49 protein-coding genes, 2 rRNA genes and 2 riboswitches (1 of these 53 cut by a window edge) are annotated in these 57379 nt (G+C 74.3%); of the genes, 19 read left to right on the top strand and 32 right to left on the bottom strand.

Annotated elements, in window-relative coordinates:
• The 3 genes from ABT093_RS07060 to ABT093_RS07050 form a co-directional block, all read right to left on the bottom strand.
• Positions 1 to 483: the 5' portion of a response regulator gene (locus tag ABT093_RS07060; RefSeq protein WP_350561267.1), read on the bottom strand. 201 nt of this gene lie to the left of the window's left edge; the window shows 483 of its 684 coding nt (coding positions 1-483); its start codon is at positions 481 to 483; its stop codon lies beyond the left edge, outside the window.
• A gap of 66 nt (positions 484 to 549) precedes the next feature.
• Positions 550 to 939, bottom strand: a complete 390-nt coding sequence (locus ABT093_RS07055; RefSeq protein ID WP_350561265.1) for a hypothetical protein — start codon at positions 937 to 939, stop codon at positions 550 to 552.
• Between the two features lie 244 nt (positions 940 to 1183).
• Complete coding sequence (locus ABT093_RS07050; RefSeq protein ID WP_350561263.1) at positions 1184 to 2422, bottom strand: sensor histidine kinase; 1239 nt, start codon at positions 2420 to 2422, stop codon at positions 1184 to 1186.
• A 285-nt stretch (positions 2423 to 2707) separates the two neighbouring features.
• Here ABT093_RS07050 and ABT093_RS07045 point away from each other — a divergent pair, with 285 nt between their 5' ends.
• Positions 2708 to 3268 (top strand): hypothetical protein, encoded by a 561-nt coding sequence (locus tag ABT093_RS07045; protein ID WP_350561261.1) that lies wholly within the window; start codon positions 2708 to 2710, stop codon positions 3266 to 3268.
• A gap of 58 nt (positions 3269 to 3326) precedes the next feature.
• Complete coding sequence (locus ABT093_RS07040; protein WP_350561258.1) at positions 3327 to 4061, top strand: (2Fe-2S)-binding protein; 735 nt, start codon at positions 3327 to 3329, stop codon at positions 4059 to 4061.
• Positions 4062 to 4094: 33 nt separating this feature from the next.
• On the opposite strand, the gene ABT093_RS07035 is transcribed toward ABT093_RS07040, so the two are convergent.
• The 6 genes from ABT093_RS07035 to ABT093_RS07010 all read right to left on the bottom strand — a co-directional run bounded on the left by ABT093_RS07035 (position 4095) and on the right by ABT093_RS07010 (position 12007).
• Entirely contained in the window at positions 4095 to 5075 is a 981-nt protein-coding gene (locus tag ABT093_RS07035; protein ID WP_350561256.1) for an SMP-30/gluconolactonase/LRE family protein, read from the bottom strand.
• A 139-nt stretch (positions 5076 to 5214) separates the two neighbouring features.
• Positions 5215 to 6288, bottom strand: a complete 1074-nt coding sequence (locus ABT093_RS07030; protein ID WP_350561254.1) for a hypothetical protein — start codon at positions 6286 to 6288, stop codon at positions 5215 to 5217.
• 140 nt (positions 6289 to 6428) lie between these two features.
• Positions 6429 to 8036 (bottom strand): alpha-amylase family glycosyl hydrolase, encoded by a 1608-nt coding sequence (locus tag ABT093_RS07025; protein ID WP_350561252.1) that lies wholly within the window; start codon positions 8034 to 8036, stop codon positions 6429 to 6431.
• Positions 8037 to 8279: 243 nt separating this feature from the next.
• Positions 8280 to 8954: a bifunctional 4-hydroxy-2-oxoglutarate aldolase/2-dehydro-3-deoxy-phosphogluconate aldolase gene (locus tag ABT093_RS07020; protein WP_350561250.1), complete on the bottom strand. Its 675-nt coding sequence runs from the start codon at positions 8952 to 8954 to the stop codon at positions 8280 to 8282.
• Between the two features lie 72 nt (positions 8955 to 9026).
• Positions 9027 to 10694, bottom strand: a complete 1668-nt coding sequence (locus ABT093_RS07015; RefSeq protein WP_350561247.1) for an N-acyl-D-amino-acid deacylase family protein — start codon at positions 10692 to 10694, stop codon at positions 9027 to 9029.
• Positions 10694 to 12007 carry a type III PLP-dependent enzyme domain-containing protein gene (locus ABT093_RS07010; RefSeq protein WP_350561245.1) on the bottom strand — a complete coding sequence of 438 codons (1314 nt, stop codon included), beginning with the start codon at positions 12005 to 12007 and terminating at the stop codon, positions 10694 to 10696. Before ABT093_RS07010 ends, ABT093_RS07015 begins: the two co-directional genes overlap by 1 nt.
• Before the next feature lie 179 nt (positions 12008 to 12186).
• Here ABT093_RS07010 and ABT093_RS07005 point away from each other — a divergent pair, with 179 nt between their 5' ends.
• The 4 genes from ABT093_RS07005 (at position 12187) to ABT093_RS06990 (ending at position 15517) form a co-directional block, all read left to right on the top strand.
• Positions 12187 to 13368, top strand: coding sequence for a sugar kinase (locus tag ABT093_RS07005; protein WP_350561243.1), 1182 nt, complete (start codon positions 12187 to 12189; stop codon positions 13366 to 13368).
• Positions 13365 to 14117 carry an IclR family transcriptional regulator gene (locus ABT093_RS07000; protein WP_350561241.1) on the top strand — a complete coding sequence of 251 codons (753 nt, stop codon included), beginning with the start codon at positions 13365 to 13367 and terminating at the stop codon, positions 14115 to 14117. Before ABT093_RS07005 ends, ABT093_RS07000 begins: the two co-directional genes overlap by 4 nt.
• Positions 14118 to 14175: 58 nt before the next feature.
• Positions 14176 to 14583, top strand: coding sequence for a RidA family protein (locus tag ABT093_RS06995; RefSeq protein ID WP_350561239.1), 408 nt, complete (start codon positions 14176 to 14178; stop codon positions 14581 to 14583).
• Between the two features lie 151 nt (positions 14584 to 14734).
• Complete coding sequence (locus tag ABT093_RS06990; protein WP_350561237.1) at positions 14735 to 15517, top strand: DUF2470 domain-containing protein; 783 nt, start codon at positions 14735 to 14737, stop codon at positions 15515 to 15517.
• A gap of 22 nt (positions 15518 to 15539) precedes the next feature.
• Here the strand turns inward: ABT093_RS06990 and ABT093_RS06985 are convergent, their stop codons facing one another.
• A complete protein-coding gene (locus ABT093_RS06985; protein WP_350561235.1) occupies positions 15540 to 17090 on the bottom strand; it encodes an APC family permease in 1551 nt (516 codons plus the stop codon).
• 354 nt (positions 17091 to 17444) lie between these two features.
• A complete protein-coding gene (locus ABT093_RS06980) occupies positions 17445 to 18443 on the bottom strand; it encodes a M23 family metallopeptidase (RefSeq protein ID WP_350561233.1) in 999 nt (332 codons plus the stop codon).
• A gap of 3 nt (positions 18444 to 18446) precedes the next feature.
• A riboswitch (cyclic di-AMP (ydaO/yuaA leader) is annotated at positions 18447 to 18614 on the bottom strand.
• A gap of 310 nt (positions 18615 to 18924) precedes the next feature.
• Between ABT093_RS06980 and ABT093_RS06975 the strand changes: the two genes are divergently transcribed.
• Positions 18925 to 20451 (top strand): MFS transporter, encoded by a 1527-nt coding sequence (locus ABT093_RS06975; protein WP_350561231.1) that lies wholly within the window; start codon positions 18925 to 18927, stop codon positions 20449 to 20451.
• A 118-nt stretch (positions 20452 to 20569) separates the two neighbouring features.
• Here ABT093_RS06975 and purB read toward each other — a convergent pair whose 3' ends face one another.
• Positions 20570 to 22000: an adenylosuccinate lyase gene (gene purB / locus ABT093_RS06970; protein WP_350561229.1), complete on the bottom strand. Its 1431-nt coding sequence runs from the start codon at positions 21998 to 22000 to the stop codon at positions 20570 to 20572.
• A gap of 118 nt (positions 22001 to 22118) precedes the next feature.
• Here purB and ABT093_RS06965 point away from each other — a divergent pair, with 118 nt between their 5' ends.
• Positions 22119 to 24323, top strand: a complete 2205-nt coding sequence (locus tag ABT093_RS06965) for a HelD family protein (protein WP_350561227.1) — start codon at positions 22119 to 22121, stop codon at positions 24321 to 24323.
• On the opposite strand, the gene ABT093_RS06960 is transcribed toward ABT093_RS06965, so the two are convergent.
• The 3 genes from ABT093_RS06960 to ABT093_RS06950 form a co-directional block, all read right to left on the bottom strand.
• Positions 24320 to 24763, bottom strand: a complete 444-nt coding sequence (locus ABT093_RS06960) for a MarR family winged helix-turn-helix transcriptional regulator (RefSeq protein WP_350561225.1) — start codon at positions 24761 to 24763, stop codon at positions 24320 to 24322. The two genes, ABT093_RS06965 and ABT093_RS06960, sit on opposite strands and share 4 nt — an antisense overlap.
• A 96-nt stretch (positions 24764 to 24859) precedes the next feature.
• On the bottom strand, positions 24860 to 25252 hold the full coding sequence (locus tag ABT093_RS06955) for a DUF3037 domain-containing protein (protein WP_350561568.1): 393 nt from the start codon (positions 25250 to 25252) through the stop codon (positions 24860 to 24862).
• A gap of 119 nt (positions 25253 to 25371) precedes the next feature.
• Positions 25372 to 26127: a HipA family kinase gene (locus ABT093_RS06950; RefSeq protein ID WP_350561223.1), complete on the bottom strand. Its 756-nt coding sequence runs from the start codon at positions 26125 to 26127 to the stop codon at positions 25372 to 25374.
• A 192-nt stretch (positions 26128 to 26319) separates the two neighbouring features.
• On the opposite strand from ABT093_RS06950, the gene ABT093_RS06945 reads away from it, so the two are divergent.
• The gene (locus ABT093_RS06945) at positions 26320 to 27678 is read left to right on the top strand and encodes an NAD(P)/FAD-dependent oxidoreductase (protein WP_350561221.1); all 1359 of its coding nucleotides are present in this window, start codon (positions 26320 to 26322) and stop codon (positions 27676 to 27678) included.
• 151 nt (positions 27679 to 27829) lie between these two features.
• Here the strand turns inward: ABT093_RS06945 and ABT093_RS06940 are convergent, their stop codons facing one another.
• On the bottom strand, positions 27830 to 29167 hold the full coding sequence (locus tag ABT093_RS06940; RefSeq protein WP_350561219.1) for an aminotransferase class I/II-fold pyridoxal phosphate-dependent enzyme: 1338 nt from the start codon (positions 29165 to 29167) through the stop codon (positions 27830 to 27832).
• A gap of 34 nt (positions 29168 to 29201) precedes the next feature.
• On the opposite strand from ABT093_RS06940, the gene ABT093_RS06935 reads away from it, so the two are divergent.
• The 6 genes from ABT093_RS06935 to ABT093_RS06910 all read left to right on the top strand — a co-directional run bounded on the left by ABT093_RS06935 (position 29202) and on the right by ABT093_RS06910 (position 34907).
• Positions 29202 to 29903, top strand: a complete 702-nt coding sequence (locus ABT093_RS06935) for a pyridoxamine 5'-phosphate oxidase family protein (RefSeq protein ID WP_350561217.1) — start codon at positions 29202 to 29204, stop codon at positions 29901 to 29903.
• The gene (locus ABT093_RS06930) at positions 29897 to 30559 is read left to right on the top strand and encodes an FMN-binding negative transcriptional regulator (RefSeq protein WP_350561215.1); all 663 of its coding nucleotides are present in this window, start codon (positions 29897 to 29899) and stop codon (positions 30557 to 30559) included. Before ABT093_RS06935 ends, ABT093_RS06930 begins: the two co-directional genes overlap by 7 nt.
• 119 nt (positions 30560 to 30678) lie before the next feature.
• Complete coding sequence (locus ABT093_RS06925) at positions 30679 to 32091, top strand: sugar porter family MFS transporter (protein WP_350561213.1); 1413 nt, start codon at positions 30679 to 30681, stop codon at positions 32089 to 32091.
• Between the two features lie 92 nt (positions 32092 to 32183).
• Positions 32184 to 32885 (top strand): dienelactone hydrolase family protein, encoded by a 702-nt coding sequence (locus ABT093_RS06920; RefSeq protein WP_350561211.1) that lies wholly within the window; start codon positions 32184 to 32186, stop codon positions 32883 to 32885.
• 83 nt (positions 32886 to 32968) lie between these two features.
• On the top strand, positions 32969 to 34267 hold the full coding sequence (locus ABT093_RS06915) for an MFS transporter (protein ID WP_350561209.1): 1299 nt from the start codon (positions 32969 to 32971) through the stop codon (positions 34265 to 34267).
• A 109-nt stretch (positions 34268 to 34376) separates the two neighbouring features.
• Positions 34377 to 34907 carry an HAD domain-containing protein gene (locus ABT093_RS06910; protein WP_350561207.1) on the top strand — a complete coding sequence of 177 codons (531 nt, stop codon included), beginning with the start codon at positions 34377 to 34379 and terminating at the stop codon, positions 34905 to 34907.
• On the opposite strand, the gene ABT093_RS06905 is transcribed toward ABT093_RS06910, so the two are convergent.
• Together ABT093_RS06905 and ABT093_RS06900 are read right to left on the bottom strand one after the other, a co-directional pair.
• Entirely contained in the window at positions 34885 to 35673 is a 789-nt protein-coding gene (locus ABT093_RS06905) for a CPBP family intramembrane glutamic endopeptidase (protein WP_350561205.1), read from the bottom strand. The genes ABT093_RS06910 and ABT093_RS06905 overlap by 23 nt on opposite strands.
• 124 nt (positions 35674 to 35797) lie before the next feature.
• Positions 35798 to 37303: a glutamate-cysteine ligase family protein gene (locus ABT093_RS06900; protein WP_350561203.1), complete on the bottom strand. Its 1506-nt coding sequence runs from the start codon at positions 37301 to 37303 to the stop codon at positions 35798 to 35800.
• A 364-nt stretch (positions 37304 to 37667) separates the two neighbouring features.
• Between ABT093_RS06900 and ABT093_RS06895 the strand changes: the two genes are divergently transcribed.
• Together ABT093_RS06895 and ABT093_RS06890 are read left to right on the top strand one after the other, a co-directional pair.
• Positions 37668 to 38288, top strand: a complete 621-nt coding sequence (locus ABT093_RS06895) for a hypothetical protein (protein WP_350561201.1) — start codon at positions 37668 to 37670, stop codon at positions 38286 to 38288.
• A 347-nt stretch (positions 38289 to 38635) separates the two neighbouring features.
• The gene (locus ABT093_RS06890; protein ID WP_266273201.1) at positions 38636 to 38827 is read left to right on the top strand and encodes a DUF5999 family protein; all 192 of its coding nucleotides are present in this window, start codon (positions 38636 to 38638) and stop codon (positions 38825 to 38827) included.
• 88 nt (positions 38828 to 38915) lie between these two features.
• Here ABT093_RS06890 and gcvP read toward each other — a convergent pair whose 3' ends face one another.
• Complete coding sequence (gcvP, locus tag ABT093_RS06885) at positions 38916 to 41816, bottom strand: aminomethyl-transferring glycine dehydrogenase (protein ID WP_350561199.1); 2901 nt, start codon at positions 41814 to 41816, stop codon at positions 38916 to 38918.
• Positions 41817 to 42057: 241 nt separating this feature from the next.
• Positions 42058 to 42162: riboswitch (glycine riboswitch) on the bottom strand.
• Positions 42163 to 42378: 216 nt separating this feature from the next.
• Here gcvP and ABT093_RS06880 point away from each other — a divergent pair.
• Both ABT093_RS06880 and ABT093_RS06875 read left to right on the top strand, forming a co-directional pair.
• Positions 42379 to 43596 (top strand): PRC and DUF2382 domain-containing protein, encoded by a 1218-nt coding sequence (locus tag ABT093_RS06880; RefSeq protein ID WP_350561197.1) that lies wholly within the window; start codon positions 42379 to 42381, stop codon positions 43594 to 43596.
• Between the two features lie 148 nt (positions 43597 to 43744).
• Positions 43745 to 45235: an MFS transporter gene (locus ABT093_RS06875; RefSeq protein WP_350561195.1), complete on the top strand. Its 1491-nt coding sequence runs from the start codon at positions 43745 to 43747 to the stop codon at positions 45233 to 45235.
• A gap of 142 nt (positions 45236 to 45377) precedes the next feature.
• On the opposite strand, the gene ABT093_RS06870 is transcribed toward ABT093_RS06875, so the two are convergent.
• The 13 genes from ABT093_RS06870 to ABT093_RS06810 all read right to left on the bottom strand — a co-directional run.
• A complete protein-coding gene (locus ABT093_RS06870) occupies positions 45378 to 46769 on the bottom strand; it encodes a DNA polymerase IV (RefSeq protein WP_350561193.1) in 1392 nt (463 codons plus the stop codon).
• 52 nt (positions 46770 to 46821) lie between these two features.
• The gene (locus ABT093_RS06865) at positions 46822 to 47556 is read right to left on the bottom strand and encodes a SanA/YdcF family protein (RefSeq protein ID WP_350561191.1); all 735 of its coding nucleotides are present in this window, start codon (positions 47554 to 47556) and stop codon (positions 46822 to 46824) included.
• A gap of 103 nt (positions 47557 to 47659) precedes the next feature.
• Positions 47660 to 48322, bottom strand: a complete 663-nt coding sequence (locus tag ABT093_RS06860) for a MerR family transcriptional regulator (protein ID WP_350561189.1) — start codon at positions 48320 to 48322, stop codon at positions 47660 to 47662.
• 262 nt (positions 48323 to 48584) lie between these two features.
• Positions 48585 to 49061: a bifunctional nuclease family protein gene (locus ABT093_RS06855; protein ID WP_030062493.1), complete on the bottom strand. Its 477-nt coding sequence runs from the start codon at positions 49059 to 49061 to the stop codon at positions 48585 to 48587.
• An 85-nt stretch (positions 49062 to 49146) separates the two neighbouring features.
• On the bottom strand, positions 49147 to 49842 hold the full coding sequence (gene ftsR, locus ABT093_RS06850; RefSeq protein WP_350561187.1) for a transcriptional regulator FtsR: 696 nt from the start codon (positions 49840 to 49842) through the stop codon (positions 49147 to 49149).
• A gap of 179 nt (positions 49843 to 50021) precedes the next feature.
• Positions 50022 to 50564: a double zinc ribbon and FHA domain-containing protein gene (locus ABT093_RS40930; RefSeq protein WP_376090360.1), complete on the bottom strand. Its 543-nt coding sequence runs from the start codon at positions 50562 to 50564 to the stop codon at positions 50022 to 50024.
• A 445-nt stretch (positions 50565 to 51009) separates the two neighbouring features.
• Entirely contained in the window at positions 51010 to 52059 is a 1050-nt protein-coding gene (locus tag ABT093_RS06840; protein ID WP_350561183.1) for a DUF881 domain-containing protein, read from the bottom strand.
• A 55-nt stretch (positions 52060 to 52114) separates the two neighbouring features.
• Positions 52115 to 52447 carry a small basic family protein gene (locus ABT093_RS06835; RefSeq protein ID WP_344340336.1) on the bottom strand — a complete coding sequence of 111 codons (333 nt, stop codon included), beginning with the start codon at positions 52445 to 52447 and terminating at the stop codon, positions 52115 to 52117.
• Positions 52444 to 53535 carry a DUF881 domain-containing protein gene (locus ABT093_RS06830; RefSeq protein WP_350561181.1) on the bottom strand — a complete coding sequence of 364 codons (1092 nt, stop codon included), beginning with the start codon at positions 53533 to 53535 and terminating at the stop codon, positions 52444 to 52446. The genes ABT093_RS06835 and ABT093_RS06830 overlap by 4 nt, the downstream gene beginning before the upstream one ends.
• 216 nt (positions 53536 to 53751) lie before the next feature.
• Complete coding sequence (locus ABT093_RS06825; RefSeq protein ID WP_350561179.1) at positions 53752 to 56247, bottom strand: sugar phosphate nucleotidyltransferase; 2496 nt, start codon at positions 56245 to 56247, stop codon at positions 53752 to 53754.
• A 124-nt stretch (positions 56248 to 56371) separates the two neighbouring features.
• On the bottom strand, positions 56372 to 56992 hold the full coding sequence (gene clsA, locus ABT093_RS06820; protein ID WP_350561177.1) for a cardiolipin synthase ClsA: 621 nt from the start codon (positions 56990 to 56992) through the stop codon (positions 56372 to 56374).
• Positions 56993 to 57089: 97 nt separating this feature from the next.
• A 5S ribosomal RNA gene (gene rrf / locus ABT093_RS06815) occupies positions 57090 to 57206 on the bottom strand.
• 80 nt (positions 57207 to 57286) lie between these two features.
• Positions 57287 to 57379 (bottom strand): 23S ribosomal RNA (locus ABT093_RS06810); the annotation flags it as partial.

Raw genomic sequence — 57379 nt, 5'->3', positions numbered from 1 at the left:
CGGCGCCGCCGGGGCCGAGCGGCGGTCCACCCGCCGGGGCGCGGTGACGTGCTGCAGCAGCCGCACGGTGACCGACGGACTGATCAGGCTCTCCCCGCCCGCCGCCGCCCGGACCGCCTCGGCCAGCAGCGCCGGGCCGGACCGTTTCAGCAGGAACCCGGAGGCCCCGTGCCGCAGGGCCGGGTAGACGTACTCGTCGAGGTCGAAGGTGGTCAGCACCACCACCCGCACCGGCGTCACCGCCCCGGGTGCGGCCAGCCGCCTGGTCAGCTCCAGACCGTCCATCCGGGGCATCCGGATGTCCACCAGCGCGACGTCCGGGCGCAGTTGGGCCGCGAGTTCGAGCGCGGCGAGCCCGTCGGCCGCCTCGCCGACGACGGTGATGTCGGGCTGGGCCTCCAGGATCCGCCGCACGCCGCGGCGCACGGCCTCCTGGTCGTCGGCGATCAGCGTGCGGATGGGCTCCGGGTGAGGACTCGTCACGCACGGCAGTCTCGCACGGCCCCGCCGTGGGGCCGTGGCGCAGGGCCCCCGCACGCGCTCCCGGACTCAGGCGCTCCCGGCGCCCTTGAGGTCGGTCGCCCGGCCGTCGCGCAACACCGTGACGTGCGGCGGGACTTCGACGCGGAACCGCGCGTCGCAGTTGGCGATTCCGGAGCAACTCGCCACCAGGGTGAGCGTGTCCCCCTCCAGGGACCAGCTGGTCCGCTCCGTGCCGATCCCGTCCGCCTTGAACCAGCGGGTGACCTTGACGTCCTGACGGTCCGTCGCGACGAGGTCGGTCGGGACGTGATGCCGCGCCACGACGTTCAGGGTGCTGCCGCCGAAGCCGAAGACCGTCGACTCGGGCTCGGCGTCCCCGGCCCTGGCGCAGCCGGCGACGGCGGCCAGCAGCACGGCCAGCGCCAGGGCCGCGCCCACGACGGGCACCCGGCTCACGGGCCGCCCCGGCCGCCGCCCGCCCCGCCCCCGACGGCCCCGACGGCCCGGGGCCGACCCGGAAGCCCCCGCGGAAGCGACGGAAGCGGCGGGTACGGCGGAAACGGCGGGAACGACAGGTACAGCGGCCATGGCGGCTCCTCCTTCGACGGGCACGTCGGTCACGCCCACGAGCATCGCCTCCCGCCGCGCCGCCGCCATCTGCCGATCGGCAGATCTTCGACGCCCGTCCACGGTCCCGCCCCTACCGAACGGGCAGTTCGCAACCGGTCCGCCACCCCGACGGCCGCAGCGGCCCCGCCTCCAGCGTGCCGCCGTGCGCGGCGAGCCGTTCGGCGAGCGCCACCAGCCCGGTGCCGCCGCTGCCCGGTCGGCGCCGGAGCAGCCCCCTGACGCCCGACCGGCTCCCGCCGTCGTCGCTCACCGACACGACCACCCCGCGCACCGCGCCCCCGTCGCCACCCGTCCGCACCTCCACCCGCACCACCGCCTCGGCGGCGCCGGGCGCGTGCCGCCGCACATTGGTGAGCGCCTCCAGCACCGCCGCGTACGCGGCGGCCTCCGCCTCCCCGGAGAGCAGGCCCGCGGCCTCCGGTGCCGCCTCCAGCCGGGCCCGGACCGGCCCGGTCCCGCCGAACCGTTCCACCAGCTCCGGCAGGTCCGCCAGCCCGTACACCCGGGTGGCACCGGCCGCCGCCACCGGGGAGCGCGACTCTCCCCCGTCCTCGCGCGGCTCCCGCAGCGCGCCGACCATCGCGTCCATCGAGTCCAGCGCGCGCAGCCCGGACTCCTCCAGCCGCCGCAGCAGCGCGGCCGTCTCCTCCGGCGTCTGGCCCGGCAGTTGCCCGGCCTGCGCCTCCAGCACGATGCCGGTGACCTCGTGCGCGACGAAGTCGTGCAGCCCGCGCGCCACCTCCAGCCGCTGCTCGCGCCGGGCCCGGTCGACCGCCCGCTCGCGCCGCACGTCCTGCACCCGCAGGTAGAGGGCCACCCCGACCACCACGGTCAGCGGCAGCAGCGAGAGCAGCAGGACGGCCACCGCGCCGGACCAGCCACCCTGCGGGCTCCGGAGGATCCAGCGCAGCGGTACGGCCAGGACCGCCGCGACCGTCAGCACGCCCGCCGCGACCGCCCACCGGCCCCGGGAACGCCGGGCCACCCGCCCCGCCAGCACCAGCAGCGCCGTCCACTCGAACGGCAGCCAGAACGCGGGCAACCGGTACGGGCCCGGGTAGCCGAGGTCGAGCAGCAGCGAGAGTGCCGCCACCCCGCCCGCCGCCCCCGCGAGCGTCACCCGCCGCGACGGCCACGGCGCCGCCGCCACCAGCGCCGCCACGGCAGCCGTCACCGCCAGGAGCAGCGCGGCCCCGCGCTGCCCCGGGTGCGCCAGCACGACGGGCAGGAGCGCGAACAGCGCCGCCACCGGCGCCGCCGGCCGCCGCAGCCCGGCGAACCGGCCGGCCGGACCACCCCGCTCGCTCACGGCAACGCGGATGCCGTGAACGGGGGATGCGCTGGCGGACCGGCCCGGGGACCGGTCCGCCGAGGATTCGGCAGGCATGCGTCCGAGCCTATGCTCCGCTCCCCCGGCCACGCTGACGCGGGCCACCCCCCGGGGGGGGAGGCGGAAATCCTCCCCGGGCAGGGGCAAGCCCCCACCACAGCGGGAGGTGTGACGGCCGGCGGGCGGGCACGGTGGTGCGTGACCGAACGGGCGGAACGAACCGCCCTCCCCGCTCCACCTCCGGCCCAGGAGAGGACCGACCCGATGCGCTTCCGCCCGACCACCACCGCCCGCGCCGCCCGCGCCGCCTCCGCCACCGCGCTCTGCCTGCTCGCGACGGTCGCCGCCGCGGCACCCGCCTCCGCCGCGGAGGGCTCCGGCGCGGCCTCCTCCTCCGCCCGGCTGCGGGGCAGCGGCGGAGCCACCCTCACCAAGGACTTCCGCGGCATGGAGGGCGATGCCGTCCACTTCGAGATCGACGCCCGGACGGACCTCAACAACGCCCCCGGCCACGCCCGGGGCCACTTCCACGTCACCCACCACCGCCCCGACGGCGCGCTCGTCGCCGACTTCGAGGGCGACCTCACCTGCCTCGCCGTGGGCGGACGGACCGCGATCGCCACCGGTGTGATCACCAGTGGCACCGTCCCGTGGTTCCCGGACGTGCCGTTCCTGGGCTCGAAGGTCTCGCTCACCGTCCAGGACGAGGGGCGCAACGACCGCCTGGGCTGGCTCTGGGGCGCGTTCGGGACACCCGTCTCGGACTGCCAGGGCACGGTACCGTTCCTCCGGACCGACACCAGCAGCTTCACCGTCCGGGGCTGACGCCCCACCGCCCGCCGGTCCGCGCACCCGCCGCCCCACACCCCGGAGGACCGGTCCGATGAGCGAAGCGCCCGACTACGGCCGGCTCGCCGCCCTCGGCCCGTACTTCGCCCTGGACGCCGCCGGCACGCCCGGCCAGGGGCCGCCGCCGGGCCACCGACCGCTCCGGGATCTCTACGCCCCGGGCCCGGACGGGCTGTTGGCGGGCCGGGTGCAGGAGGTGGCCCGGCGGCTGGGCACCACCGAGGCCCGGGTCGCCGCCTCGACCCTGCACCTCGGCCTGGCGGCCAGGTTCTGTTCGGTGGGACTCGGCGCGGCCGCCCTGCTCGGCGAGGTGCCCGACCTGACCCCCGACCGGGCCTGGGTCCGGGTCCCCGAGCAGGGGCCGATCGATCTCTGGGTGCCGTACCGGTCCGGGTCGACGGACCGGGCTGCGCTCGCCGACCGCTTCCGGCGGACCGTCGTCGAGGGGCAGCTGGCGGAGCTGGCGGCGGCCGTCCGGGGCACGGTCCCGCTCGCCGAGGGGCTGCTGCGGGGCAACACCGCCTCCGCGCTGGCGGGCGCGCTGCGCGTGCTGGAGGCCCACCCCGCGTACGGGGCGGGCCGCACCCCGGCCCGTGCGCTCGTCGCCGAGGTGCTCGGCCGCCCACCACTGGCCGGGACCGGCGCGTTCGCCGGGGCGCCGGCCGGCCCCGCGTTCCGGCGCACCAGCTGCTGCCTGTACTACCGGGTCGGCCCGGGCGCGGGTGTCTGCGGCGACTGCTGCTTCACCCGCCCGCCGGGCCGCCGCTGACCGGGGCGCACCGGCGCCGCCGGGCCGTCCGCGCTACCGCTCCAGCGTCGCGGCCAGCAGGTTCGGGTCCGCCAGGGTGAAGAATGCGGCGCTCGGCACGTACACGGTGTCGCCGCCGATCGCGACCGAGGTGGGGTTGGAGAGGCCGTCCGCCGCATCGAGGACCGTGTGACGGGTGCCGTCCGAGGCGAGGTGCACGACCTCGCTGGAGGGGTTGAGCGTCGCGAGCACGTCGTCCCCGGCGCCGACGAAGGCGAAGTCGTCGAACCCGTCGAGGCCCGTGGCGCGGACCTCCACCGGGCCGGCGGTGCCGTCCGGGCCGACCGGGATGCGCAGCAGGGAGCCGGTGTCGGTGTTGCCGACCCACACGGCGCCGTGGTGCACCTTGAGTCCGTTGGCGCCGAAGGCGGTGACCGGCTTGAGCAGGGCGTCGTCGGACCAGACCTCCGGGGCCCCGCCGTCCAGCGGAACGGCCCGGACCAGGCCGAGCACCGAGTCGGCGGAGTAGAGCACGCCCGCGTGCTCGTCCAGCGCGAGGCCGTTGGGCAGGCCGTCCACGGGGAACGCGGCGATCCGCTCGGGCTCGCCGCCGGGGCAGAGCCGCCAGAGGCCGGTGAGGTCCTCGGTGCCGGTGGCGTAGGTGAAGTACAGCGTGCCGTCGTGGCCGCGGGCCAGACCGGAGACGACGGCCGCGCCGAGCATGGGGGTGGCCGGGTGCTCGGGCGCGGGCAGGGTGGCCAGGACGGTGAGCCGGCCGTCCGGGCCGACCCGGCCGACCTGGCGGGCCAGGGAGAAGGTGAGGTCCACCGAGCCGTCGGGCTCCAGGGCGATGTTCTCGGGCTGGAGGTGCTCGGCGATGTCGAAGTGGGCGACGATCCGCGGGTCGGAGAGCGGTGGCGCCACGGCCACGGCCGGGGTGGCGGCCAGCAGCGCCAGCGCGAGGGCGGCGGCCGGCGCCGCGGAGAGCAGGGCGGCGCGGGCCGGGCGGGCGGATCGGTGGAACGGTCGGGGCACGGCGGTACTCCTCGGGAGGACGGACGGCCGGGCAGCGGCCTGGCGTCAGCAGAGCACGCCGCACCCGGCCGCTCCGGCGCCGCCGGGCCGTGCCGCCGCGAGGATCCCCCGGCCGGCCGCGCGCCGTCCGGACGGACGGTCAGACCGCGACCGCCGACTCCTCCATCTCCTCCTCCGCCCCCGGCTCGTCCCGGGACCCGAGGGCACCCCCGGCCCCGGCCAGGCCGCGCCTCTCGTACAGCGCCGCGGCGGTCACCAGCGCCCCCGCGGCCGCCAGCCAGAGCACCAGCACCAGCACGTTCCCGGCGAACCCGGCGCCGCCGTCGAAGTACAGCAGGCTGCGCGCGCCCTCCAGGAAGCCGGCGCCGGTCCAGAAGGAGTGCAGCCCGCCGAAGAACCCGTTCTGCAGGTCCGGCCGGTAGACACCGCCCGAGCTGGTGAAGTTCAGCATCACGAACAGCACCATCATGACCAGCGTGGTCCACCGCTTGAGGAAGCCGTGCAGGCCGATGCCGATGCCGATCACCCCGGCCGCGTACAGCCAGCCGAGCGCCCAGACCCCGGCCAGGTCGTGGTCCACCACGTGGAAGACCGGCCCGGCGGTGACGATCCCGATCACGCTCACCACGAGCGAGACGCCGAGGCCGACGAGCACCCGGATCCGCATGCTCAGCGCCGCCCCGGCCGCGCCGATCACCGCGACGCTGCCGTAGGAGCCGATGCTGAGCGCGACCAGCAGGAAGAACAGCCCCTGGCCGGTCGGGTCGCCCTGGCTCGGGGTGGTGAGATCGGTGACGGCCAGCGGCGCGCCCTGCTGTCCGGCGACGCGCTGGAACACCTTCTCGGCCGCCATCGCCGAGGTGTCCGAGTTCGCCTTGGCCACCAGCAGCTCCGGGCGGTCCGCGTCCGGCACGAAGGCCCCGACCAGCTCACGGTCCAGCAGCTGCCGCTCGGCGGCCGCCCGGTCGGGCAGCGTCGCGACGTCCAGCGCGTCGCCCGCCGCGCCCCGCACGGCTCCGGCCAGCTCCCGCGCCTGTGGGGTGGTGCCGACGACGGCGACCTTCAGGTGGTGCGGCCCGGGCTGGTGGAAGGCGCCCTGGTAGGCGAGCGCCATGCCGAGGCACATCAGCAGCGGGGTGAGCAGGTGGAGTGCCAGGTGCTTGAGCGCGTGCCCAGGGGCGGGCGCCGCGGTGGTGGTCCGGGATGTGCTCATGGGATTCGGTCCATCCTCCGACGGGAAGATCACTGCGTGGATCATTGGGTGGTAAATGCAACTATCTGGATGCAGTCTACAACCACTGCGGGGACGGACCGAAGTCCGCCCCCGCCGATCCGTCCTCGCCCGCTACGGCGTCACCCCAGCTCGAAGACCCCGTACGAGAACCCTTCCGCCCGCAGTTCGCCCGCGGCGCCGATCGTCACCCCCTGGACGTCCAGCGGCCGCGCGGTCCGACGTGCCCCGTCGGCCCCGCCGAACGCCGCCTCCGCCGGGACGACCGCCGGCTCCCGCCGCGGGTTGACCGCCACCAGGTAGCGTCCGGCCCGGGTGTAGACGAGCGGGTACCCGGCGTGCCGCACCTCCACCGAGGCCCGCGTGCCCAGGCCCGGGTGCGCCCGGCGCAGCGCGATCAGCCGCCGCACGGTGTGCAGCAGCGAGGTCGGGTCGGCCCGCTGGGTGGCGACGTCCGGCCGGTGCGGGTCCGGGTCGACCGGCAGGTAGAGCCGGTCGGCGGGCGCGGCGGAGAAGCCCGCGTTCACTCCGGGCGCCCACTGCATCGGGGTGCGCGAGCCTGCCCGGTTGTACGTCGCGCCGAGCGCGCTGCCCTCGGTGTCCGGCAGGTCCGGCACGAAGCGCATGCCGATCTCGTCGCCGTAGTAGACCGCCGGCAGGGTCGGCCAGGTGAGCAGCAGCGCGAACGCCGGGGCGAGCTGGTCGGCGGTGCGCGGCCCGGTGGCCAGCCGCGAGAAGTCGTGGTTGGCGGTGGGGAGGGCGATGTGCCCGGCGCCCTCGGTCAGTTCGGCCGCCGAGCGCCAGGCGTCCAGGAACACCTGCGGGGTGCCGCGCCCCTCGGCCTCGAAGTAGCACGGGCCCTGCTGCCAGTACTCCTTCACCGTCCCCGCGTTGTTGTTCCACAGCGAGCGCAGCGGCAGGCCGTCCCCGCCGCCGAACTGGAGGAAGAAGTCGGCGTGGAAGCCGGCGGCGACGGCGGCGGCCGGGTCGCCCCACTCGGCGAACAGCGCGGCCTGCGGGTGGTCGCGGTCGAGCCAGTCGCGCAGTTCGGTCCAGAGCTTGCCGGTCTCGACGAAGCCGGGGTCGTCCTTGACCAGCGAGGACGCCATGTCGACCCGGAAGCCCGCCACACCGAGGCCGAGCCAGTGGGCCATGATCGCGCGCAGCGCGGCGCGGTTGGCCCGCGGGCCCTCGGCGTCCACCGGCTGGCGCCAGGGCTCCCGCGGGTCCTCCCGCGCGTAGCCGAAGTTGAGCGCCGGCTGGCAGTCGAAGAAGTTCGGCCGGTACCAGCCGGCCCGGCTGCCCGGGGAGGCGACGAAGCCCTCCACCGGCCGCTCGGACCAGATGTAACGGTGGTCCGACGGGTCCTGCGCCGACGTCCGGAACCAGGGGTGCTGGTCGGAGGTGTGGCCGGCGACCAGGTCCAGCAGGATCCGGATGCCCCTGCGGCGCGCCGCCCCGACGAGGGCGGCGAGGTCGTCGGCGGTGCCGTAGCGCGGGGCGGGGGCGAAGTAGTCGGTGACGTCGTACCCCGCGTCGCGGAACGGCGAGTCGAAGCACGGGTTCAGCCAGACCGTGTCCACGCCCAGCCAGGCGAGGTGGTCGAGGTGCTCGGTGATGCCCGCGAAGTCGCCGATGCCGTCGCCGTCGGAGTCGGCGAAGGACTGGGGGTAGATCTGGTAGAGCACGGCGTCGGTCAGCCAGTCGGGGCCTGGGCGGGTCGAGGTCATGGGTGGATCCTCCTGCCGGGTGCCGGGGGGCTACCGATTCTCGTCGAATCCCGGCCGCCCCAACAGTCCGGCCCGGCCACTCCTGGACCGTCGCGCGGTTCCCGGAAGCAGCGCCGGGCCGGGGCGCGCGCCGTCCCGAGCCCCTTCCGCTCCCGCGCGCGCCCACCCACCGCGCGCTCCCGGCCGGTCGGACGGCCACCGCTCCCGGCCGCCCGACCGCGCCACGACCCGCGCGACCGCCCGCTACCGCGCCGCGCAGGCTTCGGTGAACGCCCGCGCCCGCCGGGTGATCTCGGCCCAGTCCCCGGCCGCGACCACCTCCGGCGCCACCACGTCCGTCCCGGCGCAGACCGCCAGCGCGCCCTGCGCCAGGAACTCCGCCGCGTTGCCCGCGTTGACGCCGCCGGAGGCGACCAGCGGGACGTCCGGGTACGGTCCGCGCAGGTCCTTGAAGTAGCCGGGGCCGAAGGCCCGGGCGGGGAAGATCTTCACGGCGGCGGCGCCGAGGTCCACCGCCTGGGCCACCTCGGTCGCGGTCAGCGCGCCGAGCACCACCGGGACCCGGGCCGCGTGCGCGACGTCCGCCACCTCGGGCCGCAGCCCGGGGGTGACCAGGAACGACGCGCCGACGGCGAGCCCGCTCTCGGCCTGCTCGGCGGTGAGCACCGTGCCCACCCCGACCCGGTGGCCGGCCTGCGCCGCCTCGCGCAGATGATCCGTCACATCCGGTGTGGTGAAGGTGAATTCGGTCCAGGTGATGCCCCCTTCCGCGAGCGCGGCGCAGAGCGCGGCGGCGTCCGGTATCCGCGGGGCGCGGACGACCGCGATCACCGGTTCGGCGGCGAGCGCGCCGCGGGCCGCCGCCACCATGGCCTCGGCGGAGGTCTTCCGGCCGACCGGGCTCGGGTTCGGGTTCACGGGATTGGCTTTCACAGGGCTTCCATCCATTCACTGGGATTCACGGAGCACTCGACGTCATGGGCCCGGACCTCACACGGCCTCCGCCCCCCGCCCGGTCCGGCGCAGCGCCCGCCCGGGGCGCGCGCCCGTGGCGCGGCCCCCCTCGACGACGGCGGTGCCGTTCACGTAGACGTGCTCGATGCCCGCCGCGGGCCGCCTGGGCTGCTCGAAGGTGGCGGTGTCCCGGACGCGTTCGGGGTCGAACAGGACGAGGTCGGCGTGGTACCCGGCGGCGATCCGCCCGCGCCGGTGCAGCCGCAGCCGGGCGGCCGGCCGCCCGGTCATCCGGGCGACCGCCTCCTCCAGCGTCAGCACGCCCGACTCCCGGACGTAGCGGGCCAGGTAGCGCGGGAAGGTGCCCCAGGCGCGCGGGTGCGGCCGGGCGCCGACCAGCAGCCCGTCGCTGCCGACGGTGTGCGCGCGGTGGCGCATGATCGCCCGGACGTTCTCCTCGTGGCCGACGTGCTGGAGGATGGTGGTCGCCAGCCCGTCCCGCAGCAGCAGGTCGAGGAAGACCTCGGTGCCGCTGCGGCCCTGCTCGGCGGCGAGTTCGGCGACGGTGCGGCCGACCGCGCCGGCGAGTTCCGGGGCGCCGACACCGGAGAGCTGGATGGTCGCCCAGTCGGTGACCACTCCGTGGCAGCCGTCGCTGCCCTTCTCCTCCACCTCGTAGCGGATCCGCTCGCGCGCCGCCGGGTCGCCGAGCCGGGTCAGGGTGGCCTCCGGGCCGCCCTCGGTGGCCCAACTGGGCAGCAGCGCCGCCAGGGTGGTGGATCCGGGCAGGTAGGGGTAGCTGTCCAGGGTGAGGTCCACCCCGTCGGCGAGCGCCCGGTCGACCAGGTCCAGCAGCTCGCCGGCCCGGCCCTCGTTGACGCCGAAGTTCATCGTGGCGTGGGTGAGGTGGAGCGGGCAGCCGGACCGCCGGGCGATCTCGACCATCTCCGCGTACCCCTCCAGCGCGCCCGCGCCGTAGGAGCGCTGGTGCGGCGCGTGGAAGCCGCCGTATCCGGCGACGACCCGGCAGAGCTCGACCAGTTCCTCGGTACCGGCGTACATCCCGGGGGTGTACGTCAGACCGCTGGACATGCCGACCGCGCCCTCGGCCAGGCCCTGCGCCAACAGCTCGCGCATCCGGTCGAGTTCGGCCGCGCTCGGGGCCCGGTTCTCCCAGCCCACCGCGAGCATCCGCAGCGAGCCGTGCGGCACCAGGTAGCAGGCGTTGACGGCGGGACCGGTGCGGTCCAGCCGGTCCAGGTAGCCGCCGACGGTCCGCCAGTCCCAGTCGAAACCCTCCGGGTCGCCGTTCCAGCCGGCGATCTGGCGGCGCAGCGCGGGCAGCGTGGTGTCGTCGACCGGCGCGTAGGACAGGCCGTCCTGGCCGAGGACCTCGCAGGTGACGCCCTGGGTGACCTTGGCCGGGTGCTCGGGTTCGCGCAGCAGGGCGAGGTCGGAGTGGGCGTGCATGTCGATGAACCCGGGGGCCAGCACCAGCCCGTCCGCGTCCACCGTGCGCGCCGCGCCGCCCGCCGCGGTGCCGGGGTCGGCGACCTCGACGATCACCCCGTCGGCGATCCGGACGTCCGCCCGGTACCGCCCGGCGCCCGTGCCGTCGACGACGGTGGCGCCCCGGAAGACCGTGCCCCGGACGGTCGTGCCACGGGGGACCGCGCCACGGCCGTCGCCCGGTGCCCCGCCCATCAGAAGAACGTCCTGACCAGCCCGGTGACCTTCGGCTCCGCCGCCGAGGCGTCGTCCAGCACGGGGATCAGCGCCCACTTGTCGAAGGCCGTGCACGGGTGCGAGACCCCGAGCCGCAGCACCGCGCCGACCGGGGCGAGGTCGCCCGCGTCGCGCAGGAAGGCGTGCTGGTCGTTGAGCGCGGTGATCCGCGCCGCCGTGCCCGTCAGCTCGGCGCCGCCCCGCACCGCCTGCGGCTCCGGCAGGCCCTCGTCGAACGGCAGGTCGCGCTTGCCCGCGTCCAGCAGGGCCAGCTGCGGCTCCGGCCGGGATACCACCCGGGCCCAGCCGTGCAGCGCGGCCCGCAGCGCCCCGCCGCCGGAGGCACCGGCGGCCCCGCGCGCCAGTGGCGAGATCCCCCGGTAAAAGCCGTCGTCGTGCGCGATGTACGCGCCCGAGCGGAGCACCACGAACGCCTCCGGCAGCGCGCCCAGCTCCTCGGCGACCAGGTCGAAGTAGGCGCTGCCGCCGGCCGTCACCAGCGGCGCGGCCCCGTCCGCGTAGCGGCCGGCGAGCCGCCCGTGCAGCTCGGCCAGCGACCGCAGGTAGCCGCGCACGGCGGCCAGCCCGGCCTCGCTCGCGTCGTGGGCCAGCGCGCCCTCGTAGCCGCCGATGCCGGCCAGCCGGAGGGTCGGCGCGGCGCGGACGGCGTCCGCGATCCCGACCGCCGCGTCGACGCCGCGCGCGCCGGTGCGCCCGCCCGGGCCGCCGAGTTCGACCAGCACCTCCACCGGGCGCTCGGCGCCGGCCGCGCGCAGCGCCCCGTCCATCAGCCGGACGCTCTCCACGGAGTCCACCCAGGAGACGAAGGCGAAGTCCGGGTCGGCGGCCAGTTCGCCCGCCAGCCAGCGCAGGCCGGCCGGGTCCAGCAGGGAGTTGGCGAGCAGCACCCGCCGCACGCCGAAGGCCCGGGCGACCCGCAGCTGCGGCAGGTTGGCGAGGGTGATGCCGTGGCTGCCGGCGGCCAGCTGGGCCTGCCAGAGCGCGGGCGCCATGGTGGTCTTGCCGTGCGGGGCGAGCGCCACGCCGGCGTCGGCGCACCAGCGGGCCATGGTGCGCAGGTTGTGGTCGAGGGCGCCCGCGTCGAGGGTGAGCAGCGGGGTGCCGAGGTCGGCGAGGGCGGGGCCGGTTTCCAGGTACTGGCGGACGGTCAGGCCCGCGGCGGCCGGGGGCAGCGCTTTGAACCGCCAGTCGAGCACCTCCTCGGCCAGCGCCGCCACCGCTCGGGTGTCGAGGCCGGGGCCGGTGCCGCTGCTTGCGAAGGTCTGGTCCACCGTCTTCCTCCATCTGCCATGTTGCAACATGCGCAATGAGGGTTGCACATGCTGGCAGCACGGTTCTAGCATCGGCGCCGGACGAAGGTCAACGACAGCCGCCCGCCGTACGCGGGTCAGGCCGGCTCGCCGCAGCACCCCCACCCGGCCGGACCGCAGCACTCCGAGGAGCCCAGCAGATGCCACGCCAGGACGCCGCCGTGAGCCCGGGCACCCCACCGCCCGGCCGTCCGGCGGCCGCCCCGTCCGCCCCCGGCCCGGCATCCGCCCCGGAACCCGCCGCCGCCGACCCCGCGCGGCCCGCCGCCCCGGTGGCCGTCTGCGTGGGCGAGTCGATGGCCGTGCTCCTCCCGGACCGGCCCGGGCCGCTGGAGTCCGTGGAGAGCTTCCGCCTCTCGGTCGGCGGCGCGGAGTCCAACGTGGCCGGTGCGCTGACCGCCCTGGGGGTGCCGAGCGCCTGGATCAGCCGGGTGGGCGACGACGGCTTCGGCCGCCGCCTGCTCGGCGAACTGACCGCCCGCGGGGTGGACGTCTCCGCGGTCGCCGTCGACCCGCACCGCCCGACCGGCCTGTACCTCAAGGAGGTCGGCGGCGCCACCGGCGAGCGCCACGACCTCGGCCCGGGCCGCAGCCGGCTGCACTACCACCGACGGGGCTCGGCCGCCGCCGCCCTCTCCCCCGCCCTGCTGACCGACCCGGCCGCCGCCCGGCTGCTGGCCGGGGCCCGGCTGCTGCACCTGTCCGGCATCACCGCCGCCCTCTCCGACGACTGCCTCGCCCTGCTCCGCGCCCTGCTCGCCGACCGCCGCCCCGGCCGACTGGTCAGCTTCGACCTCAACTGGCGCCCCGCGCTCTGGCGCGAGCGCGACCCCTCGGTGCTGCCGCCGCTGCTGGACGCCGCCGACCTGCTGCTGCTCGGCGCCGACGAGGCGGAGACCGCCTTCGGCACCGGCGATCCGCACGCGCTGCGCCGGCGTTTCCCCTCCCCCGCCACCCTGGTGGTCAAGGACGCCGCCCGGCTGGTCACCGCGGTCGAGCGGGACGGCAGCGCCGTCACCGAACCGGCGCTGGCCGTCGAGGTGGTCGAGGCGACCGGGGCGGGGGACGCCTTCGCCGCCGGCTACCTGGCCGGCACCGTCCGCGGCCTCGACCAGCGGCGCCGGCTGCGGCTGGGCCACCTGAGCGCGGCCTGCGCCCTGACCGCCCACGGCGACCAGGCCGAGCTGCCCCCGGCCGAGGTGGTCGCGGCCCTGCTCGACGCCGCGCCCGAGGACTGGGCGGCCACCCGGGTGTCGGCGGATGGCATCGTGTCCCCTGTCCTGTCCGCACCGGCCACCGCCCCGGCCCTTGGAGCACCATGAGCCAGACCGTCACCCGCGCCCTGCGCATCCTCGCCGAGCTCGGCGAGGGCGAGCGTTCCCTGGACCAGCTGGCCGAGGTGCTCGGCGTGCACAAGACGACCGTGCTGCGACTGCTCCAGTCCCTCGAAGAGGAACGATTCGTCTACCGGGACGCCGGCTACCGCTACCACCTGGGCGCGGGCCTGTTCGCCCTCTCCGGCCTGGCCCTGGAACAGCGCGGGGTGCGCCGGATCGCCGCCCCGCACCTGGCCGAGCTGAACGCCGCCACCGGCCAGACCGTGCACCTGGCCGCGTACGAGGGCGGCGAGGTGGTCTACATCGACAAGTACGACTCCCGCCACCCGGTGCGGATGTACTCGCGGATCGGCCTGCGCGCCGCGCTGCACAGCGCCGCCGTCTCCAAGGTGCTGCTCGCCGACCTGCCCGCGCCGGAGCGCCGCCGGGTGGTGGCCGGCATCGACTTCGTGCCGCACACCCCGCGCACCCTGGCCACACCCGAGGCGCTGCTCGCGGAGCTGGAGAAGGTCGCCGCCCAGGGCTGGGCGCAGGACCACGCCGAGCACGAGGCGTTCATCAACTGCGTGGCCGCGCCGATCCGGGACGCCAGCGGCCGGGTGGTCGCCGCCGCCTCGATCTCCGTGCCCGACGTCGTCCTCCCGTACGAGCAGGTGCTGGAGCTGCTGCCGCAGTTGCTCGCCACCACCCGGGCGGTCTCCGCCGACTGCGGCCAGCTCCCGCACCACCCCTGACCCCGCCCCGGACCGTCCCCCCGATCCCCGACCGCACCCCACCGAGGAAGCGAACCGCATGAGCGACAAGACCGAGATCCGCACCGACGGCGCCCCCGCCCCGGCCTGGATGTTCTCCCAGGGCGTCCGCAAGGGCCCGATCCTGCAGGTCTCCGGCCAGGGCCCGCAGGACCCGGCCACCGGCGAGTACCTGTACCACGGCGACGTGAAGGCGCAGACCCGCCGGACGCTGGAGAACGTCAAGGCGATCGTCGAGGCGGGCGGCGCCACCATCGAGGACGTGGTGATGTTCCGCGTGTACCTCACCAAGCGCGCCGACTTCCCGCTGATGAACGAGGTCTACGCCGAGTTCATCGACGAGAACATCGAGCCCGGCGGCGTGAAGCCCTGCCGCACCACGATCTTCGTCGAGCTGCCGCAGGAGCCGATGCTGGTGGAGATCGACGCCCAGGCCGTCATCGGCTGACCCCCGCGACGAGCGCGCCAGGGCCCGGACCTCGTGTCCGGGCCCTGGCGCGTCATCCGCCCCCGGCGGCGCCTTGCCCTCCCCTCCCCCGACTCATTAGGTTAGGCTCACCTAACTATCAGGCAGGCAGCCCGCCGGAGGTCCCGCACCCATGAGCCCGCACCCCCTCGACGCCGAGACTTCCCCGACCGGCGAGACCGGCGAGACCGCCGGGATTCCCGGGCCGGCCGACACCGCCGAGGTCCCCGAGCCGAGCGCCGCCGAGCGGATCGCCGGCCTGCTCACCGCCGCCTCCTCGGTGGTCCTCCGCGCCTGCGGCGAGCACCATGAACTCTCCACCCCCGTCTCGGTGCACGGCTCCCGGCTGCGGCTGCGCGCCCCGCTCGACGCCCCGCTCACCGTCGCCATCGCCCGCGAGCAGGACGGCCTCGCCGTCGTGCTCGACCTCACCGACATCGCCCCGGTCGCCGTGCGCGACCGGGTCCGCGGCCGCCTCACCCTGGCCGGCCGGCTGCACCTGGCCCACCTCGCCGACGACGGCCTGAGCGTCCACCTCCGCCTGGACGTCGCCCACGCCGTGCTCTCCACCCCGTACGGCACCAGCGCGATCACCGGCGCCGACCTCGCGGCCGCCGGCCCCGACCCGCTGGCCCGCTACGAGGCCGGCCTGCTCACCCACCTGGCCGACGACCACCCGGACGCGCTCGCCGTGCTCACCCGCCTGCTCGACCCGGCGCTGCTCGCCGGACTCCCCGCCGTGCGCCCGCTCGCCCTCGACCGGTACGGCCTGGTGCTCCGCCTGGACCACCCGCACGGCCACCGCGACGTCCGCCTGGTCTTCCCCGAACCGGCCCGCGACGCCGACGACTTCGGCCACCGGGTGCACCAGCTGCTGACCGCCGCCGAACAGGCGCTGCCGGCCCGCCGGCCGTGACGCGGCGTCCGCCGGCGCGTCGTCATATCCCCACCGGCGCGGCCTCGTCGGAGCGCTCCACCGCGTCCTCCAGGACGATCCGCCCCATCCGGGCGTACCGCTCCGGCCGGCGGGCGCGCATCCACAGCGCCAGCCCGATCCCGCCCAGGAAGGTCCCGATCACCAGGTACGGGATCAGCCGGAAGAGCGGCGTACCGGCGGCCGCTCCGGCGGCGGCGTCCTTGTGGATCACCAACAGGGCCACCACCCCCGCCATCGCCACCCCGCCGGCCAGCGGCGCGACCAGCGTCCGGAACCAGTGCCCGGTCCCCGGGTGCCGGCCCTGCACGTGGAAATAGCCGACCACCGCGAAGGAACAGAGCGTCTGCACGATCAGGATCGCCATCGTCCCGAGCAGCGCCATCAGCGTGTACAGGTGCACGTACGGATCCAGCCCGGCCGCCAGGAATCCGGCCACCAGCGCCACCGCGATCAGCGACTGCACCACCGAGGCGACGTGCGGCGAGCCGTACCTGGGATGGGTGCGCCCGAGTGCCGGGTGGATGAACCCCTCGCGCCCGATCGCGTACAGGTACCGGGCCGCGCACTGGTGGAAGGCCATCGCGCAGGCGAAGGAGCCGCTCACCACCAGCCACTGGAACACCGTGACCGCCCAGCCGCCGAGGTGCTCGCCGAGCGGGTCGAAGAACAGGCTGGTGCCGTCCTTGCCCGGCACCAGGCCCTGGGCGACCTCCACCGCGTGCCGCACGCCGTTGCCGGAGACGATCATCCAGGAGACGAGGACGTAGAACAGCCCGACCCCGACCACCGAGATCAGCGTCGCCCTCGGCACCACCCGCTTCGGGTCGCGGGACTCCTCGCCGTACATCGCGGTGGACTCGAAGCCCACCCAGGAGCAGAACGCGAAGAACAGCCCCAGCCCGGCGCCCGCCGACCCGGCCCCGTCCACGCCGCGGAAGGCGTTCAGCGGATCGACCGCCCGCCCGACGATCCCGTCCGGCCCGCCGCCGGTGAGCAGCACGGCCAGCGAGACGGCGCCCAGCACGGCGACCTCCAGCACCAGCGCCACCCCGAGCACCCGCGCGGTCAGGTGCAGGTCGAACCAGGCCATCACCCCGATCACCAGCAGCCCGAGCGCCGCGTACCAGCCCCAGGGCGGCTCCACCCCCAGCTGCGCGGCGACCAGCCCGCGCAGCGCGTACGCGAAGAAGCCGATCACCGCCGCCTCGAAGACGATGTAGGCGAGCACCGCCAGCAGACCCGACGCCATCCCGACGACCCGGCCGAGCCCGTGCGAGATGTAGCCGTAGAACGCCCCGGCCGAGGTGAGATGGCGGGCCATCGCCACGTAGCCGATCGAGAAGACGGTGAGCACCAGGGTCGCGAAGACGTACGCGGCGGGCGCGCCGGCGCCGTTGCCCTGGCCGATGACGATCGGGAGGTTGCCGGTCATCGCGGTGATCGGCGCCGCCGTGGCGACCGCCATGAACACCACGCCCGGCAGGCCGACCGAGTCCGCCTTCAGCCGGTCCACCTCCGGGCGCGACTCCGCCTGCCCGCTCTGGTCGGCCATCCGGCCCCCTTCACCCGCCGTGGCTGTGCCGCCCGCCGGACCGGTCGGACGATGACTGCCCGACAGCATCGGGGCGCGGCGGGCGAGCCCGCAACGAGAGGTGACCCGCCGTCACCCTCACAGGGTTGACGCGCCGTTCGAAGCCCCGGTCGTCCCGTTCGACCGGAAACGGCGACGGCCGGCCCGGCCCGCGAGAGGTCTCGCGAACCGGGCCGGCCGGACGGGCGTGTCCCGCGCCCGTCGGTCCACTGGAGGTGCGGCGATCACCCGGTCGAGCGGTCACCCGACATGACCATTCCGGAGGAGTCGTTTCGCCCCGCACCCAGCGGTGGCTGGTGCGATCCGGCCCGAGGGTCAGATCGAGACGCCGTGCGCCCGCAGGTAGGCGATCGGGTCGATGTCCGAGCCGTACTCCGAGCCGGTGCGGACCTCGAAGTGCAGGTGCGGGCCGGTCACGTTGCCGGTCGCGCCGGAGAGGCCGATCTGCTGGCCGACGGTGACGGTCTGGCCGACCTTGACGCCGATCGAGGACAGGTGCGCGTACTGGGCGTACTTGCCGTCGGCGAGCTTGATCTCGACCTCGTTGCCGTAGGCGCCGCCGTTGCCGGCCTTCACCACGGTGCCGGCCGCGATGGCGCGCAGCGGGGTCCCGGTCGAGGCGACGAAGTCGGCGCCGGTGTGGTGACCGGAGGCCCACATCGAGCCGGCCACGCCGTAGGCGGTGCCGAGCTTCGGGTTGGCCAGCGGGGCGACGAAGCCGGAGGTGGCGGCGACGACCGGGGTCGCCACCGGGGCGGCGACGGTCTGGGGCTGGACGGCGGGCTTGACGGCCGGGGCGGCAGGCTTGACGGCCGGGGCGGCCGGCTTGGCGGCGGTGGTGGCGGGGGCGGCCGGCTTCGGGGCGGCCGGCTTCACCGCGTCCTGCGAGACCTTCGGCTTGGCGGCGGGCGCGGCCGGCTTGGCGGCCGGGGCGGCCTTGGCGCCGAGCGCGAGCTGCTGGCCCGGGAAGATGAGGTTCGGGTTGGCGCCGATGACCGAGCGGTTGTGCTCGTACAGCGCCTGCCAGCCGCCGTCCACGTTCTTCGCGGCGGCGATCTTCGAGAGGGTGTCCCCACCGACGACCTTGTAGCTGTCCGCGACCGGGGCGGCGGCCGGGGCGGCCGGGGCGGCGGGAGCGGCCGGAGCGGTCTTCGCGGCCGGAGCGGTCTTCGCGGCCGGGGCGGCCGGGACCTCGTGGGCCTGGGCGGTGACGGTGGTCACCAGCGGGAGGGCGAAGGCGGCACCGGTGACGGCGGTGGCGATGCCGATCCGGGCGGCGCGGGGCAGGGCGATACGACGAGCCTGTGCGGGCATGGAAAATGTCCTCTCCGACGCCTGCGAGGTGAGCTGTCGGGTTCGGGCTGGAGTTGCCCGGCCGCGTGAAAGGCGGCTTCACCCCAAGCCGGTCCGCGAAGAATTCGGGTCCGGCGACTTACCTGTGGGTCCCCCGCTCCTGCCGTACAGAGTTCGTTGCGTACCACCGGGCAGCGGCAGGACTAGGCGTTCCACCCGGTGGCCACCCGGGCTGACGCCGGGCGGTCGCTGAACTAAAACTCATCCGTTCGGGTGAAGCAATGTCGATCTCCACGACCCGGGACCAAAGTCCGCACCCCCGTGACACTCCGCCGAAAAGGCATGCACAGTACGCACACAATCCATTCACAGTGCGCAGGTGATCCACGACCCTGCGCCGACATCGGAGTCGGTACGCACACGATCACTCACGCAGCGGAGATCCCCCGACACACCCCCGGTGACCCTTGTCACGTCGGCCCCGCGGGACGGACCATGGGCCGTGGCCACCTCCGAGGCCGGCACCCTGCGGTTGAGCACCGCGCGGGGTCGCTGGGTACTTCTGGCGACGGTGCTCGGCTCCAGCATGGCGATGCTCGACGGAACCGTCGTGAACGTCGCGCTGCCCCGGATCGGCGCCGATCTCGGCGCCCAGCTCGACGCCCTGCAATGGACGCTCAACGCCTATCTGCTCACCCTGGCGGGCCTGATCCTGCTCGGCGGAGCGCTCGGCGACCGGTACGGCCGGCGCCGGGTCTTCCTGCTCGGCGTGGTCTGGTTCGCCGCCGCCTCCGCGGCCTGCGCCGCCGCGCCCACCATCGAGGTGCTGATCCTGGCGCGTGCCGTGCAGGGCATCGGCGGGGCGCTGCTCACCCCCGGCTCGCTGGCGATGCTCCAGGCGGTCTTCCACCCGGAGGACCGCTCGGCGGCCGTCGGCCTCTGGTCGGGGTTCGGCGGGGTCTCGGCGGCGGTCGGCCCGTTCCTCGGCGGCTGGCTGGTGGACGGGCCCGGCTGGCGCTGGATCTTCCTGCTGAACCTGCCGCTGGCGGCGCTGGTGGTGGTGGTCTCCGCCCGGCACGTGCCGGAGAGCCGGGACGAGTCCGCGACCGGCCGCTTCGACGTGCTCGGCGCGGTGCTGGCCGCCCTGGCGCTGGGCACGGTCACCTATGCGCTGACCGCCGCCGGGAACGGCCTGTCCGCCGTGGTCTGGGTCACCGGCGTGGCGGGCCTGCTGCTGGGCGCCGCCTTCATCACCGTCGAGCGCCGCACCCCGGAGCCGATGCTGCCGCTCGGCCTCTTCTCCTCACGGCTGTTCACCGCCGTGAACCTGGTCACCCTCGCCGTCTACGCGGCGTTCAGCGGCGTCTTCTTCCTGCTGGTCGTCCAGTTGCAGATCGTCTCCGGCTTCTCCCCGCTGGTCTCCGGGCTGGCCCTGGTGCCGATCACCGTGATCATGCTGGCGCTGTCCGCCCGGGCCGGCCGGCTGGGCAAGCGGATCGGCCCCCGGCTGCCGCTCACCGTCGGCCCGATGCTCTGCGCGGCGGGCGTGCTGCTGATGCTGCGGATCGGCCCCGACGCCTCGTACTGGACGGACGTGCTGCCCGCCGCCGCGGTGATGGGCAGCGGCATGGTGCTGCTGGTCGCCCCGCTGACCGCCACCGTGCTGGCGGCGGTGGAGGTGCGGCACGCGGGCATCGCCAGCGGCGTCAACAACGCCGCGGCCCGGGCGGCCGGCCTCTTGGCGGTCGCCGCGCTGCCCGCGCTGGCCGGCCTGAGCGGCGACGCCTACCGGGTCCCCGACGCGGTCGACTCCGCCTTCCGCACGGCGATGCTGATCTGCGCCGGGCTGCTCGTGGCCGGCGGTCTGATCGCGCTGGTCACCGTGCACGGCAACGTCCTGGCCCCGGAGGACGCGCACCCGGTGGCCGAGCCGGACTGCCGCTACGCGTGCGCCACCAACGCCCCGCCCCTGGACCCCGGCCACCCCGCCGCCACCCGGGCCGAGCACGGCGAGAGCCCCGCCGCCTGACCGGCGACGGGGCGGTGACTCGCCTGCCCGGGGCGCTCCGGCCATTCGGCACCGGCGCACCCCCCGGTTCGGGGCGTCACCTGCCCGCCCCGAACCGGGGCGGGCAGACGGCGCTTCGTCAGAGAATGTCGCCCGGCGCGTACTTGGCGGCCTCCGGGTACGCGGCCGCGACGGCCTCGATCTGCCGGACGACCTCGGCGACCTGCGCCCCGGCCGCACCGGTGAAGGACAGCCGGTCGGCCAGCAGCGCGTCCAGCGCGGCCCGGTCCAGCGGGATCCGCTCGTCGTTCGCCAGCCGGTCCAGCAGCTCGTTCTCCCGGGCGCCGGCCCGCATCGCGAGCGCGGAGGCGACGGCGTGCTCCTTGATGACCTCGTGCCCGGTCTCCCGGCCGACGCCCGCCCGAACCGCGCCCATCAGCACCTTGGTGGTGGCCAGGAACGGCAGGTAGCGGTCCAGCTCGGCCTCGATCACGGCCGGGAAGGCACCGAACTCGTCGAGGACGGTCAGGAAGGTCTCCAGCAGGCCGTCGAAGGCGAAGAAGGCGTCCGGCAGCGCGACCCGGCGGACCACCGAGCAGGAGACGTCGCCCTCGTTCCACTGGTCGCCGGCCAGCTCGCCGGTCATCGACGCGTAGCCGCGCAGGATCACGGCCAGGCCGTTGACCCGCTCGCAGGAGCGGGTGTTCATCTTGTGCGGCATCGCCGAGGAGCCGACCTGGCCCTCCTTGAAGCCCTCGGTCACCAGCTCGTGGCCGGCCATCAGACGGATGGTCTTGGCCAGGCTGGACGGCGCGGCCGCCAGCTGGACGAGGGCGGTCAGCACCTCGAAGTCCAGCGAGCGCGGGTAGACCTGGCCGACGCTGGTGAGCACGTTGTCGAAGCCGAGGTGCGCGGCGACCCGGCGCTCCAGCTCGGCGAGCTTGTCGGTGTCGCCGCCGAGCAGGTCCAGCATGTCCTGGGCGGTGCCGACCGGGCCCTTGATCCCGCGCAGCGGGTAGCGGGCGATCAGCTCCTCCAGGCGGCGGAAGGCGACCAGCAGCTCGTCGGCGATCGACGCGAAGCGCTTGCCCAGGGTGGTGGCCTGCGCGGCCACGTTGTGCGAGCGGCCGGCCATGACCAGCTCGGCGTGCTCGGCGGAGATCCGGCCCAGGCGGACCAGCACGGCGACGGTGCGGTCGCGCACGTGCTCCAGCGACTGCCGGATCTGCAACTGCTCGACGTTCTCGGTCAGATCCCGGGAGGTCATGCCCTTGTGGATCTGCTCGTGGCCGGCGAGTTCGCTGAACTCCTCGATCCGGGCCTTGACGTCGTGCCGGGTGACCCGCTCGCGGGCGGCGATGGAGGCGAGGTCGACCTGGTCGATCACCCGCTCGTAGTCGGCGACGGCGGTGGCGGGCACCTCGACACCGAGGTCCTGCTGGGCCTTCAGGACGGCGAGCCAGAGGTGGCGCTCAAGGACCACCTTGTGCTCGGGGGACCAGAGCTGGGCCAGGGTCGCCGAGGCGTACCGGGAGGCCAGGACATTGGGGATCTGGGGCTTCGCGCTCACGCTTCGCAAGCCTAACAGCCGAGGTCAGCCGGAACGGCCCGGGCTCGGGTAGGCTGGGACACTTGAGCAGTTGTCAACAAGGACTGCACAAACTCCTCACCGCAAGGATACCACACCCATGAACGGATCTCCAGCGGTTCCCTCCGGACCGGCCGGAACGGACGACCGCCTCGCCGAGGCGCTGCGCACCGAACAGGCCCGCCTGACCGGCCTGTACGCCCACCTGGACGCCGCCCGCGATCGCGCCCGCCGCACCCTCGCGGCGGCCGGTCACGAGGCCGGCCCGGGCGGCACGCACCAGGCCCGGCTGGAGCGCGAGGTGCGCGCCGCCGAGGCCGCCCGCCGCTCCGCCCGGCTGGAGGCCGTCGAACGCGGCCTCTGCTTCGGCCGCCTCGACCACCGTGACGGCACCGTCCACTACCTCGGCCGGATCGGCCTCACCGACGAAGCGGCCGGGACCTACGAGCCGGTCCTCGTCGACTGGCGTGCCCCCGCCGCCCGCCCGTTCTACACCGCCACCCCGGCCGACCCGGGCGAACTGGTCCGCCGCCGCCACCTGCACAGCCGCGGCCGCACCCTCACCGGGCTGGACGACGAGGCGCTCGACCTCGGCGCCCTGGACGAGCGCGGCCGGCGCGGCCTGGTCGGCGAGGCGGCGCTGCTGGCCGCCCTCGACCGCGAGCGCACCGGCCGGATGGCCACGGTGGTCGCCACCATCCAGGCCGAGCAGGACCGGGTGATCCGCGCCCCGCTGCCCGGCGCCCTGGTCGTCCAGGGCGGCCCCGGCACCGGGAAGACGGTCACCGCGCTGCACCGCGCCGCCTATCTGCTGTACACCCACCGCGCGGTGCTGGAGCGGCGCGGCGTCCTGGTGATCGGGCCCAACCCGGCGTTCCTGCGCTACATCGACCAGGTGCTGCCCGCGCTCGGCGAGACCGAGGTGGTGCTGCGCACCGTCGGCGAACTGTTCCCCGGCGTCCGCGCCACCGCCGAGGACGCACCCGCCGCCGCAGTGGTCAAGGGCGGACCGTGGATGGCCGAGGTGCTCCGGCGCGCCGTCGCGGCCCACCAGCGGCTGCCGGAGGGCGACCTGCTCCTCGGCGAGCACCTGCGGCTGCCCCGCCGGGTCTGCGCCGAGGCCCGGGCGGCCGCGCGCGGCCTGCGCCTGCCGCACAACCGGGCCCGCGGCTTCCTCCTGCGCACCCTGCTCGACGCCCTGGCGGTGGCCCAGGCGCTCTCCCTCGGCCGCCCGTACGACGAGGAGGAGGCCCGCTACGCCCCGCGCGAGCTCTGGTCGCAGCCCGAGGTCCGCGCCGGACTCGACGCCCTGTGGCCGCTCCTGACGCCCGGCCGGCTGCTCGACCGGCTGCTCTCCGACTCCGCGCTGCTGGCCGCCGCGGCCCCCGGCCTCTCCCCCGCCGAACGCGCCGCCGTCCTGCGCCCGCCCGGAGCGCCGTGGACCACCGGGGACGTCCCGCTGCTCGACGAGGCGGCCGAGCTCCTCGGCGAGGACGGCGCCCTGGCCCGGGCCCGCTCCCGCGCCGCCGACCGGGCCCTGGACGAGGAACGGGCCTACGCCGAGGGCGTGCTCACCGTCACCGGCCAGCGGGGCGACGCCACCCTGGACGCCGGACTGCTCGCCGAGCGCTTCCGCGACTCCGGCCCGGAGCGCACCACCGCCGAGCGCGCCGCCGAGGACCGCACCTGGGCGTACGGGCACGTGGTGGTCGACGAGGCGCAGGAGCTGTCCGCGATGGCCTGGCGGGCCGTGCTGCGCCGGGTGCCGACCCGCTCGCTGACCATCGTCGGCGACCTCGCCCAGACCGCCTCGCCGGCCGGCGCCCGGTCGTCCTGGGGCGAGCTGCTGGACCGCGAACTGCCGGGCCGCTGGCGCGAGGAGCGGCTCACCGTCAACTACCGCACACCGGCCGCGATCATGGCGCCGGCGGCGGCCGTGCTCCGTGCCCACGCCCCCGGCCAGGAACCGCCCGAGGCCGTCCGGGAGACCCCCGAGCGCCCGGGCGCCGTCGCCGTTCCGGACGGCGACTACGCCGCCGCGCTGGCCGCGCTGCCCACCGGCACCGGCACCCTGGGGGTGATCGCCCCGGACGCCGGCGCCGCCGCCCTCGGGGCGCTGACCGTCCGCGAGGCCAAGGGCCTGGAGTTCGACGCGGTCGTGCTGGTCGACCCGGCCGCACTGCTCGCCCAGGGCGCGCCGGACCTCTACGTCGCCCTGACCCGCGCGACCCGGCGCCTCACCCTGCTCCACCACACCCCGCTGCCGCCCGCCCTCACGGCGGCCCTGGCGGCCCTGAGCGGCTAGGAGCGCCCGCTGAGCACCGGGAGGACCTGGAGGCAGATCGAGTGCAGCGCCGCGCGCTGCTCGCCGCTGAGGATCTCGAAGGCCTGGTGGGTGCGGCTCATCTCGCCGCGGATCCGCGCCAGGATCTCCCGGCCCTGCTCACTGATGACCACGATCTTGACCCGCCGGTCCCCCGCCGAGGCCTCCCGGCGGGCCAGTCCGAGCGCCTCCAGCCGGTCGACGATCCCGGTCACGTTGGAGGCGTCGCAGCCGAGCCGCCCGGCCAGCGCGCGCATCGGCACCGGCTCCTGGACGGCGCCGAGCGCCTTGGCCTGCGAGGAGGAGAGACCGTGCCGGGCCGCGGCGGCCGCGAAGTCCTGGAAGTAGGCACCACCGACGGCGGCCAGTGCCTCCATCAGCTGGGCGTTGGTCGGTGCGGTCGTGGTCGTCGTCGAACCCATGGAGGTCAGCCTACGACCGACTGCTTCAGCAACTCAAGATTTGAGCACGGCAAAGGTCCGGTGACCAAACCGCCTGCCCCCGGGAACCGGGCCCGCTCAGAGCACCAGCTGGTCGAACAGGCGCCGCAGCTCCGTCTCCGGATCGGCGGTCAGCCCGGTGTGCACCGGCCCCGGCTGCACCACCGCGCTGCGCGGGGCGGTGAGCCAGCGGAACCGCTGCCCCGGACCGTCCGCCGCGGCCGGTCCGGCCTGCGGGCCGCCCGCGCAGACCGCCTCGATCCCGTGCAGCGCCCGCCGCACCGCGGACACGTCGGCGACCGGGTCCAGCGCCAGCAGCCGCGCCTGGTCCAGATGGGTCCGCGCGGCCAGGTGCGAGCTCTGCCGGCAGTACAGCAGCACGCCCACGTTGACGCACTCGCCGCGCTCCACCCGGGGCACCGCCCGGATCACCGCGTACTCGTACTCGTGCAGCTCGGCCCGGAGCGGCAGCGCCGAGCGCGCCGCTTCGCCCGCCCGGAGCTCGGCCGGCCCGGAGTCCGCCGACCAGGACAGACGGGACCCGGACAGGCGGGACTCGGACAGGCCGAACTCCTCGAAGCCGGACTCGGTCATGCGGACACCTCCGGCAGCCAGTCGCGCGGACCGGCCAGTCGCGCGGTCAACCGGGCGCGGTAGGCCTCGCGCACCGCCCCGGGCGAGTCGAACCCGGGCTCGTCCGCCAGCCAGACGTCCGGGATCAGCGCCACGGCCTCCTCGATCGCGCCCTCCGCCAACGGGGCGAGCGCCTTGTCGGCCGCGAGCAGGTCCGGCTCGGCGCCCAGCAGCGCGTGGTCGGAGGCGTCGTACGGGCGGCGGGTCCAGCCGTCGGCGCCCGCCCAGTGGTGGTGGAAGATCAGGCTCGCGCCGTGGTCGATCAGCCGCAGGCCACCGGTGGCGACCAGCAGGTTGGGGTTGCGCCAGGACCGGTCGACGTTGCCGATCAGCGCGTCGAACCAGAGCACCTGCCCGGCCAGCCCGGCGTCCACCTCGAAGCAGACCGGGTCGAAGTTGAGCGCTCCGCTGACGAAGGCCATGCCCAGGTTGAGCCCGCCGCTGGCGCGCATCTGGTCCTGGATCTGCGGATCCGGCTCGCTGCGGGCCAGCACCGGGTCCAGGTCGACGGTCACCAGCTCGGGCACCGGCAGGCCGAGCCGCCGGCCGAGCTCACCGGCCAGCACCTCCGCGACCAGCGCCTTGCGGCCCTGGGCCGCGCCGACCCACTTCAGCGCGTACAGCCGCCGGTCGTCGGCCTCGACCAGGCCCGGCATCGAGCCGCCTTCTCGCAGTGGCGTCACATAGCGGACCGCCGTCACCTCGGGGAGCACGGCGGACAGCCTATCGGGCATATGCACGGGGCGGGTGTCGCTCGGCGCACTCGCCCGCCCGGGTCGTCCCGGTGGCAGCCCCGGCTGCTCCGTGCGAGTGTGGCGGACAGTAATCGGGGCACCCGACGGCCACGACCCGCAGCACGACGGCTGCGCCGTGAGGTAACGACCTGTAACTGTGAGGGACGCACGATGGAACGAGCCCGGATCCTGATCGTGGGCGGCGGCTTCGCCGGACTGGAGTGCGCGCGCCGCCTGGAGCGCAAGCTCTCCCCCGCGGAGGCGGAGATCTCCCTGGTCACCCCCTTCAGCTACCAGCTCTACCTGCCGCTGCTGCCGCACGTGGCGGCCGGCGTGCTGACGCCCCAGTCGGTGGCCGTCTCGCTGCGCCGCTCGCTGCGCCGCACCCACATCGTCCCCGGCGGCGCGATCGGCGTGGACCCGGTCTCCAAGGTCTGCGTGGTCCGCAAGATCACCGACGAGGTGGTGGCGCAGAAGTACGACTACCTGGTGCTGGCCCCCGGCAGCGTCACCCGCACCTTCGACATCCCCGGCCTGACCGACTACGCGCGCGGCATGAAGACGCTCGCCGAGGCGGCCTACGTCCGCGACCACGTGATCGCCCAGCTCGACCTCGCCTCGGCCAGCCAGGACCAGAAGGAGCGCGAGTCCCGGCTGCAGTTCGTGGTGGTCGGCGGCGGCTACGCCGGCACCGAGACCGCCGCCTGCCTGCAGCGGCTCACCACGGCGGCCGCCCACCGCTACCCGCGGCTGGACGCCCGGCAGATCAAGTGGCACCTCATCGACATCGCGCCCAAGCTGATGCCCGAGCTGGGCGACGCGCTGGGCACCGCCGCCCTGGAGGTGCTGCGCGAGCGCGGCATCGAGGTGTCGCTGGGCGTCTCGGTGGCCGAGGTCGGCGCCGAGTCGGTCAAGTTCACCGACGGCCGGGTGCTGCCCTGCCGGACGCTGATCTGGACGGCCGGCGTCGCGGCGAGCCCGCTGATCGCCACCCTGGACGCCGAGACGGTGCGCGGACGGCTCGCGGTGACGGCGGAGATGCGGGTGCCGCAGTTCGAGGGCGTCTTCGCGCTCGGCGACGCCGCCGCCGTACCGGACCTCGCCAAGGGCGACGGCGCGGTCTGCCCGCCGACCGCCCAGCACTCGGCCCGCCAGGGCCGCGCGGTGGCCAGGAACGTGATCGCCGCGCTGCGCAACCAGCCGCTGGAGCCGTACTACCACAAGGACCTGGGCCTGGTCGTGGACCTCGGCGGCAAGGACGCCGTCTCCAAGCCGGTCGGGGTGGAGCTGCGCGGCGTGCCGGCCCAGCTGGTGGCCCGCGGCTACCACCTGATGGCGATGCGCACCAACGCCGCGAAGTTCCGGGTCGGCGCCAACTGGCTGCTCAACGCGACCGCCGGCGACGACTTCGTGCGCACCGGCTTCCTCGCCCGCCAGCCCGCCCGGCTGCGGGACTTCGAGTACACCGACGCCTACCTGTCGAAGGACCAGGTCAGGGAGCACGCCCAGGCGCTGCTCGCCAAGGGCTGACCGGCTCCGGCGGCGGTGCCCGCCCCTCCTCCCGTCGCGCACGGGAGGAGGGGCTCTTGCCGGGCCGCTTGCGCCGGGCTCCCCCGCGGTCGGGCACATCCCGCCCGCGTCCTGGCCCGCGGTGTTGCGCCACCCTTGAGGCCGGACGGGATCAGACCAGCCGGGACGGCGCGCCCTCCACGCCCAGCACCGCCGCCAGGTCCCCGGCCAGCCGCCCGGCGTCCGCCGGATCGAGCCGGGCGACGGTGATCCGCAGCCCGGGCGGCGACTGCAGCCGGTAGCGCGCGCCGGGCGCCGCGACCCAGCCCCGCTGGACCAGCGCGGCGAGCGCGACGGCCTCGTCCGGCACCGGCACCCAGACGTTCACCCCGCTCGCCCCGTGCGCCGCGATCCCCCGCTCGGCCAGCGTGCCGATCAGCGCCTCCCGGCGCTCCCGGTAGGCGGCGGCCACCCGGCCCACCGGCGCGGCGTCGGCGCGCCACAGCTCGGCCACCGTGTGCTGGAGCAGGTGGCTGACCCAGCCGGCCCCCAGCCGCTGGCGCCCGAGCACCCGGCCGACGGTGTCCGCGTCCCCGACCGCGACCGACAGCCGCAGGTCCGGCCCGTACGCCTTGGCCGCCGAGCGCACCACCGCCCAGTGCGCCGAGCCCGCCCCCGCCAGCGGGTGGTAGGGCAGGTCGACGATGCCGTGGCCGTGGTCGTCCTCGATCAGCAGCACGTCCGGGTGGGCGGCCAGCACCGCGCGCAGCTCGGCGGCCCGCCCGGCGGTGAGCGCCGCGCCGGTCGGGTTCTGCGCCCGGCTGGTGACGACCACCGCCCGCGCGCCGGCCTCCAGCGCCCCGGCGAGCGCCCCGGGCAGCGGGCCGGCGTCGTCGAGCGGGACCGGCACGGCGCGCAGCCCGAGCGCCGGCAGCAGGTCGAGCAGGCTGCCCCAGCCCGGGTCCTCGACGGCGACGGCGTCGCCGGGGCGCAGCCGGGTGACCAGGATCCGCTCGATGGTGTCCAGCGAGCCGGAGGCGACGGCGAGCGGTCCGGACGGCAGACCGTCGGCGGCGAAGGCCGCGCCGGCCAGGGCGAGCAGCCCGGGGTCGGCGGCCGGGTCGCCGTAGCGGACCGGGCTGCGGCGGGCGGCCTCGGCGGCGGCCGCGAGGGCGGCGGTGAGGTCCGGCAGCAGGGCCGGGTCGGGGTTGCCGTCGGAGAGGTCGCGGGCGTGCGCCGGGACGGGCAGGCGGATCTGGTCGCGCGGGGTGTGGGCCGGGCGGGGGCGGATCCGGCTGCCCTTGCGGCCGGCGGTCTCGATCACCCCGCGGTCACGGAGCAGCCGGTAGGCGGCGGCCACCGTGTTGGGGTTGACGCCGAGTTCGGCGGCGAGGTCGCGCAGCGGCGGCAGCGGCGTCCCGGGTGCGAGTCGGCCGTCGCTGACGCCCCGCTCGACCTCGGCCGCGATATCGCTGGCACGCCGTCCGGTGATCCGATAGTCTCCTAGCACAAAACAGAGTATGCACTAGTACATAGAGGTTGTCATGTCGACCACGCCGGACGCCGACCCGTCCTACGCCCGGACCCCGCGCACCACCCCCACCCGCTACAAGGACCGCGCCACCTGGGAGCGCGAGGTGATCCACGCGATCCTGGACGCCACCTACCTCTGCCACCTCGGCTTCGTCGCCGACGGGGCGCCGGTCGTCCTGCCCACCATCCACGCCCGGGTCGGCGGCCGCCTCTACGTGCACGGCTCCACCGGCAGCCGCCCGCTGCGCTCGGCCAGGGGCGAGCAGGGCCTGCCGGTCTGCGTCACCGTCACCCTGGTCGACGCCCTGGTGCTCACCAAGTCGGCGTTCAACCACTCGGTCAACTTCCGCTCGGTGGTCGCCCACGGCACCGCCCACCAGGTCACCGACCCCGAGGAGCTGGCGGTCGCGCTGGACGCGCTGGTCGACCAGGTGGTCCCCGGCCGCTCCGGCGAGGTCCGCCCGGCCAACGCCAAGGAGCTCGCCGCCACCGCGGTGCTCCGCCTGGAGCTGGACGAGGTCTCCGCCAAGACCCGGGCCGACCTCGCCGAGGACGACCCCGAGGACCTCGCCCTGCCGCACTGGGCCGGCGTCGTCCCGGTCACCACCGGCTACGGCACGCCGGTGCCGGACGCCTCCACCACCGTGCCGCTGCCCGCGAACCTCGCCGCCCTCACCGCCCCGCGCGACATCCGTCCGGAGACGTCATGCTGATCCGCTCCTGGGACCGCGGCGACGAGGACGAGTGGCGCGCCTGGCTCGCCGAGGGCCGCGACTTCGGGCTGCTCGCCGCCAACGGCGGGCCGGGCCGGGGCCCCGTCCTGGTGCCCACCCACTTCCTGCTGGACGCCGGCCGCGGCGAGATCCTGCTCCACCTGGCCGCCCCCAATCCGCTGCTCGCGGCCGTCCGGGCGGACCCGGAGGTCACCCTCGCGGTCACCGACGACTACGCCTTCGCCCCCGGCCACTGGCGCGGCGCGCCCGGCACCCCGACCAGCTTCTACAGCTCCGTGCAGTTCCACGCCACCGCCGCGCTCGTCGAGGACGCGGCCGGCAAGGCGGAGATCCTCAACCGCCAGCTGGCCCACTTCCAGCCGGAGAGCCCGGACACCCGGGTGGCCCCGGGCGAGGGCGAGCTCGGCCGGCTGCTCCCCGGCCTGACCGGGCTGCGGCTGACCGTCCGCGAGGTGCGCGCCAAGTTCAAGTACGACGACAAGAAGCCGGCCGCCGAGCAGCTGGCGCTGGCCGACCGGCTCGCCGAACGCGCCCGCCCGCTCGACACCGGTGCCCGCGCCCAGCTGCTGCGCCGCAACGCCCGCAGGACGGCACGCAACGCGCCGTCCGCGCGGGGCAACCGCACGCCGAGCTGACGCACCGTCACCCGTTCGGCCCAGCCACCGCGACGCGCGCCCCCTCCCGCTGATCGAATGTGAGACGAACCCTGCCCTCCCGGCCGAGCGGGCGGGACCGTCGACCCCGGGGAGCGCGCGTGTCCACGACCCACACCCATCCGGCTTCCGGCGAGGCGCACCTCGGGCACGTCGTGTTCATCTCCGCCGCCGCCGCGATGGGCGGCTTCCTGTTCGGCTACGACAGCGCGGTGATCAACGGCGCGGTGACCGGCATCCAGAAGCACTTCGGGGTGGGCAACGGCACGACCGCCTTCGTGGTGGCCATCGCCCTGCTCGGCTCGGCCGCCGGCGCGGTGGTGGCCGGGCGGCTGGCCGACCACCTGGGCCGGGTGCGCACCATGCTGCTGGCCTCGGTCCTCTTCGCGGTCAGCGGCATCGGCTCGATGTTCCCGCCGAACATCGAGGTGCTGGCCACCTGGCGGGTGGTCGGCGGCGTGGCGATCGGCATCGCCTCGGTGATCGCCCCGACCTACATCGCCGAGGTCGCCCCGACCGCCTACCGGGGCCGGCTGGCCTCCTTCCAGCAGATGGCGATCGTGCTCGGCATCACCGTCTCCCAGCTCGCCAACTGGGCGCTCAACCAGGCCGCCGGCGGCGAGTCCACCGGCCACCTCGGGGGCGTCCAGGCCTGGCAGTGGATGCTCGGCGTGGAGGCGATCCCGGCCCTGGTCTACGGCCTGATGGCGCTGGCCATCCCCGAGTCGCCGCGCTACCTGATCGCCGACCACCGGGAGGCGCAGGCCCGCCGGGTGCTGGTGGAGGTCGAGGGCGAGGACGTCGACCTCGACGCCCGGGTGGCGGAGATCCGCGCGGTGCTGGAGTCCACCCGCAAGCCGCGGCTCAAGGACCTGCTGGGCGGCCGGTTCGGCCTGCTGCCGATCGTCTGGGTCGGCATCGGCGCCTCGGTGTTCCAGCAGTTCGTCGGCATCAACGTGATCTTCTACTACTCCTCCTTCCTGTGGCAGTCGGTGGGCATCAACGAGTCCAACTCGCTGCTGATCAGCCTCTCCACCTCGATCATCAACGTGATCGGCACGGTGATCGCGATGGCCCTGGTCGACCGGATCGGCCGCAAGCCGCTCGCGCTGGCCGGCTCGGCCGGCATGGCCGCCGCGCTGGGCACCGCCGCCTGGGCCTTCTCCTACCGGGAGGGCAGCGGCGACGCCGCGACCCTGGACAACACCCACGCGGTGGTGGCGCTGATCGCCGCGCACGTCTTCGTGCTCTGCTTCGCCTTCTCCTGGGGCGTGGTGGTCTGGGTGCTGCTCGGCGAGATGTTCCCGAACCGGATCCGCGCGCTCGCCCTGTCCGTCGCCGCCTCCGCCCAGTGGATCGCCAACTGGGCGATCACCGTCAGCTTCCCCGACCTCGCCGACTGGAACCTGTCGGCGACCTACGTCATCTACGCGGTCTTCGCGCTGCTCTCCATCCCCTTCGTGGCCTTCTGCATCAAGGAGACCAAGGGCCGCGCCCTGGAGGAGATGGGCTGAGCCCGCGCCGGGCGCCCCCGGGCCCCGCCGTTCCACGCCCCCGGCCACCGACCCGCCGCCGTGCCCGGCGGTCCGTCCCCCGAGAGGAAGCCATGCCTGACCAGGGCGGCTCCCGGCAGAACGTCACCTTCCCGAGCAACGGCCGCGAGGCCCACGGCTACCTGGCCCGCCCGCCGCAGGGCGTCGGCCCCGGCCTGGTGGTGGTCCAGGAGTGGTGGGGCCTGACCCCGTACCTGGCCGGCGTGGCGGACCGGTTCGCCGCCGAGGGCTTCACCGTCCTCGCGCCGGACCTCTTCGGCGGCACGACCACCCACGACGCCGCCGAGGCCGCCCGGCTCAAGCGCGAGCTGCCGGTCGAGCGGGCGGTACGGGACCTGCGCGGCGCGGTCGGCTTCCTGCTCGGCCTGGAGGGCGTGGTCGGCGACGCGGTCGGGGTCGTCGGCTTCTGCATGGGCGGCGGCTTCGCCCTGCTGCTGGCCGCCGCCGAGGGCGACCGGGTGGCCGCGGCGGTCCCGTTCTACGGCCTGCCGCCCGACCCGGACTTCGAGTACCGGGGCCTGAGCGCCCATGTGCTGGGCCACTTCGGCGAGCACGACCGCGCGATCCCGATGGCCGCCGTGGACGAGGCCGCGATCCGGATCGGCGAGGCCACCGACGTCCGCCCGGAGATCCACTTCTACCCGGCCGGCCACGCCTTCATGAACGAGGAGAACCTGCTGGGCACCTACGACCCGCTGCAGGCGGAGATCGCCTGGCGGCGCACCCTGACCTTCCTCTGGGGCCACCTCGGCTGAGCCCCGGGGCCGCCGTGGCGGCGCCGCCGCCCCCGTCCGGATATCGGATGGACACGGACCATCCGCCCCGGCATAGTCACGGGGTGCAGAGCCAACCCCCGCCTCCGCCCACCGCCCGCCCGGCCTGGGCGAGCCGCAACTTCCGGATCCAGACCGCCGCCACCGTGGTCAGCGGCCTCGGCAACGCCGGCGCCCCGATCGCCACCGCCTTCGCCATCCTGGACGGCGGCGGCTCCACCGCGGACGTCGGCTACGTCACCGCCGCCCGGCTGCTGCCGACCGTCCTGCTGCTGGTGCTCGGCGGCGCCCTCGCCGACCGGCTGCCGCGCCACCACGTCATGGTCGCCGCCAACGTGTTCAGCGCCGTCTTCCAGGGCGCCCTCGCCGTCCTGGTGCTGACCGGCGAGCCGGCCCTCTGGCAGCTGATGCTGCTCTCGGCCGGCGCCGGTGCCGGCTACGCGTTCTACTCCCCCGCCGCCGGCGGCATGATCCTGGAGAGCGTCGCCCCCGAGCACGCCGCCCGGGCCTTCTCGGTCTACCGGATGGGCTTCAACGGCTCGCAGATCGGCGGCGCCGCGCTCGGCGGCGCGCTGACCGCCACGGTCGGCGCCGGCTGGGTGCTCGCCCTGGACGCGGTCTGCTTCCTGGCCGCCGCGGCGCTGCGCTTCCTGCTGGAGCCGCAGGCCCCCGCCGCCCCGGCCGGGGGCGGCGGCATGCTGCGCGACCTGCGCGAGGGCTGGCGGGAGTTCTCCTCCCGCCGCTGGCTCTGGGTGATCGTCCTCCAGTTCTCGGTGCTGGTCGCCTGCGTCGGCGCGGTCGAGGCGGTGTACGGTCCCGCCTTCGCCAAGGAGCGGCTCGGCGGCGCCGGCGACTGGGGCCTGGCGATGGCCGCCTACGGCGCCGGCCTGGTCGCCACCGGCCTGCTGATGACCCGCTGGCAGCCGCGCCGGATCCTGCTGGTCGGCAACTGGGGCGTCTTCCTGTTCGGCGTGCCCGCGCTCGCCCTCGCGGTCGCCGCCCCGATGCCGGTGCTCTGCGCGGCGATGTTCGTCTCCGGCGTCGGCGTCACCGTCTTCGGCGTCAACTGGATGATCGCCCTGCAGCAGGAGATACCGGCCGAGGCGTTCTCCCGGGTCACCGCCTACGACGAGCTCGGCTCGCTCTCGCTGGCGCCGGTCGGCACCGCGCTCGCCGGACCGGTCGCCGACCGGCTCGGCCTGTCCGGCGCGCTCTGGGCCTGCGCGGTGATCTCCCTGGTCCTCAGCGCCGCCGTGCTGCTGGAGCCGGAGGTCCGCCGGCTCTCCCGGCGCCCGGCCGCCCCGGACGCCGCACCGCCCGCCCACGCCCACCCGGTCCCCGCCGCCGACGCCGTCACGGGCTGAACGCTCCGGCGCACCCCGTGCGCCCCCGTGTGCGCCCTCCGGCCGGCAACCGCCGGAGGGCTCGGCACGTCCGTCCAGGTGACGACGGATGAGACCTGGGGGACCCCCGATGCCCAAGCCACTCCTGTTCCTGGACGTCGACGGCGTGCTCAACCCGGTCTGCCCCGCGCCCGGGGCCGACTTCGACGCCCACACCCTGTTCGGCTACACCGTGCTGCTCTCCGCCCGGCACGGCGCCTGGCTGCGCGAGCTGGCCGGCACCTACGACCTGGTCTGGGCGACCACCTGGGAGGAACACGCCAACACCCACATCTCCCCGGCGATCGGCCTGCCCGAGCTGCCCTTCGTCCGCTTCACCGGCTACGTCCCGCAGCCCGGCGACCCGCGGGTGCCGCTGATGGAACTGCTCTCCGCCCGCAAGTGGGCGCCGCTGCTGCGCTACGCGGCCGGCCGCCCGTTCGCCTGGGTCGACGACGTCATCCCGCCCCGGCTGGTCCGCAACTCCCTGGTGCGCCGCGACCGCCTGCTGCTGGCCGTCGACCCCGGCCAGGGCCTCGAACGCCCCCACGTGGACCGGCTGCTGTCCCGCCCGCCGCGCCCCGGGGCGGTGTCCGCGCTCACCCGGTGGGCAGCCAGCTGACGTGCCCGGCGAGCAGCGCGTAGCCGACGAACGCCACCGTGTCGATCAGCGCGTGCGCCACCACCAGCGGCATCACCCGCCCCCAGCGCCGGTACAGCAGGCAGAACACCATGCCCATCACGATGTTGCCGACCAGCCCGCCGATCCCCTGGTACAGGTGGTACGAGCCGCGCAGCAGCGAACTCGCCACCAGCGCGGCCGGCCACGACCAGCCCAGCTGCCCCAGCCGGCGCAGCAGGTAGCCGAGGACGACGACCTCCTCCAGGATCGCGTTCTGCCAGGCCGACAGCAGCAGCACCGGGATCCGCCACCACACGTCCGGCAGCCCGGACGGCGCGACCGTCAGGTTGTAGCCGGCCGCCTGCGAGGCCAGGTAGAGCGCCAGCCCCGAGCCGCCGATCGCCGCCGCGACGGCCGCGCCCCGGCCGAGGTCGCGCAGCTTCTGCCCGAGGTCGAAGCCGAGCACCCGCAGCGCCGTGCCCTCGCGCACCAGCAGGTAGCCGACCAGCACCACCGGCATCAGCCCGCGGCCGATGTAGTAGAGCTGCCAGACCAGGTCCAGCCAGGGCCGGCCGGGGGCGCGCGAGCCGTTCAGGGTCGCCACCTGCTGGCCCAGCTTCAGCGTCTCGGTGAGCGAGGCGGTGAAGCTGATCAGCGCGCTGATGCCGCTGGCCCCGAGCGAGAGGCCGAGGACGATCAGCAGTTCCGCCCCGAGCAGGCGGCGGGTCGGCTTCGCGGTCTCCGGTGCGGTCGGGACGGTGGTCACGGCGGTGCTCCAGCACGGACGGGCGGCGGACGGCGGACGGTCGGCGGCCTCCGGCGCCGGCGGGCGGCCGTCGGCGGACCGGAGCGATCATCCTTCCACAGCGCCCCGCGCGCGCCCTGAGGTGCTACCCCACCGGCCAGGTGTGCACCGGCTCGCCGCCGCGCATGTGCTCCATGTACCGCCGGGTCATCGCCGCCAGCGCGGCCGGCCGGTCCATCCCGTACTGCTCGCGCAGCCGGTGGAAGGTGGCGCTCTGCCAGGAGGCGCCGTTGGTGCGGCGCAGGCAGCGCTGCTCGATGATGCCGAGGTAGCGGTCCCGGTCGGCCGGCTCCACGCCCCAGGCGTCCAGGCCCTGGTAGGCCATCGGCAGCAGCTCGTTGAGCACCAGGTCGACGGCGGGGACGGTGGTCAGCCCGCCGCCGCGCCCGGCCCGGCCCTGCCGCGGCCACTGGAACACCGCGTCGACGCCGTAGCGGGCCGCCTGGCGGAAGTTCTCGTCGGCCCGCTCGAACGGCAGCCTGGTCCAGATCGGCCGGGACTGCTCGGCCAGCACCCGCACCACGCCGTAGTAGAACGCCGCGTTGGCGAGCGTGTCGGCCACGGTCGGTCCGGCCGGCAGCGCCCGGTTCTCCACCCGCAGGTGCGGCACCCCGCCGCTGACGTCGTACACCGGGCGGTTCCACCGGTATATGGTGCCGTTGTGCAGCCGCATCTCGGCCAGCCGCGGCACGCCGCCGGAGGCCAGCACCTTGGCCGGGTCCTCGTCGTCGCAGATCGGCAGCAGCGCCGGGAAGTAGCGCAGGTTCTCCTCGAACAGGTCGTAGGCCGAGTCCACCCAGCGCTCGCCGAACCAGGTGATCGGGCGCACGCCCTGCGCCTTGAGCTCCGCCGAACGGGTGTCGCAGGCCTGCTGGAAGAGCACCGGGCGGGTCTCGCGCCACAGCTCCCGTCCGAACAGGAACGGCGAGTTGGCGCCGAGCGCGAGCTGCGGCCCGCAGATCGCCTGGGCGGCGTTCCACACCGAGGAGAACCGCTCGGGCGTCACCTGGAGGTGCATCTGGAGCGAGGTCGCGGCGGCCTCGGCGACCATGGTGATCGACTCCAGCTGGAGGTGCTCGACGCCCTCGATGTCCAGCGTGATGTCCTCGCCCCGGGCGGCCAGGATCTGGTCGCTGAGCAGGCTGTACCGCTGGTTGTGGGACATCGCGTCGAGCCCGGTGTGGTCGAGTTCCAGGGTCGGGAGGATGCCGACCATCACGATCCGCGCCCCGGCCTCCCCGGCCCGCCGGTCGGCGTACTTCAGCCCGGTGTCCAGTTCCTCGCGCAGTTCCTCGAAGACGTGCCCGCAGAGCCGGTGCGGCGCGATGTTGACCTCGATGTTGAAGCGGCCCAGCTCGGTCTGGAAGTCGGCGGAGCCGATCGCGGTGAGCACCTGGGCGTTGTTCAGCAGCGGCAGGCCCTGCTCGTCGGCCAGGTTGAGCTCGATCTCCAGGCCCATGACGCCCTTCGGGCGGTCGAAGCGCTCCTCGCGCAGCATCCGGCCGAGCGCGTCCAGACAGGACTGGAGCTTGCGCCGGTACATCTGCCGGTCCGAAAGGTCCGCCTGGGTCGCCACGACCTTCTCGCCCATGGTCTCCTCCTCCTGAGCCGGCCGGCCCCCGACCGTGCAAGCATCATGCCCACCCCGAAGATCGATACCCGAACGCTTGGATTGGCTTGCAATGCAAGGAAACTGATGCCGTATCAGCCTATCTGAAGACTTGCCCGGGGGCACCGCCTGTGATAAACAGGTCACCCTGCGCACCTGTTCGAGTAGAATTCGCACTGCGCCACGGCCCGGCCCGCCATCGCCGCGAGACCCCGGAGAGAACGGCCGCGCCGGCATCGCGATCCTGCCCAACCGGACAAGGCTCAGGTCCCGTCACCGTCGACGCACCAGCCATGCCGGTATGCCGCACTCGCACGCCGATCTCGCACGGAGAGGCGACCTTGCCATGACTCTGCAGACCCCCCAGCCCCCGCCCAGTGCCCTGCGCGCGGTCCTCGCAGCGCTCGACTCGGAGACCGCGCTGCGCCAACCCGCCGCCGCCGCGCTGCGTCATCCGACCGGGCCGCTCCTGCCCGCGCACCCGCTCGCCGTCCACGTCCTGGAGGGTCCGCGCGCCGAGCTCGCCGCGGCCCGGCGGACGGGCTGGCGCTTCCTCATCAAGGACGGCACCGAGGTGGCCGCCGCCGCCGAGGTGGTGCAGGGCGCGGAGGGCCACACCTTCTCGCACTTCACCGCCGGCCCGTACCTGGACTCCACGCTCCGGGCGCTGCGCGAGGCCTGGCAGCTCGCCCAGTCCGCCCGCTCCCGCTGCCAGCCGCGGCTGCTGACCTTCCCCGGCCAGTACGCGACGGCGCTGTGGCTGCACAGCCCGGACGGCGGCCCCGGCACCGACCTGCTGATCCCGCTGGCCCCGGCACCGATGGGCGTCACCGCGCACCGCGCCCACCCGGCCGCCGAACTGCTGCCGCTGCTGGCCCGGACGCCCGCCGCCCGCCCCCAGGCCGCGCCGCGCCCGCTGCTGCTCGGCACGGCGGACTCCGCCCGGCTCGCCTCCGGGGCGCTCTGAGACCCGGGACCGTCCGCCGCCCGATCCGGCGCCCCCCGGACGGGTCATCCGGCATGGCCCGACCGGGCCGCCCGCCCGATGGCCCGTCCGGTGCCGCCTTCGGCCCCGGACCACCTGAACGGGTGATCTCTGCCCGGGGGTTGTGGCGCATGTCACGAAATCGCTGCGCGCGCGTCCGCAGATGCCGACACTGGGAACCAGCGTGGAAGGACCTCCTGTCCTACCCACTTGAGCGCCGGTCCACACCTGGCCCGGCGCCGGACAGAATCCGACCACCGCGGCGGCGCCCGCCGGCCACCGGCGACACCTCGTCACGGGGAGGATCGCAGAGCGAAGCGAGGGTACGCATGTGCCAGCACCGTCCTGAGTGCCCGTCGGCCGAGTCCGAGGACCGCGAGGCCGCCGTCCCGGTGGCCTGCCACCCCGAGCAGGGCTGGAGCCTGCTCTGCAACGGCGTCCTGCTGTTCGAGGACACCGGCGAGCTGCTGCCCGACGGCCGGGTGATCGCCCCGCGCCGCCCGGCCGCGAGCGCGGTCTGAGCCGCCGGGCCGCCACGGCGGAACGAGCGCGACGGGCAGGGCCCCGGCGGACGGATCCGCCGGGGCCCTGCCGTGTGCCGGGCGTCGGTCAGACGCCGTACTCGTCCAGCGGCGGGCAGGAGCAGACCAGGTTGCGGTCGCCGTACGCGCCGTCGATCCGGCTGACCGGCGGCCAGTACTTGTCCGCCGGGTTCACGCCGGCCGGGAAGACCGCCTCCTGGCGGGTGTAGCCGTGCGCCCAGTCGCCGGCCAGCGCGGCCGCGGTGTGCGGGGCGTTGCACAGCGGGTTGTCCTCGGCCGCCCAGGCGCCCGAGCCGACCTTCTCGATCTCGGCCCGGATCTCGATCATCGCGTCGCAGAACCGGTCGATCTCGTACAGGTCCTCGGACTCGGTCGGCTCGATCATCAGCGTGCCGGCCACCGGGAAGGACATCGTCGGCGCGTGGAAGCCGTAGTCGATCAGGCGCTTGGCGATGTCGTCCACGCTCACGCCGGTCTCCTTGGTGAGCGGGCGCAGGTCGATGATGCACTCGTGCGCCACCAGACCGCCGGGGCCGGTGTAGAGCACCGGGAAGTGCGCCGCGAGCCGCTTGGCGATGTAGTTGGCGTTCAGCACCGCGACCTGGGTGGCGCGCTTGAGGCCCTCGCCGCCCATCAGCCGGACGTACGACCAGGAGATCGGCAGGATGCCCGCCGAGCCCCACGGGGCGGCCGAGATCGGGCCGACGCCGGTGGCCGGGCCGGCCTCCTCCTGCAGCGGGTGGTTCGGCAGGTACGGCGCGAGGTGCGCGCGCACCGCCACCGGGCCGACGCCCGGGCCGCCGCCGCCGTGCGGGATGCAGAAGGTCTTGTGCAGGTTCAGGTGCGAGACGTCCGCGCCGAACTTGCCCGGCTTGGCCAGGCCGACCAGCGCGTTCAGGTTGGCGCCGTCGACGTACACCTGGCCGCCGGCCTCGTGCACCAGGCCGCAGATCTCGGTGATCTGGGTCTCGTACACGCCGTGGGTGGACGGGTAGGTGACCATCAGCACGGCGAGGTTGTCGCGGTGCTGCTCGATCTTGGCCTTGAGGTCCGCGACGTCGACGTCGCCGTCGACCAGGGTCTTGACCACGACCACGCGCATGCCCGCCATCACCGCGGAGGCGGCGTTGGTGCCGTGCGCGGAGGACGGGATGAGGCAGACGTCGCGCTGGGTGTCGCCGTTGGCGTGGTGGTAGGCGCGGACGGCCAGCAGGCCGGCCAGCTCGCCCTGGGAACCGGCGTTCGGCTGGATGGACACGGCGTCGTAGCCGGTCACCTCGACCAGCTGGCGCTCCAGCCCGCGGATCAGGGTCAGGAAGCCCTCGGCCTGGTCGACCGGCGCGAAGGGGTGCAGCTGGCCGAACTCCGGCCAGGTCACCGACTCCATCTCGGTGGTCGCGTTGAGCTTCATGGTGCAGGAGCCCAGCGGGATCATGCCGCGGTCCAGCGCGTAGTCCCGGTCCGACAGGCGGCGCAGGTAGCGCAGCATGGCGGTCTCCGAGCGGTGGCTGTGGAAGACCGGGTGGGTCAGGTACTCGTCCTCGCGCAGCAGCGCGGCGGGCAGCGCGTCGGCGCTCTCCGCCACCTCGACGCCCTCGACGCCGAACGCGGCCCAGACGCCCGCCAGGTGCTCGCGGGTGGTGGTCTCGTCGGTGGAGACCGAGATCCGGTCCGCGCCGTCCTGGAAGACGTTGATGCCCTGGGCGCGGGCGGCGGCGGCGATCTCGGCGGCGCGGCCCGGGACGACCGCGGTGACGGTGTCGAAGAACTCGCCGTGCAGCAGCTCGACGCCGCCGGCCCGCAGGCCCTCGGCGAGGGCGGCGGCGTAGCGGTGGGTGCGGCGGGCGATGTCGGCCAGGCCGTCCGGGCCGTGGTAGACGGCGTACATCGAGGCCATCACGGCGAGCAGCACCTGGGCGGTGCAGATGTTGCTGGTGGCCTTCTCGCGGCGGATGTGCTGCTCGCGGGTCTGCAGGGCCAGGCGGTAGGCGCGGTTGCCGTCGGCGTCGACGGAGACGCCGACCAGACGCCCGGGCAGCGAGCGCGCGTACTCGGCGCGCACGGCCAGGTAGCCGGCGTGCGGGCCACCGAAGCCCATCGGCACGCCGAAGCGCTGGGAGGTGCCGCAGGCGATGTCGGCGCCGAGCTCCCCCGGGGACTTCAGCAGGGTGAGCGCGAGCAGGTCGGCGGCGACGGCGACGATCGCGCCCAGGCCGTGGGCCTGCTCGATCACCGGGGTGAGGTCGCGGACCACGCCGGTGGCGCCGGGGTACTGGAGCAGCACGCCGAACACGCCGCGCTCGACGATCTCGGCCGGGATGCCCTCGGACAGGTCGGCGACGACCACCTCGACGCCGGTGGGCACGGCCCGGGTGTTGATCACCGCGACGGTCTGCGGCAGGGTCTCGGCGTCGACCAGGAAGACGCCGCCCTTGACCTTGGTCACGCGGCGGGCCAGGGCCATCGCCTCGGCGGCCGCGGTGCCCTCGTCCAGCAGCGAGGAGCCGGAGGTGGGCAGGCCGGTCAGGTCGGAGACCAGGGTCTGGAAGTTGAGCAGCGCCTCCAGGCGGCCCTGCGAGATCTCCGGCTGGTACGGGGTGTACGCGGTGTACCAGGCCGGGTTCTCCATGACGTTGCGCAGGATCACCGGCGGGGTGAAGGTGCCGTAGTAGCCCAGGCCGATCATCGACGTGAGCACGGTGTTGCGGCCGGCCAGCTCGCGCAGCTCGGCGAGGACCTCGGCCTCGCTGCGCCCGGCGGGCAGGTCGAGGGCCGTGATCGAGCGGATCGCCTCGGGGACGGCGGCGGTGGCCAGCTCGTCCAGCGAGCCGTAGCCGACCTGGGCCAGCATCTTCTCCTGCGCGGCGGCGTCGGGGCCGATGTGGCGGTTCTCGAAGGGGCTGGCCTGTTCGAGCTCGGTGAGGGTCGCGGGGGTGGTGGGGCGTCCCGAGTTCGGCTGGGCGTTCATGGTGGTCGAGGCCTCCTGGTCACGGACCGGCGGGGGTGCGTACGCCGGGCGCCACACCCGCTGCGGACAACAGCGGCGCGGCCCGGTCGGACGAACCCGACAGGCCTCCCCCTCTGTCATCGGGACCTGAGAGCTTCGCCCGCACGGAGCGCCGTGGGACGCCCCGCCGGCTTGCACCGTCGGTGAGGGTGGGGTCCGCCGGCTCCCTCGCCCGCGATCCTGCCCTGCTTTCCAGAGTGACCTATCCCGCACGGTACGGATGCCTGAGAGATTCCGGGGAGGAGTTGCTCCTTCGGCGCCCCGACCAGTGGTTTCCCGCTGTCGGGGACTCTCCCGAGCGGGCTCGGCGGTCGCGCCCAGGGTACCAGCGGGAGGCACCGCCATCACGGGTGCGTCAGGTCCTTCGACGACTTTGCCGCTGACCGCGCCGGTGACCCGGTCGGCGCAGCCCCCGGCCCGTCCGGACGCACCCCGCTCGCGCGCGTCCGGTTCATGGCTTTTGGTGTGAAGTGCCGCTGTCCTGCGGGCGTTCCGCGAGCTCACCGCGCACTGGAGGAAAAGAGTGCAGACCGACATCGACCCCCGGGACCTCATCGGCCACAAAGCGGTCGACCGCAACGGGGACAAGATCGGCACCATCGACGAGGTGTACCTCGACGACGCCACCGGCCGGCCCGAGTGGGCCGCCGTCCGGACCGGCATCTTCGGCCGCGACGCGTTCGTCCCGCTGACCACGAGCGAGTTCTCCGGCGACGAGCTGCGGGTGCCGTACGACAAGTCCCTGGTGAAGGAGTCACCGGACTTCGGCGTCGGCCAGCACCTGTCGCCCGCCCAGGAACTCCAGCTCTACCGCTACTACGGGCTGGACACCCCGGCGGACGGGCGGCCGTCGGCGGCCGGCGAGGACTCGGGGACGGAGCCGGCCGACCTCGACTTCGGCACCACCGCGGGCACCGCCGCGGGCAGGACCACGGACTCCGGCACCGCCGCCGCGGCTCCACCCGCCCCGAACGGGACGGCCACCACCAACGGGACGGGCTCCGCCCACGGCACCAACGCGGCGCGCCCGGCCAAGCAGCTCACCTTCCACCGGTCGGCCGACCTCGGCAAACCGGCAGACCCCACCCCGGAGACCCCCGTGCGAACCCCCGTCACCCCCGCCCCGACCACCTCCGCACCCGCCGGCCCGGCCCCGGCGACCGCCCCCACGCCCGCGCCCGCACCCGTCGGCGCGGCACCCGCCGCGCCGCAGCCTGCCGTCGAACCGCAGCCGCCGTCGCCGCCGCGCACCACCCGGCCGGAGACCGACCCGGCCGCCGCCTCCCCGGTCGGCCGGGTGGAGATCACCAGCCGCGAGGAGCGCCTGGACATCACCACCGAGTGGCACGTGGTCGGCACCGCCAGGCTGCGCAAGTACGTGACCAGCGAGCAGGTGGAGCGCCGGGTCCCGGTGGTCCGCGAGCGGGTCCGGGTCGAGCGGGTGCCGGTCGGCGAGGCCGAGCGGGCCCTGCTGGACGAGAAGGAGATCGCCGAGGCCGTGGAGGAGGTCACCCTGCGCGAGGAGCGCCCGGTGGTCCGCAAGTACCTGGCGCCGGTCGAACGGGTCCGCCTGGTGGTCGAGCGGTACACCACCGAGGAGGTGATCCGCGAGGAGCTGCGGCGCGAGCAGGTCGAGGTCCACGACAACGCCACGACCACCAGGACCTCCCCGGCCGCCCCGGCCTCGCCTCCGCCCGCCGCGCCGCCCGCCCGCCCGGTACCGGCCCGGCCGCTCGCCTGACCCCACCCGCCCCCACGAAGGACCCCGGCCACTCTCCGGCCGGGGTCCTTCGTCTTTGCCAAGGCTTAACCAATGAATATTTGACACTCTGAAGTATCTCCCTGCATGGTTACTTCAGTTCATTCACTATGTACGGGAGGAAGCAACCGTGAGTGAGGCACCACAGCCCACCACCGCGGCCGAGAAGCAGAGCAGCGCCCGGGTCCTGCCGGCCCTCATCCTGGCGATGCTGTCGTTCAGCGTGGTGCAGACCGCGGTCGTCCCGATCCTGCCCTCGCTCGCCAGGGAACTGAACGTCTCCGGCTCCAGCATCACCTGGCTGATGACGGCCAACCTGCTGTCCGCCGCCGTGCTGACCCCCCTGCTGGGCCGCTTCGGCGACCTGCGCGGCCGCAAGCCGATGCTGCTCATCTCGCTCGGCGGCCTCGTCGCGGGCTCCGCCCTCGCGGTCTCCACCCACTCCTTCACCTGGCTGGTCGTCGCCCGCGTGCTCCAGGGCGCCGGCGGTGGCGTGCTGCCGCTCGCCATCAGCATCGTCCGCGACGAGCTGCCCAAGCAGAAGGTGACCGGCGGCGTCGCCGCCATCAGCGCCTCCATGGGCGTCGGCAGCGGCCTCGGCCTGGTCGCCACCGGCCTGCTGCTGGAGCACTGGAGCTACAAGTCCATCTTCTGGATGGGCCTGGTCTTCGGCCTGATCGCGGTCGCCCTGGTCGCCCTGCGGGTGCCCACCGACCCGGTCACCGACAAGGACGGCGGCGCCGACCCGCTCGGCGCGATCACCCTCGCCGGCTGGCTCTCCGCCCTGCTGGTCGCGGTCAGCCAGGGCAACCACTGGGGCTGGACCTCCACCAAGACGCTCGGCCTGTTCGCCGTCGCCGCCGTGGTCGCCCTGATCTGGGGCGTCATCGAGGTCAAGGTCGCGCACCCGCTGGTCGACATGACGATGATGTCCCGTCCGGCCGTCGCCTTCACCAACCTGGCCGGCCTGCTGATCGGCTTCGGCATGTACGGCTCGTTCATGGTCATCAGCAACTTCGCCCAGACCCCGGAGAAGCTCGCCCACTACGGCTTCACCGCCACCGTGCTGCACGCCGGCGTGATGCTGCTGCCCTCCGCCCTGGGCTCGATGGTCGCCGCCCCGGTCGGCGCCCTGCTGATCGCCCGCCGCGGCCCGCGCCTGCCGCTGGTCCTCGGCGGTGTCCTCGGCGCCGTCTCGATGGGCTACCTGGCCCTGCGGCACAGCCACGAGGGCGACATCTACCTCGCCTCGGCGATCTTCGGCCTCGGCATCGGCCTCGCCTTCTCGGCGATGCCCGCCTACATCAACGGCGCCGTCCCGGCCGAGCAGAGCGGCATCGCCAACGGCATGAACGCCGTGCTGCGCACCGTCGGCGGCGCGATCGGCACCGCCGTCATGGCCGCCATCCTCACCGGCGACACCATGAAGCTGCCGATCCCGGTCTCGCTGCCCACCCTGGACGCCTACGAGCACGCGTTCTGGGCCGCCGCCGTGGTCTGCGTCGTGGCCGGCGCCGTCCCGTTCCTCATCCGCACCGTCAAGCCGGTCACCAGCGTGACCACCGGCAACCGGACCGCGGACCAGACCTCCGGCCGCAAGCCGGTGAAGACCGACGCCTGACGAGGCGTCCGACCCGCGCCCAGGGACAGGGCGCGGGGACCGGACCCGGACGGTCACCGAGGGCATCGCGACCGTCCGAGGCCCGGAACCGCACGCGGCCCCACCCGGCTCCCCGCCGGGTGGGGCCGCTTCGCGTCCCCGCCTACTCCTCGTCCTCCCCCGTGGGCCACCCCTCGCGCAGCGGCAGCGGCCTGGCCGGCTCCAGCTCCGGATCCTCGATCGCGAAGGTCCGCACCCGCCCCGGCCCGCTCCACGGCGTCTCGAAGCGCACCGTCACCCGCCCCACCCCGCTGCCCTGCACCCACCCCGGCCCCAGCTCCGCGTGGCGCACGTCCTGCCCGGGCAGCCAGCGCCGCACCACCACGGCCTCCTCCCCGGCCGCCTCCGGCTCCTCCTCGGCGCCGACCGCCTCGGCCGCGGCCTGCGCCTCCTCCCGGACCGCCTGCGCGAACAGGTCCTCCTGGGTGTAGTCGGCCAGCTGCGCCACCCCGACGCCCAGCAACCGCACCCCGCCGGTGATGTCCACCTGCGCGGCCAGCCGCCGGGCCGTCTCGACGATCACCGTCTCGTCGTCCGTCGGACCGCGCAGCGTCTCCGAGCGGGTCAGCGTCGAGAAGTCGAAGCGCCGCACCTTCAGCACCACCGTCCGCCCCGAGCGCCCGGCACCGCGCAGCCGCCGCACGCAGCGCAGCGCGAGCGTCTCCACCTCCCGCAGCACCCGGTCCCGGTCCGCCAGGTCCACCTCGAAGGTGTCCTCCACCGAGACCGACTTGGCGTCCTGGTCCGCCACCACCGGCCGGTCGTCCAGTCCGGTCGACATCTGGAACACGCCCGCCCCGTGCGCCTTGCCCAGCAGCTGCACCAGCTCCGCCTCGCCCGCCTCCGCGAGCTCGGCCACCGTGTTCAGCCCCGCCCGGCGCAGCACCTGCTCGGTGGCCGGCCCGACCCCCGGCAGCGCCCGCACCGGCATCGGCCCGAGCACCGCCCGCTCCTGCCCCGGCTCGATCAGCACCAGCCCGTCCGGCTTCGCCTGCTCGGAGGCGATCTTGGCCATCAGCTTGGACCCGGCCAGTCCGACCGAGGCGGTCAGCCCGGTGCGCCGCTCGATGTCCGCCCGGAGGTCCTCCGCCAGGGCCAGCACCAGCCGCTCCCCCGTGCCGTGCTCGGCCTCGGCCAGCACCGGACCGTAGGGGCCGGCCTCCAGGTCGACGAAGGCCTCGTCCAGGCTCAGCGGCTGCACCAGCGGCGACAGCTCCCGCAACAGCGCCATCACCAGCTCGCTCACCTGCCGGTACGCCTCGAAGCGGCCGGCCAGGAAGGCCGCGTTCGGACAGAGCCGGCGCGCCTGGGCCATCGGCATCGCCGAGTGCACCCCGAACCGCCGGGCCTCGTAGGAGGCCGTCGAGACCACCCCGCGCCCGCCCAGCCCGCCGACGATCACCGGCTTGCCGCGCAGGCTCGGCTTGGCCGCCTGCTCCACCGAGGCGAAGAAGGCGTCCATGTCGAGGTGGATGATGCTCGGCAGTGACCGCACCTGCCGATCATGCCGTACGGCTCCGACAACGCCGCCGAACCCGGCCGTCGCCTCAGTGCGCGGCCCGGACCCGGCCCGCGTCCGCCAGCGCCTGCGGTATGCCCGCCTCGCGCGGGCCCAGGAACAGCGGGTCCGGCCGCAGCCAGGCGTTCAGCGCGGCCTTCCCGGCCCCCGGGATCTCCCGGAACCCGCCGTACAGCCAGGTGACGTCCCGCTCCTCCGGCACACCCACCGCGTAGGACTCGATGCCCGCCGCCTCGCAGAGCGCCAGCGCCCGGCGGACGTGGAAGTCCTGGCTCACCAGCACCGCCCGGTCCACCCCGAAGATCCGGTGCGCCCGGGTGCAGGAGTCCCAGGTGTCGAACCCCGCGTAGTCGCCGACCACCCGCACCTCCGGCACCCCGTGCTCGATCAGGTACCCGCGCATCGCGTCGGTCTCGTCGTAGCCCACCCGGCCGTTGTCACCGGTCACCAGGATCGCCTGGACCTTGCCCCGCCCGTACAGCTCCACCGCCGCGTCCAGCCGGTGCGCCAGGTACGGCGAGGGCCTGCCGTCGAACAGCCCGGCGCCGAACACCACCGCCACCGGCGCCGAGGGCGCGCTCTCCACCGTCCCCACCCGGTCCCCCGCCGCCAGCCACAGCCAGGCGCTCGGCGCGAGCGCCACCGCGCAGGCGGCCGTCACCAGCTGGAACAGCCGCCGCTGCGCCGACCGCCGGCGCAGCCGCAGGCCGAGCCGCACCGCCCGGCGCGCCAGCAGACCCGGGATCCCGGAACCGAACCGCACGTGCCCCTCCCTCGTCGTGGTCACCGGGCACGACGACGCCGCGGGCCCGGACGGTTCCCCGTCCGGGCCCGCGGCGCCGCGCGTGACTCCTCCTCGGCCGTCCCTAGACCGCCCGGTTGCGCCGCTGCGCCAGCTCGTCCGCCGGGTCGTGGCCGACCACCGTCTCACCGGTGTCCGTCCGCTCCCCGTGCAGCCGCACCAGGGTCAGCTCCAGCTCCCGCCAGACCGCGCCGACCGCGATCCCGAAGACCCCCTGGCCGCCCTTCATCAGGTCGACCACCTGCTGGGGCGTGGTGCACTCGTACACCGTCGCGCCGTCGCACATCAGCGTCAGCCCGGCCAGGTCGGCGATCTCGGCGGCCTGCAGATGGGCGACCGCCACCCGGATGTTCTGCAGCGAGACGCCGGCGTCCAGCAGCCGCTTGACGATCTTCAGCAGCAGGATGTCGCGGAAGCTGTAGAGCCGCTGGCTGCTCGCCGGGTACACCGAGCGGACGCTGGGCTCCAGCAGGCCGGTGCGGGCCCAGTAGTCCAGCTGGCGGTAGGTGATCCCGGCCGCCGCGCAGGCGGTCGGCCCCCGGTAACCGATCAGCTCGGACGTCGGCGAGAACCGCTCCAGGGCCGGCTGGCCGGGCTGCACCGCCGGGAACCGGCCCACCCTCGGCAGCTCCGCCGTCCGGGGCAGCTCGGTCACCGTGCGGGGGGTGCGCGGCAGGTGCACGGCGCACAGGCCTCCCGCGGCCACTTCGTCGCCAGTGCCGGTCATGCCTACCTCCGTCCACTCGTGCTGCGGGCAACCCGGGCCGCAGGCGAATCGGACACCCGGGCAGCCCCTCCTGACGGTAGGCAGTCCCCTATGGCCCGTCAACGATCGCCACGCCGGGCCGAACAGACCACATCACTCAGGAGAGTGGTTTTTCGTGCCCCTAGTGTGGGTAGGGGGACGGCTTTTGGCAAAACAGCCGCGCCGCCTGCGGCACATCGGCCCGCCGGCCGGATCCGCGGCGACCCCGGGGACGCTCCGACCGCTACTGCGGGCCGCCCCCGCCGAAGTCCTCCGGCGACACCTGGTCGAGGAACTCGCGGAACTTCTCGACCTCGTCCTCCTGCTCGTCCGGGATCGCGATGCCCGCCTCGGCGAGCACCTCCTCGCTCCCGTAGATGGGCGTGCCGGTGCGCAGCGCCAGCGCTATCGCGTCGGACGGCCGGGCGCTCACCTCCACCCCGCCGGCGAAGACCAGCTCGGCGTAGAAGACGCCCTCGCGCAGATCGGTGATCCGGACCTCGGTGAGCTGCTGGCCGAGCGCCTCCAGGACGTCCTTGAAGAGGTCGTGCGTCAGCGGGCGCACCGGCGTCATGCCCTGCTGGGCGAAGGCGATCGCGGTCGCCTCGCCGGGGCCGATCCAGATCGGCAGGTACCGATCGCCCCCGACCTCCCGCAGCAGCACGATCGGCTGGTTGGAAGGCATCTCCACCCGGACACCCACGACGTCGAGCTCATTCACACAGGCAACCCTATGGCCCCCGACCCGGATATGAAAGCGCAGCGCCGACGCCGCTGGTCAGGGCGTCGGCCCGGGCGGGCAGGTGTTATGAACGGATCCGCAGGCCCGCCTGGACCATCGCCGCGTGCAGCCGGACGGAGAGCGTCGCGAGCTCCCGCGCGGTGGCCTCGGCGTGCGCCCTGGTCTGCGGGTTGCGGTGCCGCCGCAGCGGCGCCACGACCTGCTCGACCAGGGCGATCTCCCGGTCCGCGGCGGCCTTCATGGCCCGCAGGTGGCGAGGCTCCAGCCCGTACCGGCCGAGTTCGGCGACCAGCCGGGCGACCTGCAGCGCCTCGCCGTCGTAGCCGCCGTCCGGGCCGGGGGCGACCAGCCCGTAGGACTCCCACTCGGCGAGCTCGGCCTCGCCGGCCTCGGCGGCCGCCAGCAGCTCGGCCCGGCCCAGCCGGACCCCGGCGGAGGCCTCGGCCGAGGCGGTCAGCTCGCGGTCCGCCTCCTCCATCGGCCCGGGCCGGGACTCCGCGGCCCCGGGCAGCGCGGGCGGGCTCTCGCCGCGCTCGATCGCGTCCAGGTGCTCGCGGATCACCCGCAGCGGCAGGTAGTGGTCGCGCTGCATCCGCAGCACGTAGGCCAGCCGCTCGACGTCGGCCGGGCTGAACTTGCGGTACCCCGAGGGGGTGCGCTGCGGCTCGACCAGCCCCTCCGCCTCCAGGAAGCGGATCTTGGAGATGGTGACCTCGGGGAAGTCGTCGCGCAGGAAGGCCAGCACGGCGCCGATGCTCAACAGCTCGTCACCACCGCGCCGCCGCCCGGCGGGCCGGTCCGGACGGACCGGCTGCCTGGGCGCCGCGACCACCCCCCGCGCGCCCTGGTCCGGCCGGGGGCCGGACAACGCGGGGGTGGCCGCCCCGAGAGGAGAGGAAGGGGTGTTCGGACTCACTCGGGCTCCTGCCGACGTTGGTTTCAGTACCCCCGGTTGTGGCTGGCGAAGAAGACCAGCCGGTACTTCCCGATCTGCACCTCGTCGCCGTTGTTCAGGGCGACCTCGTCGATCCGCTCCCGGTTGACGTAGGTGCCGTTCAGGCTGCCGACGTCGGCGACGGTGAAGCCGCCGCCCGGCGTCCGGCGGAACTCCACGTGCTTGCGGGAGACCGTGACGTCGTCCAGGAAGATGTCACCCTGCGGGTGACGGCCGGCGGTGGTCTTGTCCGAGTCCAGCAGGAACCGGCTGCCGGAGTTCGGGCCGCGCTGGACGATCAGCAGGGCCGAGCCCGGGGGCAGCGCGTCGATCGCCGCGAGCACCTCGGCCGAGAGCGCCGGCGTGCCGGTCCCGGTCGTGGTGTTGGGGTCGTAGGACTCCAGGCCGGAGATCGAGATGGTCGAGGTGGTCTCGGCCGACCCCTCGGGCAGCAGCCCGCCGCGCAGCGCCGTACCGCAGTTGGAACAGAAGCGCGCCGAGGCCGGGTTCGGGTTGCCGCACCTGGGGCACGGAGTGGGGCCAGCCATGTTCACAGCCTCCTGGCGCGGCACACCCGACGGGTTGTGCCCGGCGTACGGGTCCGGGGCAAACCCTCCACCAGAGGTTGAGGGTCCTGTCGGGAAACCTATGCGCGGGGCGCCGGAGGGGTCAACCGACGCGCCGTAGCCCGCCTGATTCCCCGCGTACTGGGCACCGTCCCGGAACAGCGGACGCTCGGCGTACTCCGCGCCCTCGGGGGCGGAGCGCATGCCCGGCACGGCGGGCTCGTCGTCCCGGCGGTGCAGCGCGGTGGGCGCCTCCGCCGCGGCCGCGTTGCGGCCCTTGTTACGACCGAACAACTTCGAGAAGAAACTCACGGGCGAATCCCCTTGCGTGTGACAGACCCGCCCGTGGGGCAGGGTGAGAACCTCGGACAGGGTGCGGGCCCGGTCGTGGATCGGGCCGGCGGGAGTGGCACTCCGAACATGACGGTCACTTCGGAGCCGGCTTGGCGTACTGCGGCGTCTTCGGATCGACGAGGGCGTCGACGACGACCTTCTGCTGCTGGGAGATCGTCGCGCGCGCCTGGTGACTCTCCAGGGTACGGACGACACCTCCCGGAATGTTCAACGCGGGCGTGAGGTCCTGCGGATTCCCCACGACGGTGAAGCGGTAGGGCGCCGAGACCTTCTTGCCGTCGATCTGCACACCGCCGGACACGTCCGTGAAGTAGGTGTTGACCACCACGCGCACATCGTTGATCTGAATCGCCTCCGCCCCCGCCGCTCGGAGTTCCTGCAGGGTGTCCAGCAGCATATCTGCCTTCACCTGCCCTTGGGGATCATCGACCGTCAGTACGATGCCCGGACCGGTGGCCCGGACGGTCCCGGCGAGGACGCCGAGTTCCGTCACCTTCTTCCGGGTCTGCTCCTGGGCCTCCTTGGCCTGGTTGGAGCTGTTCTCCAACTTGGCCAGGGACTGCTCCAACTCCGCCTTCTCCTGCTGCAGACGCTGCTGGCGGCTGTCCAGTTCGTCGAGGATGCGAACCAGGTCCTCCTGGCGCGCCCCGCGCAGCTGGCTGTGGTGGTCGTTGGTGGAGCGGACCTGGATCGCCAGGCCCAGCCCGAGCGAGAACAGCAGCAGGGCCACCACCAGCTGACCGCGCGACAGCCGCGGCGGCCACAGCGCGGCCAGCAGCCGCCGCCGTCCGGCCTGCCGGTCGACCGCCTGCGCGGAGACCGACATCGGGGCGTGCTCGGGCTCCTCCAGGTCGTCCTCGGGCAGGTCGTCCTCGGGCAGGTCGTCGTCGGGTTGCCCGTCCTCGGGCCGCGAACGCTCCTGCGGCCGGTCGTCCTCGGGCCGCGGTTGTTTCCCGGGCAGCGGCGTACCGGAGTCCGCGCTGGGCCTGCCCGCCGCCACCTCCGGCGCACGCGCGGGCGCAGGCGGCACCGCGGGGGCGCGCACCGGCTCGGGCGCGGCCGCCTCGACCGGCGCGGTCACCGCCTCGTCCGCGGTCTTTTCCCCGCGCTTCTCGTCCTGCACAACTTCTCCCGCCGATCCGTCCACTTTCTTCTCCGCCGCGCGCCCGCGGTCCGGCTCAGGCGCGGAAGACATGGCGCCGGATCGCCGCGGCGTTGGAGAAGATGCGGATGCCGAGGACGACGACCACACCGGTGGACAGCTGCGAGCCGACGCCCAGCTGGTCGCCGAGGAAGACGATCAGCGCCGCCACCACCACGTTCGACAGGAAGGAAACGAAGAACACCTTGTCGTCGAAGATCCCGTCCAGCATCGCGCGGACGCCGCCGAACACCGCGTCCAGCGCCGCCACCACCGCGATCGGCAGGTACGGCACCACGGCGTCGGGCACCTCGGGCTGGACGAAGAGTCCGACGACGACCCCGATCACGAGACCCAGTACGGCAATCACGGTGTAGCGGCTCCTGTCGCTGCGGACGGCGACCCGGTGGTGGTCGCGGTGGTCGGGTTCGAGGTCGTGCTTCTGGCCGGGGCACTCGGCGAGCGCTTCCCACCGGTCTGCCCGGTCGCCTTCGCCGACGGCGAGGCCCCGGCGGACGGGCTCGCGGAGGCGCTGGCCGAGGGACTCGCGGACGATCCGCCCGTCGGCGTCGCGGCCGCGCCGGGGCTGCCGGTCGGGCTCCCCGACGGACCGGCGGTCGGGCTCGCGGACGGCGAGGCCTCGGGGGTGGCGGGCTGGGCGGTCCGCAGCGTGACACCCACGGCCGCGGGCAGCGTGAGGCTCTTCTGCGCCGAGATGGTCGACTTGATGCCGTACTTCTCCTGCAACAGCCGCAGGTACTGGCCCGCCATGGCGTTCTCGAAGGCGCTCACCAGCCGGGGCCCGTCCCCGAGCGCCTGCACGGTGTACGGCGGCACCAGCGGCCGGTTGTCCACCAGCACGGCCTCACCGGCCGCGCGGATCGCCGAGAGCGCGGTGAGCCGCTGTCCGTTGATCGACACCGCCTCCGCCCCCGAGGCCCAGAGCCCGTTCACCACCAGCTGCAGATCGCGGTCGCGCAGCCGTCCGCTGTTGGAGAAGCCCTGCCCGGAGCGCGGGTCGACGTTCCCGCCGGCGCCGGTCCCGGGCGCGTCCTCCACCACCAGCTTCACCCCGGGCCCGGTGACCTCACCGAGGCCGACCGCGCCGGCCACCGCCGCGGAGTCGCCGTCCCCCGAGGCGAGCGCGTGCTGCTGGGTGCTCTCGACCTTCCGGCGCAGGTCCTGGACCTGCCGCTGGAGCTGGTCGGCGGAGCCGTTGGCATCGTTGATCCGGTGGATCAGGGCGTCGCGCTCCCTGGCCAGCGTCGGCTCCGCCTTGTGGGCGTTCACCGCCCCGACCGTGACGACGGCGCCGACGAGCGCCAGCCCGGCGCCCAGCGTCAGCAGCCCGCGCGCCGTCCCCGGTATCCGGTACGGTCCGTCCCCGCCGCGCGCGGCCGCCGCCTCGGCGTAGCCCTCGTCCAGGCTGTGGTCCATCACGTTCGTCAGCAGGGACATCGAGGCATCCGGACGGTTGTACCGTCCACTGCTGGCACCCTGCCCCGGCGTCGCTGACATGCGGACCATCGTCCCATGTCGCACGGGCCCCCCGCGCACGCCCCCTGACCTGCGGACATGCCAAAGGCGACGGACCGTGACCAACCGCCCGAAACGGACAGTGGGGCGGGGCAGGGCGGGGCGGGGCGGCCGGAGCCACCCCGCCCCGCCCCGGGCTCACCGCCCGGCGCTGTCGACCACCGCCGCCCACTCGTCGAGCAGGGCCTCGCTCGCCGCGTCGTCCGGACCCTCGGCCCACAGGTGGGTGACCGCCTCGGCCGGGTCCGGCAGGACCAGCGTCCAGCGCCCGTCCGCCTCGACCACCCGGACGCCGTCCGTGGTGTCCAGCCGCCGGCTGCCGGCCGCCTCCACCACCGAGCGCATCACCATGCCCTTCGCCGCCCACGGCGTCGCGATGTCCCGCCGGCGGATGTGCGCCTGCGGGATGCGCGCGTCGATCTGGCTCAGCGTGAGCTGGGTACGGGCCACCAGACCGACCAGCCGGACGAACGCCGCCGCCCCGTCCAGCACCTCGCTGAACTCGGGGACCACGAAGCCGCCGCGCCCGTCACCGCCGAACACCGTGCCCTCGGCGGAGGCCGCCTTGGCGAGGTCGTCCGGCGTCGTGGTGGTCCAGATGACCTGCGTGCCGTGGTAGGCCGCGACCTGCTCGGCGATCCGCGTCGTCGTCACCGGCAGCGCCACCTGCCCGCTCCGCCGCTCGGCCGCGACCAGGTCCAGCAGGACCAGCAGCGCCCGGTCGTCGTCGATCACCCGGCCCAGCTCGTCGACGAAGGCCACCCGCTCGCCCACCGGGTCGAAGCGCACACCGAAGGCCGCGCGGGAGGAGGCCACCAGCTCGCCGAGCCGTGCCAGCCCGGCCCGCCGTTCCTCGGCGTCCTCGGTGGGCCGTGCCTCGTCGAGTCCGCTGGAGACCGTCAGCGCCTCCACCCCGAGCCGGCCGAGGATGCTCGGCAGGACGAGCCCCGCACTGCCGTGCGCGGTGTCCACGACCACCTTCAGCCCCGCCTCCCGCACGCCCGTGATGTCCACGGTCCGCAGCAGGTTGCCGGCGTAGGAGTCGAAGACGCTGGACGGGAAGGTGAGGTCGCCGATCTCGCCGGGGAAGGCCCGCCGGTACTCCTGGCGCGCGTAGACGCGGTCGAGCTTGCGCTGGCCGGCCTGGGAGAGATCGGCCCCGCGCTCGTCGAAGAACAGGATGTCCAGCGAGTCCGGCACCCCGGGGGTGGTCCGCAGGAAGATCCCGCCCGCGCTGCCCCGCGCCGTGTGCTGCCGGGCGACCGGCATCGGCACGTTCTCCAGGTCCCGGACGTCGATCGCGCTGGTCTGCAGCGCGGAGATCATCGCCCGCTTGAGCGCACGCGCACCACGCGAGTGGTCACGCGCGATGGTGACGGTCGCGCCCTTCTTCAGGGTCGTCGCGTACGCCCCGGCGAGCCGGACGGCCAGCTCCGGGGTGATCTCGACGTTGAGGATGCCGGAGACGCCGCGCAGCCCGAACAGGTGCTCCTGGCCCCGTGACTCCCAGATCACCGAGGTGTTGACCACCGCGCCGGCCTCGATGGTCTTGAACGGGTAGACCCGGACGTTGGCCGCGATGATCGACTCCTCGCCGACCAGGCACTCGTCCCCGATCACCGCGCCGTCCTCGATCCGCGCGGCCCGCATCACATCGGTGTTCTTACCCACGACACAGCCCCGCAGATTGCTCTGCGGCCCGATGTACACGTTGTCGTGCACGACCGTCCGGTGCAGGAAGGCACCGCGCTTCACCACGACGTTGCTGCCGAGCACGGTGTGCTCGCGGATCTCCACGCCGGCCTCGACCTTGGCGTAGTCGCCGATGTACAGCGGACCGCGCAGCACCGCCTCCGGGTCCACCTCGGCGCCCTCGGCCACCCAGACGCCCGGGGAGATCTCGAACCCGTCGATCTCGACGTCGACCTTGCCTTCCAGGACGTCCGCCTGGGCCTTGCCGTAACTCTCGTGGGTGCCCACGTCCTCCCAGTAGCCCTCGGCCACGTATCCGTAGACCCGCTTGCCCTCCTTGAGCAACTGCGGGAACACGTCACTCGACCAGTCCACGGACTCGCCGGCCGCGACGTAGTCGAAGACCTCGGGTTCCATCACGTAGATACCGGTGTTCACCGTGTCCGAGAAGACCTGCCCCCAGGTCGGCTTCTCCAGGAAGCGCTCGACCCGACCCTCGTCGTCGGTGATCGTGATTCCGAACTCCAGGGGATTCGGCACCCTGGTGAGACAGACGGTGACCAGTGCGTTCTTACTGCGGTGAAACTCGATCAATTCAGAGAGGTCGAAGTCCGTCAGCGCGTCGCCGGAGATCACCAGAAAGGAGTCGTCCTTCAGGGCGTCCTCGGCGTTCTTGACACTCCCCGCAGTGCCGAGTGGGGTCTCCTCGTTCGCATAGGTGAGATGCATGCCCAGCTCTTCACCGTCACCGAAGTAGTTCTTCACCAGTGAGGCCAGGAACTGGACGGTCACGACGGTGTCGGAGAGACCGTGCCGCTTCAGCAGCCGAAGCACGTGCTCCATGATCGGCCTATTGGCGACCGGAAGCAGCGGCTTCGGCATGCTGGAGGTCATCGGGCGAAGTCGAGTGCCTTCGCCCCCTGCCATAACAACGGCTTTCATTACGGGTGCGTCCTCCTTCGCGGTGGTGGGCCCTGCGGGTCCATCAAACCGTTCCAGAGGTGGTCTACCCGGAAGGTATCGTCCGACGCACCGTGGCGCCGTGGGAATTCTCTCAGATCACGTCTCAGACCGTGGACACCGAGGAGCCCGTGCTGCCGCGGACGATCTGTCGCGCCTGCACCGCGTAGAGAATGGCGGCCCACCAGTACAGGACCGTGCCCCACCAGATGAACGCCCAGCTCACGATCTCGGCCGGCCGGGCGATCCAGCTGTCCCCGGAGCCGAGCAGCAGCAACGGAAAAGCGTACATCAGGTTGAATGTCGCGGCCTTCCCCAGGAAACTCACCTGCAACGGCCCGTAGCCGTGCCGGTTGAGAATCGGCAGAAGCGCCGCGATAAAGACCTCACGGGCCAGCAGGATCGCCGTCAGCCACCACGGCAGGATCTCACGCCAGGTCAGACCGACGAGGGTGGAGAAGACATAGAGGCGGTCCGCCAGCGGGTCGAGCAGCTGCCCCACCCGGGAGATCTGACCCCACCTCCGGGCGAGTTTCCCGTCCAGGTAATCACTGATGCCACTGAGCATCAGAATCAGCAAGGCCCAACCGTCGTTGTTCGGTCCGTCGAACACCGGCCAGAGGATCAGCCAGAGGAAGAGCGGAACACCGACCAGCCGGCCCATGCTCAGCAGGTTGGGGATGGTGAGGACGCGATCGGTCTGGACCCGCGTCTCCTGGACCTCCACCCGGGGGCCTCCTGTCACGTCTAGCAACTACTGCATGTTGACCTTACAACAGAGAAGCCCCCGACCGATGACCGGCGGGGGCTTCTCCAGAAAATTTGTTCGGCGGCGTCCTACTCTCCCACAGGGTCCCCCCTGCAGTACCATCGGCGCTATGAGGCTTAGCTTCCGGGTTCGGAATGTAACCGGGCGTTTCCCTCACGCTATGACCACCGAAACACTATGAAACTGTCGACCGGAACCCGCCACGAAAACGGGGGTCGTTGTTTCAGAACAACACAGTGGACGCGAGCAACTGAGGACAAGCCCTCGGCCTATTAGTACCGGTCAACTCCACCCCTCACAGGGCTTCCATATCCGGCCTATCAACCCAGTCGTCTACTGGGAGCC

The organism is Kitasatospora sp. NPDC002551 (assembly GCF_040296005.1).
Taxonomy (GTDB): domain Bacteria; phylum Actinomycetota; class Actinomycetes; order Streptomycetales; family Streptomycetaceae; genus Kitasatospora.
The sequence above is the reverse complement of the archived record's forward strand: the minus strand, read 5'-3'. Positions and strand labels throughout refer to the sequence as shown.

Coding starts and splice junctions, on each gene's coding strand:
- ABT093_RS06965 (WP_350561227.1), top strand. CDS start 22,119: ATGAACGGATCTCCAGCGGTTCCCTCCGGACCGGCCGGAACGGACGAC.
- ABT093_RS06825 (WP_350561179.1), bottom strand. CDS start 56,247: ATGAAAGCCGTTGTTATGGCAGGGGGCGAAGGCACTCGACTTCGCCCG.
- ABT093_RS06910 (WP_350561207.1), top strand. CDS start 34,377: ATGCCCAAGCCACTCCTGTTCCTGGACGTCGACGGCGTGCTCAACCCG.
- ABT093_RS07015 (WP_350561247.1), bottom strand. CDS start 10,694: ATGGGCGGGGCACCGGGCGACGGCCGTGGCGCGGTCCCCCGTGGCACG.
- ABT093_RS06990 (WP_350561237.1), top strand. CDS start 14,735: ATGAGCCCGCACCCCCTCGACGCCGAGACTTCCCCGACCGGCGAGACC.
- ABT093_RS06985 (WP_350561235.1), bottom strand. CDS start 17,090: ATGGCCGACCAGAGCGGGCAGGCGGAGTCGCGCCCGGAGGTGGACCGG.
- ABT093_RS06930 (WP_350561215.1), top strand. CDS start 29,897: ATGCTGATCCGCTCCTGGGACCGCGGCGACGAGGACGAGTGGCGCGCC.
- ABT093_RS07000 (WP_350561241.1), top strand. CDS start 13,365: ATGAGCCAGACCGTCACCCGCGCCCTGCGCATCCTCGCCGAGCTCGGC.
- ABT093_RS07025 (WP_350561252.1), bottom strand. CDS start 8,036: ATGACCTCGACCCGCCCAGGCCCCGACTGGCTGACCGACGCCGTGCTC.
- ABT093_RS06980 (WP_350561233.1), bottom strand. CDS start 18,443: ATGCCCGCACAGGCTCGTCGTATCGCCCTGCCCCGCGCCGCCCGGATC.
- ABT093_RS06900 (WP_350561203.1), bottom strand. CDS start 37,303: ATGGGCGAGAAGGTCGTGGCGACCCAGGCGGACCTTTCGGACCGGCAG.
- ABT093_RS06945 (WP_350561221.1), top strand. CDS start 26,320: ATGGAACGAGCCCGGATCCTGATCGTGGGCGGCGGCTTCGCCGGACTG.
- ABT093_RS06890 (WP_266273201.1), top strand. CDS start 38,636: ATGTGCCAGCACCGTCCTGAGTGCCCGTCGGCCGAGTCCGAGGACCGC.
- ABT093_RS06830 (WP_350561181.1), bottom strand. CDS start 53,535: ATGTCCCTGCTGACGAACGTGATGGACCACAGCCTGGACGAGGGCTAC.
- ABT093_RS07030 (WP_350561254.1), bottom strand. CDS start 6,288: ATGAGCACATCCCGGACCACCACCGCGGCGCCCGCCCCTGGGCACGCG.
- ABT093_RS06895 (WP_350561201.1), top strand. CDS start 37,668: ATGACTCTGCAGACCCCCCAGCCCCCGCCCAGTGCCCTGCGCGCGGTC.
- ABT093_RS06995 (WP_350561239.1), top strand. CDS start 14,176: ATGAGCGACAAGACCGAGATCCGCACCGACGGCGCCCCCGCCCCGGCC.
- ABT093_RS07040 (WP_350561258.1), top strand. CDS start 3,327: ATGAGCGAAGCGCCCGACTACGGCCGGCTCGCCGCCCTCGGCCCGTAC.
- ABT093_RS07005 (WP_350561243.1), top strand. CDS start 12,187: ATGCCACGCCAGGACGCCGCCGTGAGCCCGGGCACCCCACCGCCCGGC.
- ABT093_RS06920 (WP_350561211.1), top strand. CDS start 32,184: ATGCCTGACCAGGGCGGCTCCCGGCAGAACGTCACCTTCCCGAGCAAC.
- ABT093_RS06860 (WP_350561189.1), bottom strand. CDS start 48,322: ATGACCGGCACTGGCGACGAAGTGGCCGCGGGAGGCCTGTGCGCCGTG.
- ABT093_RS06960 (WP_350561225.1), bottom strand. CDS start 24,763: ATGGGTTCGACGACGACCACGACCGCACCGACCAACGCCCAGCTGATG.
- ABT093_RS40930 (WP_376090360.1), bottom strand. CDS start 50,564: ATGGCTGGCCCCACTCCGTGCCCCAGGTGCGGCAACCCGAACCCGGCC.
- ABT093_RS07045 (WP_350561261.1), top strand. CDS start 2,708: ATGCGCTTCCGCCCGACCACCACCGCCCGCGCCGCCCGCGCCGCCTCC.
- gcvP (WP_350561199.1), bottom strand. CDS start 41,816: ATGAACGCCCAGCCGAACTCGGGACGCCCCACCACCCCCGCGACCCTC.
- ABT093_RS06935 (WP_350561217.1), top strand. CDS start 29,202: ATGTCGACCACGCCGGACGCCGACCCGTCCTACGCCCGGACCCCGCGC.